51 protein-coding genes and 4 pseudogenes (2 of these 55 running past the window's edge) are annotated in these 56,983 nt (G+C 69.1%); 34 read left to right on the plus strand and 21 right to left on the minus strand.

What is annotated here, in order from left to right:
* Nucleotides 1–762 (minus strand): annotated as a pseudogene (locus ACWD5D_RS31340) (D-Ala-D-Ala carboxypeptidase family metallohydrolase) (its annotated part extends 246 nt beyond the left edge of the window); the annotation flags it as partial.
* 39 nt (nt 763–801) lie between these two features.
* Between ACWD5D_RS31340 and ACWD5D_RS31345 the strand changes: the two are divergent.
* From ACWD5D_RS31345 to ACWD5D_RS31370, 6 genes are all read left to right on the plus strand, one after another.
* Nucleotides 802–1,998, plus strand: coding sequence for an EfeM/EfeO family lipoprotein (locus tag ACWD5D_RS31345; RefSeq protein ID WP_451376149.1), 1,197 nt, complete (start codon nt 802–804; stop codon nt 1,996–1,998).
* Entirely contained in the window at nt 1,995–3,242 is a 1,248-nt protein-coding gene (efeB, locus tag ACWD5D_RS31350) for an iron uptake transporter deferrochelatase/peroxidase subunit (protein ID WP_451376150.1), read from the plus strand. The genes ACWD5D_RS31345 and efeB overlap by 4 nt, the downstream gene beginning before the upstream one ends.
* Nucleotides 3,243–3,420: 178 nt before the next feature.
* Nucleotides 3,421–5,262: a phospholipase C gene (locus ACWD5D_RS31355; protein ID WP_451376151.1), complete on the plus strand. Its 1,842-nt coding sequence runs from the start codon at nt 3,421–3,423 to the stop codon at nt 5,260–5,262.
* Between the two features lie 411 nt (nt 5,263–5,673).
* Entirely contained in the window at nt 5,674–6,159 is a 486-nt protein-coding gene (locus tag ACWD5D_RS31360) for a lamin tail domain-containing protein (protein WP_451376152.1), read from the plus strand.
* 527 nt (nt 6,160–6,686) lie between these two features.
* The gene (locus ACWD5D_RS31365) at nt 6,687–7,148 is read left to right on the plus strand and encodes a MarR family winged helix-turn-helix transcriptional regulator (RefSeq protein ID WP_451376153.1); all 462 of its coding nucleotides are present in this window, start codon (nt 6,687–6,689) and stop codon (nt 7,146–7,148) included.
* 316 nt (nt 7,149–7,464) lie between these two features.
* Complete coding sequence (locus tag ACWD5D_RS31370; protein ID WP_451376154.1) at nt 7,465–7,887, plus strand: DUF6069 family protein; 423 nt, start codon at nt 7,465–7,467, stop codon at nt 7,885–7,887.
* 342 nt (nt 7,888–8,229) lie between these two features.
* On the opposite strand, the gene ACWD5D_RS31375 is transcribed toward ACWD5D_RS31370, so the two are convergent.
* The 3 genes and pseudogenes from ACWD5D_RS31375 to ACWD5D_RS31385 all read right to left on the minus strand — a co-directional run.
* The gene (locus tag ACWD5D_RS31375) at nt 8,230–9,474 is read right to left on the minus strand and encodes a ThuA domain-containing protein (RefSeq protein ID WP_451376155.1); all 1,245 of its coding nucleotides are present in this window, start codon (nt 9,472–9,474) and stop codon (nt 8,230–8,232) included.
* Between the two features lie 328 nt (nt 9,475–9,802).
* Nucleotides 9,803–10,249 (minus strand): winged helix-turn-helix transcriptional regulator, encoded by a 447-nt coding sequence (locus tag ACWD5D_RS31380; RefSeq protein ID WP_451376156.1) that lies wholly within the window; start codon nt 10,247–10,249, stop codon nt 9,803–9,805.
* A gap of 239 nt (nt 10,250–10,488) precedes the next feature.
* Nucleotides 10,489–10,779, minus strand: a pseudogene (locus ACWD5D_RS31385) (winged helix-turn-helix transcriptional regulator); the annotation flags it as partial.
* Nucleotides 10,780–10,924: 145 nt separating this feature from the next.
* On the opposite strand from ACWD5D_RS31385, the gene ACWD5D_RS31390 reads away from it, so the two are divergent.
* On the plus strand, nt 10,925–11,509 hold the full coding sequence (locus ACWD5D_RS31390; RefSeq protein ID WP_451376157.1) for a flavodoxin family protein: 585 nt from the start codon (nt 10,925–10,927) through the stop codon (nt 11,507–11,509).
* Between the two features lie 92 nt (nt 11,510–11,601).
* Here ACWD5D_RS31390 and ACWD5D_RS31395 read toward each other — a convergent pair whose 3' ends face one another.
* The 5 genes from ACWD5D_RS31395 to ACWD5D_RS31415 form a co-directional block, all read right to left on the minus strand.
* Complete coding sequence (locus ACWD5D_RS31395; RefSeq protein WP_451376158.1) at nt 11,602–11,958, minus strand: hypothetical protein; 357 nt, start codon at nt 11,956–11,958, stop codon at nt 11,602–11,604.
* A 30-nt stretch (nt 11,959–11,988) separates the two neighbouring features.
* Nucleotides 11,989–12,129, minus strand: a complete 141-nt coding sequence (locus ACWD5D_RS31400) for a hypothetical protein (RefSeq protein ID WP_451376159.1) — start codon at nt 12,127–12,129, stop codon at nt 11,989–11,991.
* A 312-nt stretch (nt 12,130–12,441) separates the two neighbouring features.
* Nucleotides 12,442–13,221, minus strand: coding sequence for an SDR family NAD(P)-dependent oxidoreductase (locus ACWD5D_RS31405; RefSeq protein ID WP_451376160.1), 780 nt, complete (start codon nt 13,219–13,221; stop codon nt 12,442–12,444).
* A 92-nt stretch (nt 13,222–13,313) separates the two neighbouring features.
* Nucleotides 13,314–14,228: an N-acetylmuramic acid 6-phosphate etherase gene (murQ, locus tag ACWD5D_RS31410; protein ID WP_451376161.1), complete on the minus strand. Its 915-nt coding sequence runs from the start codon at nt 14,226–14,228 to the stop codon at nt 13,314–13,316.
* A gap of 70 nt (nt 14,229–14,298) precedes the next feature.
* Nucleotides 14,299–15,246 (minus strand): MurR/RpiR family transcriptional regulator, encoded by a 948-nt coding sequence (locus ACWD5D_RS31415; RefSeq protein WP_451376162.1) that lies wholly within the window; start codon nt 15,244–15,246, stop codon nt 14,299–14,301.
* Nucleotides 15,247–15,461: 215 nt separating this feature from the next.
* On the opposite strand from ACWD5D_RS31415, the gene ACWD5D_RS31420 reads away from it, so the two are divergent.
* From ACWD5D_RS31420 to ACWD5D_RS31450, 7 genes are all read left to right on the plus strand, one after another.
* Nucleotides 15,462–16,466, plus strand: a complete 1,005-nt coding sequence (locus ACWD5D_RS31420) for an N-acetylglucosamine kinase (protein ID WP_451376163.1) — start codon at nt 15,462–15,464, stop codon at nt 16,464–16,466.
* Between the two features lie 8 nt (nt 16,467–16,474).
* On the plus strand, nt 16,475–18,046 hold the full coding sequence (locus ACWD5D_RS31425) for a sodium:solute symporter (protein WP_451376164.1): 1,572 nt from the start codon (nt 16,475–16,477) through the stop codon (nt 18,044–18,046).
* Between the two features lie 127 nt (nt 18,047–18,173).
* Nucleotides 18,174–19,361: an anhydro-N-acetylmuramic acid kinase gene (locus tag ACWD5D_RS31430; RefSeq protein ID WP_451376165.1), complete on the plus strand. Its 1,188-nt coding sequence runs from the start codon at nt 18,174–18,176 to the stop codon at nt 19,359–19,361.
* 22 nt (nt 19,362–19,383) lie between these two features.
* Nucleotides 19,384–19,785 carry a hypothetical protein gene (locus tag ACWD5D_RS31435; RefSeq protein WP_451376166.1) on the plus strand — a complete coding sequence of 134 codons (402 nt, stop codon included), beginning with the start codon at nt 19,384–19,386 and terminating at the stop codon, nt 19,783–19,785.
* 24 nt (nt 19,786–19,809) lie between these two features.
* Nucleotides 19,810–20,997, plus strand: coding sequence for an acyl-CoA dehydrogenase family protein (locus tag ACWD5D_RS31440; RefSeq protein WP_451376167.1), 1,188 nt, complete (start codon nt 19,810–19,812; stop codon nt 20,995–20,997).
* On the plus strand, nt 20,994–21,260 hold the full coding sequence (locus tag ACWD5D_RS31445; RefSeq protein WP_451376168.1) for a MoaD/ThiS family protein: 267 nt from the start codon (nt 20,994–20,996) through the stop codon (nt 21,258–21,260). The genes ACWD5D_RS31440 and ACWD5D_RS31445 overlap by 4 nt, the downstream gene beginning before the upstream one ends.
* A gap of 85 nt (nt 21,261–21,345) precedes the next feature.
* Nucleotides 21,346–22,095, plus strand: a complete 750-nt coding sequence (locus tag ACWD5D_RS31450; RefSeq protein ID WP_451376169.1) for a hypothetical protein — start codon at nt 21,346–21,348, stop codon at nt 22,093–22,095.
* Nucleotides 22,096–22,290: 195 nt separating this feature from the next.
* On the opposite strand, the gene ACWD5D_RS31455 is transcribed toward ACWD5D_RS31450, so the two are convergent.
* The 4 genes from ACWD5D_RS31455 to ACWD5D_RS31470 form a co-directional block, all read right to left on the minus strand.
* Nucleotides 22,291–23,403, minus strand: coding sequence for a ricin-type beta-trefoil lectin domain protein (locus tag ACWD5D_RS31455; protein WP_451376170.1), 1,113 nt, complete (start codon nt 23,401–23,403; stop codon nt 22,291–22,293).
* 519 nt (nt 23,404–23,922) lie between these two features.
* Nucleotides 23,923–25,263, minus strand: a complete 1,341-nt coding sequence (locus tag ACWD5D_RS31460; RefSeq protein WP_451376171.1) for an MFS transporter — start codon at nt 25,261–25,263, stop codon at nt 23,923–23,925.
* Between the two features lie 135 nt (nt 25,264–25,398).
* On the minus strand, nt 25,399–27,060 hold the full coding sequence (locus tag ACWD5D_RS31465; protein ID WP_451376172.1) for an amidohydrolase: 1,662 nt from the start codon (nt 27,058–27,060) through the stop codon (nt 25,399–25,401).
* Between the two features lie 163 nt (nt 27,061–27,223).
* Nucleotides 27,224–28,123: an Lrp/AsnC family transcriptional regulator gene (locus tag ACWD5D_RS31470; protein ID WP_451376173.1), complete on the minus strand. Its 900-nt coding sequence runs from the start codon at nt 28,121–28,123 to the stop codon at nt 27,224–27,226.
* Nucleotides 28,124–28,333: 210 nt separating this feature from the next.
* Between ACWD5D_RS31470 and ACWD5D_RS31475 the strand changes: the two genes are divergently transcribed.
* The 8 genes and pseudogenes from ACWD5D_RS31475 to ACWD5D_RS31510 all read left to right on the plus strand — a co-directional run bounded on the left by ACWD5D_RS31475 (nt 28,334) and on the right by ACWD5D_RS31510 (nt 38,626).
* The gene (locus ACWD5D_RS31475) at nt 28,334–29,326 is read left to right on the plus strand and encodes a C-terminal binding protein (RefSeq protein WP_451376174.1); all 993 of its coding nucleotides are present in this window, start codon (nt 28,334–28,336) and stop codon (nt 29,324–29,326) included.
* Complete coding sequence (locus ACWD5D_RS31480) at nt 29,323–30,129, plus strand: class II aldolase/adducin family protein (RefSeq protein ID WP_451376175.1); 807 nt, start codon at nt 29,323–29,325, stop codon at nt 30,127–30,129. Before ACWD5D_RS31475 ends, ACWD5D_RS31480 begins: the two co-directional genes overlap by 4 nt.
* 414 nt (nt 30,130–30,543) lie before the next feature.
* Nucleotides 30,544–30,887: pseudogene (locus ACWD5D_RS31485) on the plus strand (transposase); the annotation flags it as partial.
* A 686-nt stretch (nt 30,888–31,573) separates the two neighbouring features.
* The gene (locus ACWD5D_RS31490) at nt 31,574–32,536 is read left to right on the plus strand and encodes a G1 family glutamic endopeptidase (RefSeq protein ID WP_451376176.1); all 963 of its coding nucleotides are present in this window, start codon (nt 31,574–31,576) and stop codon (nt 32,534–32,536) included.
* A gap of 540 nt (nt 32,537–33,076) precedes the next feature.
* Nucleotides 33,077–33,772: a type 1 glutamine amidotransferase domain-containing protein gene (locus ACWD5D_RS31495; protein ID WP_451376177.1), complete on the plus strand. Its 696-nt coding sequence runs from the start codon at nt 33,077–33,079 to the stop codon at nt 33,770–33,772.
* 173 nt (nt 33,773–33,945) lie between these two features.
* Complete coding sequence (locus ACWD5D_RS31500) at nt 33,946–36,345, plus strand: FUSC family protein (protein WP_451376178.1); 2,400 nt, start codon at nt 33,946–33,948, stop codon at nt 36,343–36,345.
* Nucleotides 36,346–36,404: 59 nt separating this feature from the next.
* Entirely contained in the window at nt 36,405–37,469 is a 1,065-nt protein-coding gene (locus ACWD5D_RS31505; RefSeq protein WP_451376179.1) for an AraC family transcriptional regulator, read from the plus strand.
* Between the two features lie 314 nt (nt 37,470–37,783).
* Nucleotides 37,784–38,626, plus strand: a complete 843-nt coding sequence (locus ACWD5D_RS31510; RefSeq protein WP_451376180.1) for an alpha/beta fold hydrolase — start codon at nt 37,784–37,786, stop codon at nt 38,624–38,626.
* A 302-nt stretch (nt 38,627–38,928) separates the two neighbouring features.
* On the opposite strand, the gene ACWD5D_RS31515 is transcribed toward ACWD5D_RS31510, so the two are convergent.
* Nucleotides 38,929–39,975 (minus strand): LacI family DNA-binding transcriptional regulator, encoded by a 1,047-nt coding sequence (locus ACWD5D_RS31515; RefSeq protein ID WP_451376181.1) that lies wholly within the window; start codon nt 39,973–39,975, stop codon nt 38,929–38,931.
* Nucleotides 39,976–40,162: 187 nt separating this feature from the next.
* Here ACWD5D_RS31515 and ACWD5D_RS31520 point away from each other — a divergent pair, with 187 nt between their 5' ends.
* The 5 genes and pseudogenes from ACWD5D_RS31520 to ACWD5D_RS31540 all read left to right on the plus strand — a co-directional run.
* Complete coding sequence (locus ACWD5D_RS31520; RefSeq protein ID WP_451376182.1) at nt 40,163–41,065, plus strand: ABC transporter substrate-binding protein; 903 nt, start codon at nt 40,163–40,165, stop codon at nt 41,063–41,065.
* The gene (locus tag ACWD5D_RS31525) at nt 41,062–42,165 is read left to right on the plus strand and encodes an amino acid ABC transporter permease (RefSeq protein ID WP_451376183.1); all 1,104 of its coding nucleotides are present in this window, start codon (nt 41,062–41,064) and stop codon (nt 42,163–42,165) included. The genes ACWD5D_RS31520 and ACWD5D_RS31525 overlap by 4 nt, the downstream gene beginning before the upstream one ends.
* A gap of 1 nt (nt 42,166) precedes the next feature.
* Nucleotides 42,167–42,910 carry an amino acid ABC transporter ATP-binding protein gene (locus tag ACWD5D_RS31530; RefSeq protein ID WP_451376184.1) on the plus strand — a complete coding sequence of 248 codons (744 nt, stop codon included), beginning with the start codon at nt 42,167–42,169 and terminating at the stop codon, nt 42,908–42,910.
* Entirely contained in the window at nt 42,907–43,659 is a 753-nt protein-coding gene (locus ACWD5D_RS31535) for a type 1 glutamine amidotransferase (RefSeq protein ID WP_451376185.1), read from the plus strand. Before ACWD5D_RS31530 ends, ACWD5D_RS31535 begins: the two co-directional genes overlap by 4 nt.
* Nucleotides 43,660–43,696: 37 nt before the next feature.
* Nucleotides 43,697–43,846 (plus strand): annotated as a pseudogene (locus ACWD5D_RS31540) (IS256 family transposase); the annotation flags it as partial.
* 104 nt (nt 43,847–43,950) lie between these two features.
* Here the strand turns inward: ACWD5D_RS31540 and ACWD5D_RS31545 are convergent.
* The gene (locus ACWD5D_RS31545; protein WP_451376186.1) at nt 43,951–44,712 is read right to left on the minus strand and encodes an SDR family NAD(P)-dependent oxidoreductase; all 762 of its coding nucleotides are present in this window, start codon (nt 44,710–44,712) and stop codon (nt 43,951–43,953) included.
* Nucleotides 44,713–44,939: 227 nt separating this feature from the next.
* Between ACWD5D_RS31545 and ACWD5D_RS31550 the strand changes: the two genes are divergently transcribed.
* From ACWD5D_RS31550 to ACWD5D_RS31560, 3 genes are all read left to right on the plus strand, one after another.
* Nucleotides 44,940–45,515: a TetR/AcrR family transcriptional regulator gene (locus tag ACWD5D_RS31550; RefSeq protein ID WP_451376187.1), complete on the plus strand. Its 576-nt coding sequence runs from the start codon at nt 44,940–44,942 to the stop codon at nt 45,513–45,515.
* A 446-nt stretch (nt 45,516–45,961) separates the two neighbouring features.
* Nucleotides 45,962–47,587, plus strand: coding sequence for an IS200/IS605 family accessory protein TnpB-related protein (locus ACWD5D_RS31555; RefSeq protein WP_451376188.1), 1,626 nt, complete (start codon nt 45,962–45,964; stop codon nt 47,585–47,587).
* A gap of 12 nt (nt 47,588–47,599) precedes the next feature.
* Nucleotides 47,600–48,520, plus strand: a complete 921-nt coding sequence (locus ACWD5D_RS31560; protein ID WP_451376189.1) for a hypothetical protein — start codon at nt 47,600–47,602, stop codon at nt 48,518–48,520.
* A gap of 119 nt (nt 48,521–48,639) precedes the next feature.
* Here the strand turns inward: ACWD5D_RS31560 and ACWD5D_RS31565 are convergent, their stop codons facing one another.
* Entirely contained in the window at nt 48,640–49,086 is a 447-nt protein-coding gene (locus tag ACWD5D_RS31565) for a TIGR03618 family F420-dependent PPOX class oxidoreductase (RefSeq protein WP_451376190.1), read from the minus strand.
* 375 nt (nt 49,087–49,461) lie between these two features.
* Between ACWD5D_RS31565 and ACWD5D_RS31570 the strand changes: the two genes are divergently transcribed.
* The 3 genes from ACWD5D_RS31570 to ACWD5D_RS31580 all read left to right on the plus strand — a co-directional run bounded on the left by ACWD5D_RS31570 (nt 49,462) and on the right by ACWD5D_RS31580 (nt 52,228).
* Nucleotides 49,462–50,403: a D-2-hydroxyacid dehydrogenase family protein gene (locus tag ACWD5D_RS31570; RefSeq protein WP_451376191.1), complete on the plus strand. Its 942-nt coding sequence runs from the start codon at nt 49,462–49,464 to the stop codon at nt 50,401–50,403.
* Nucleotides 50,404–50,645: 242 nt separating this feature from the next.
* On the plus strand, nt 50,646–51,152 hold the full coding sequence (locus ACWD5D_RS31575) for an SRPBCC family protein (RefSeq protein ID WP_451376192.1): 507 nt from the start codon (nt 50,646–50,648) through the stop codon (nt 51,150–51,152).
* Nucleotides 51,152–52,228: an LLM class flavin-dependent oxidoreductase gene (locus tag ACWD5D_RS31580; protein WP_451376193.1), complete on the plus strand. Its 1,077-nt coding sequence runs from the start codon at nt 51,152–51,154 to the stop codon at nt 52,226–52,228. Before ACWD5D_RS31575 ends, ACWD5D_RS31580 begins: the two co-directional genes overlap by 1 nt.
* A gap of 335 nt (nt 52,229–52,563) precedes the next feature.
* Here the strand turns inward: ACWD5D_RS31580 and ACWD5D_RS31585 are convergent, their stop codons facing one another.
* Nucleotides 52,564–53,094: a winged helix-turn-helix transcriptional regulator gene (locus ACWD5D_RS31585; RefSeq protein ID WP_451376194.1), complete on the minus strand. Its 531-nt coding sequence runs from the start codon at nt 53,092–53,094 to the stop codon at nt 52,564–52,566.
* Between the two features lie 263 nt (nt 53,095–53,357).
* Here ACWD5D_RS31585 and ACWD5D_RS31590 point away from each other — a divergent pair, with 263 nt between their 5' ends.
* Complete coding sequence (locus tag ACWD5D_RS31590; protein WP_451376195.1) at nt 53,358–53,981, plus strand: TetR/AcrR family transcriptional regulator; 624 nt, start codon at nt 53,358–53,360, stop codon at nt 53,979–53,981.
* A 69-nt stretch (nt 53,982–54,050) separates the two neighbouring features.
* Here ACWD5D_RS31590 and ACWD5D_RS31595 read toward each other — a convergent pair whose 3' ends face one another.
* The 4 genes from ACWD5D_RS31595 to ACWD5D_RS31610 all read right to left on the minus strand — a co-directional run.
* Nucleotides 54,051–54,770, minus strand: a complete 720-nt coding sequence (locus ACWD5D_RS31595) for a hypothetical protein (RefSeq protein ID WP_451376196.1) — start codon at nt 54,768–54,770, stop codon at nt 54,051–54,053.
* Nucleotides 54,771–54,941: 171 nt separating this feature from the next.
* Nucleotides 54,942–55,358, minus strand: a complete 417-nt coding sequence (locus tag ACWD5D_RS31600; protein WP_451376197.1) for a nuclear transport factor 2 family protein — start codon at nt 55,356–55,358, stop codon at nt 54,942–54,944.
* A 213-nt stretch (nt 55,359–55,571) separates the two neighbouring features.
* Entirely contained in the window at nt 55,572–56,189 is a 618-nt protein-coding gene (locus ACWD5D_RS31605; RefSeq protein WP_451376198.1) for an NADPH-dependent F420 reductase, read from the minus strand.
* Between the two features lie 86 nt (nt 56,190–56,275).
* On the minus strand, nt 56,276–56,983 hold the 3' portion of the coding sequence (locus ACWD5D_RS31610) for a zinc-dependent alcohol dehydrogenase family protein (protein ID WP_451376199.1). 84 nt of this gene lie beyond the right edge of the window; 708 of the gene's 792 nt are visible here — the last part of the coding sequence; its start codon lies off the right edge, out of view; it ends in the stop codon at nt 56,276–56,278.

Here is a 56,983-nt window from a genome sequence, read left to right on the forward strand (position 1 = left end):
GTGGGAGTAGAACTCGCTCCACTCGAAGTGCGCGGTCGAACCGTCGCCGCTCTCCAGGCTGTTGAGCACGCTCTGGGTCTGCGGGCCGACGACGCCGTCGGCGGAGAGGCCGTACGCCGACTGGAACCGTCTGACCGCGTCCGCCGTCGCCGGGCCGAAACTGCCGTCCCAGGCGACGTAGGTCTGCTGGGCGCTCGCTGCCGCCCAGCCGCCTACGCGTATCTGCAGCTCCGTCACATCGGCACCTGATGCGCCCTGTTGGAGGGTACGCGTCCAGCCGTACGCCGCGGCCCGGCCCGCCGAGCCGAGAGTGAAGGCCGCGGCGAGACCGGCCGCGGTCGTCAGGCCCGCCGCGCCGCGGAGCAGGGTGCGGCGGTCGACGCTCGAAGCGTGGGTGTGTGGCGTGTTCATGGATCTGTCTCCTCTGCTGGGTTCCGGGCACGGACGGTTCTGTACGGAGGAACAGGCGCAGTTGCGTGGCGGGGACTGGTCCAGGACGACCGCGGCGGTGACGACCGAGGGTGCGGCAAAGGCTTGGCCGAGGCGACGATCGACCATCGACTTCTCAGCGGGAGGGGCTGACGCGCGTAAACAGTAGAAGGCGACAGTCGTGGTGGCAACGGTGCGGGTGTGGGGGACGCGGCGTCCGCGGACGAGCCGCAAACCGGTCTCGGGCTCGTCGACGAACCGGTTAATCGCGAGGGAACTCTTGGTCATGGGATTCTCTGGACTGCCGTTCGAGCGGAAGCGGTGTCCTAGCATGAGGCGATCGCGAACGGCACGACCCGGGGGAGGCCCGGAATGCTCCTTTCCGGCCTCGGCCGGCGGTCGCGCTCCGTGTGGGCGGTGACCGGTCTCGTCGCCGTACTCGCCCTGCTGGGAACCGTGGCCCTGACGCTCAGAGCCGCCCCGGTCCGAACCAGCGCGGACGGACTGCCCCACATCACCGTCCAGGTCTCGACCGGTGCCTGCGGCCGGGGTTGGGACGAGCCCGTGGCCGGCGTCCAGGTCTTCGACCTGGACAACACCTCCGACGAGGCCACCGAGGTGTATCTGGAGGACCCGAAGAGCCAGGCGGTGTTCGGCGACTCGGAAGGCATCGGCCCGGGTACGACACGGCAGTTGACCGTCCGCCTGGGCAAGGGCTCGTACGCCTTCAAGTGCGTTCCCGACGACGCCGACGCGGTCACCGGCCCCACCGTCCGCGTCACCGAAGGGCGACCGGGACCGGCCGCGGCCCCGGTCACCGAGCACGACCTGATCCCTCCGGCGATCGGTTACCAGAAATGGGTCGGCCGCGGCCTGGACGAGGTCGTACGGCTCACCGGCCGACTGCGGGACGCGATCGACCGCGGAGACCTCGCCGGGGCCCGCACGGCGTGGCTGCCGGCGCACCTGGAGTACGAGCGGCTCGGCGCGGCGTACGACGCCTTCGGCGACGCGGACGCCCACATCAACGGCTCCGACGCGGGGCTGCCCGGCGGCGTGCACGACAAGGAGTTCGCCGGCTTCCACCGCGTCGAGTACGGGTTGTGGCACGGCGGGACCGCCCGGTCCCTGCGGGCACCTGCGGCGGCACTGGTGAAGGCCGTTTCGGTGCTGCGCGGCGACTGGGCGCAGGCCCGTATGGACCCGGGGCAACTGGGCCTGCGCGCGCACGAGATCCTGGAGAACACCGTGCAGTTCGAGCTGACGGGACGGACCGACTACGGCAGCGGCAGCAATCTGGCCACCGCCCGTGCCAACGTCGACGGCACCCGTGAGGTGCTGTCCCGGCTGAGGCCGGTGCTCGCCACCCGCTACGCAGACCTGCCCGGCCTGGAAAGGGAGTTGAATCACGCCCAGCACACCCTCGACGCCTTCCACGGCAACAGTGCCTGGACCCCCTTGGGGCGACTCTCCCGTACGCAGCGCGAGAGCGTGAACGCGGTCCTGGGCGATCTGGTGGAACGGCTCGCGTCGGTGGCGACCGTGTGCGATCCGCGGAGGACGGTGTGAGCGCGTCCGGCGAGGAGACGGGCGGTGTGGGCCGGCGCGGCTTCCTGCGCGGCGCGGCCCTCGCGGGCGCCGGGCTCGCCGCGGGCGGTGCGGCCGCGCCCGGTGCTCCATCGGCCTCGGCCGATACGCCTGCCGGCCGGACGTCCCCCGCTCCCTTCCACGGCGTTCACCAGCGGTCGGCCATCGCGACCCCGCGCCGCGTCACGGTGTTCGCCGCGCTCGACGTGACCGCCGACAACCGCTCCGGACTGACGGACCTGCTGCGCACGCTCACCGAGCGGGCCCGCTTCCTCACCTCGGGTGGGACACCGTCGCCGGTGGGCATCACCGGCCCGCCCGCCGACTCGGGTGTCCTCGGCGACCGGCTGCCCGCCGGGGAGCTCGCGGTGACGTTCGGCGTCGGCGCGTCCCTCTTCGACGACCGGTTCGGGCTGGCCGCGCGCCAACCGCGCCGGCTGACCACCATGCCGTCCTTCCCGGACGACGACCTGCGGCCCGACTGGTGCCACGGGGACCTCAGCCTCCAACTGCACGCCGACGACACCGACACGGTGCTGCACGCGCTGCGCGACATCGCGCGGCACACCCGGGGCGGCATGCAGATGCGCTGGCGGCTGGACGGCTTCTCCAGCCCGCCCCGGCCGTCCGGTACACCGCGCAACCTGATGGGCTTCAAGGACGGCACCGGCAACCCGGACGCCGCCGACACCCGTGAGATGAAGCACCTGGTGTGGGTGGGCGCCGGGACGGGCGAGCCGGACTGGGCGGTCGGCGGCAGCTACCAGGTGGTCCGGCTCATCCGCATGCTCGTGGAGTTCTGGGACCGTGTCTCGCTCAGCGAGCAGGAGCGGATGTTCGGCCGCGCGCGTGTGTCCGGCGCACCGCTGGACGGCAACTCCGAGCAGGACACGCCGAATTACGCCGACGACCCCAAAGGTGACGTCATCCCGCTGGACGCCCACATACGGCTCGCCAACCCGCGCACCCAGGCCACCACCGGGCAGCGGATCCTGCGCCGCCCCTACAACTACGACCGCGGTCTGGACGCCAACGGAAACCTCGACATGGGACTGCTGTTCTGCTGCTACCAGCAGGACGTGGCCCGGCAGTTCGAGACCGTGCAGAAGCGGCTGGCGGGGGAGCCGCTCACGGATTACATCAAGCCCTTCGGGGGCGGCTACTTCTTCGCCGTGCCCGGCGTACGGGACGAGACGGACTGGTACGGCCGAGCCCTGCTCGCCTGAACCTGTCTGAACTGCTTGCTCACCCGATCGGTCAACACGCGGTCAAGATCTGCCCCAGGTTCCCTGACCCGGTGTTCACTCCTACGCCATGATGACTCCGCCGAAGGGCCGCACGCCTGGCGGAGCCTCCTGGCCGTAACGACGCAACAGCACTCGCGTTCACGAGGGGTGGAAGAGCATGGCCAGCAGGGGTAGACGAGCAACTGTGCGCACCGCGGGGGCGTTGGCCGGCGCCGCCGTGCTGACCGTTCTCGGTGGGGCGGCCCCCACGTGGGCGGCGCCCGCATGGATTCCCGGTCACCCGTTCACGGCCACGCCGATCAAGCACGTGGTCGTGCTCTTCGACGAGAACGTCTCCTTCGACCACTACTTCGCCACCTACCCGAAGGCCGCCAACACCGACGGCACGAAGTTCACGGCGTCGAGCGGGACCCCGAAGGACGTCGACACCCTCGCGCACGCCGGTCTTCTGACGACGAATCCGAACCAGTACGCGCCCAAGCGGCTCACGCCGGCGCAGGCCATGACCTGCGACCAGAACCACGGCTACGGCGCCGAGCAGTACGCGGCCAACGGCGGCAAGGCCGACCAGTACGTGCAGAACACCGAGGTCGACACGTGCTCCGGCGGCCTGTTCGGCGAGCCCGGCCTGGTCATGGACTACTACGACGGCAACACCGTCACGGCGCTGTGGAACTACGCCCAGCAGTACTCCCTGAACGACCGGTCCTACAGCTCGGTCTACGGCCCCTCCACGCCCGGCGCGCTGAACCTGGTCTCCGGTCAGACCCACGGCGTCGTCTCCGTGGACCCGACCTCCGGCACGGAGAACCCCAAGCAGACCTCCACGCCGGACCCCTACACGGTCAAGTCCCCGGACGCCAAGGGTGTCGGCACGGTCATCAACGACCCGGACCCGGCCTTCGACGACTGCTCCGGCAAGAACCACACGAGCAGCAACGCGCTCGCCGTGATGCGGGGCAAGAACATCGGTGACCTGCTCAACACGAAGCACGTCAGCTGGGGCTGGTTCCAGGGCGGATTCCGTCCGACCACCGCATGGGACGGGCAGCAGGGCCACTACGCCAAGTGCGACGCGGCGCACACCAACGTCGGCGGCGCGTCCGTGGTCGACTACAGCCCGCACCACTCGCCGTTCGAGTACTACAAGTCGACGTCCAACCCGCACCACCTGCCGCCCAGGACCGTCGACGAGATCGGTCACGACGGCCAGGCCAACCACGACTACGACCTGACCGACTTCGGCGCCGCCCTCAAGGCGGGCAAGCTTCCGGCCGTCAGCTTCGTCAAGGCACCCGAGTATCAGGACGGCCACGCCGCCTACTCGGACCCGGTCGACGAGCAGCACTTCCTCGTCGACCAGATCAACGCCGTCCAGAGCTCCCCGCAGTGGAAGTCCACCGCGGTCGTCATCGCGTACGACGACTCCGACGGCTGGTACGACCACGCCTCCGTCGCCCCGCGCAACGGCTCCACGGACACCGCTCTCGGCTCCAACGGCAAGGCCACCGACAGCCCCGCCTGCCAGAACGGCCCCCAGGCGTCCGGCGGCTACGCCGACCGCTGCGGCCCGGGCACCCGGCAGCCGCTGCTCGTCGTCTCGCCGTACAGCAAGGTCGACAAGGTCGACCACCATCTGACCGACCAGGCGTCCATCACCCGCTTCATCGAGGACAACTGGCGCACCGGCCGCGTCGGCGACCACTCCTTCGACGCCACGGCCGGCTCGCTGACGGGCATGTTCGACTTCCGGCACCCGAACGACAAGCAGGTGCTGCTGAACGCGGACGGCTCCATCAAGTCCGTCGGCCCGATCAAGAACGTCGCAGCGGTGGCCACCAGCATCACCCGGGGTCCGGCCATGCAGAACACCGCCGCCACCTCGGACAGCTCGGCCTTCCCCGCCCTCCCGTTGAGCCTCGGCGTGGGCGCCCTCCTCGCGGCCGGCGCGACGGGTACGTACCTCGCCCTCCGTCGCAAGCAGCACACCACGGCCTGACATCACGCACGTGATCGGAGCGGCGCGGTCGTCGAGACCGCGCCGCTCCGGGTTTCCGCCGCGTCGGCCGGTGCGGGCTGTTACTCACGTGCGGGTGAAAGCGAGGCCGCCAGCGGGGTGGCGCGAGCGGGCGAACTGTTGCCGCAGGCACGTATCACCAGGAGCTAAATGCCCCAAACTGTCCCTGACCGGATGTTCGACCTTATACATGGCCATTGCGGTCGTGTGTAACAGAAATATGGTGAATCTGTAACGGCGTGTGCATTTCTTTCGTAAGGCGGGGTGTGGGCTGGAGGGTGTGCGTGTGCGGCCGACCGGTCGCCGAACCACCCAACGCACCTGGCGGGCCCACGGTTTCACTGCCGCGGCAGCGGCCACGGTGTGCACCAGCCCTTGTAAAGGGGGACCTTCGTGTCCGTTTCTGCATCCGTCCGTCGTCTGACCGCAGCTGCCGGAGTGGCTGCCGCCGTGGTGGGCACGGCCGCGCTGCCGGCCGCGGCCGCCGACCACCACCCCGGTCGCACCCACTACAGCGCGGTGTACATCAGCGACGTCCAGCACGACTTCCAGGGCCGGTACGACCGGTCCAACCGCTCGCTGAACAGGGAGTGGGTGGACATCACCAACAAGGGCAGGTGGGGTGTGGACCTGGACGGCTGGACCCTGTCGGACGAAGACGGCCACACCTACACCTTCCGCAACGTCCGGCTCGACAGCCGTGAGACCGTCCGCGTGCACACCGGCTTCGGCCGCGACACCCGGGACGAGGTCTTCTGGGACCGCCGCGCCTCCGTGTGGGACAGCGGCCGCGACACCGCGACGCTGCGCGACGACCGCGGCCGCTTCATCGACGACGTCTCCTGGGGCGGCTACCGCCGCGGCGGTTACCACCACTGAGTCACCGGGCGCCGGCCGTCATCACCGGCACCCGACGGTCGGACGGCGCTCTACTCCCGGGGAGCGCCGTCTTCCAAGTGACGTGAGACGCACAGCCGTTGAGGACCCGCCAACGCCTGGTGCGCTGGGGCTCGGGGGAGTACCTCGGCGGCTGTGAACCGGGGGCCGTCCGTGCGTGCGGACGGCCCCCACCTGGCACGCCACCCGGCGAGCGGGCTCCAGTGACGACACGTGGACGCGTTCGTGGACGGGTACTTTCGAGGTGCGGGCGCACGCGCCTGACTCGCTTGCCCACGAGGCCCGCCAAACCCGGCTCAACAGCCCCCTCGTCACCGGCGGGCACCGGCGGACACCTGTTGACAGGAAGCGGCGGAAGGTACATGCATGCTGCTCCGGGCGAGATCCTGGTTATGGCTCCGTCTTCCAGGCAGCTCAGGGCCTGCATGGCTTCGCGTTCGACGCAGGTACTTGCTGGGTCAAGTAGAGGGCCAGTTTGGTTGATGTGTCAAGGAGATAAAGTGTGAGGCATGGCCCCCCGAGAGCAGACTCTTCGCCCCCTGAACGCCACCGAAGAAGCGTTGGTGCGCGCGTTGGGCGATGTCATGACGGGCTTGCCCCGCGCGGTCGACGCGGACATGGTCCGTGACGGAGGGCTGCGGCTCTCCGAGTACACCCCCCTGATGTTCCTGTCCGAGGCTCCCGGCAGCCGTATGCGGATGAGGGAGCTCGCCGAGGTCTGCAACCTCACGCTCAGCGGGATGACCCGGGTCGTCATCCGCCTGGAGAACCAGGGATACGTCGAGCGGGTCCGGTGCGCCGAGGACCTGCGCGGCTGGAACGCCGTCCTCACCGAGGACGGCCTCGCCCGCCTGAAGGAGGCATGGCCGGCGCATATGGCCAGCGTGCGGCGACGCATCCTCGACCACCTCGCCGGCTACGACCTCGCCCAACTCGCAACAGCCTTGCAGCGCATCGCGAACGCGTGCTGACGGCGAGGCGAGGGGTCGCGGTGCTGTGAGCTGGCCAGCGCCGGATCAGGGGTGTGCTGTGGATCCGAGTGCGGGAGGCGCTCCCGGCCGGGGCTTCGCACTTCGGACACCCGGTTCCTTCCACTGCGATTGCTGCTGAGGTTCTGCGAGCTGCGACCTGAGGATTCGTGATCACCTTCGAGGCCCTCGCGGATCTCTCGCAACCTGGACCGACAATTTTTCTCGTCTTGACAGATTTTTCTTTCGGTCAGATGCTGGAATGGTTCCCGGCGCAGTCGCCTACGGCGCGCCGAGCCCCTTCAGCGAGGAGACTGACGTGTCCGGATCCACCTCGATCGCCCCTGACGACGGGCCGATCACGACTGGCGGTCGCCGGCTGTGGTTGCCGGGCCTCGCATTCGCCGCGGGAGGCGCTGTCGCCGCGACCGTGATTGCCGCCGCGGCGGACGCCGCCGGCGTCTCGCTCGAGATTGCCGGTGAGGCCATTCCGCTGCTGGGCTTCGCGCAGCTCGCGTTCGTGTTCTCGGTGGTGGGCATCGCGCTGGCAGCCGCTTTCCGGCGGTGGTCGGGTCGACCCGCTCGGGCGTTCGTCCGGACAGCGGTCGTACTGGTGGCGGTGTCTTTCCTGCCCGACCTTCTGGCTTCCGATGTCGACGCCGCCACGCGGGTGACGCTGATCCTCACTCATATCGCGGTCGCTGTCGTCGTCATTCCGGGGCTCAGCGCCCGGCTGCGGTAGCTGTCGCCTCCATCGCGGAAGACGGGCTCACCGAGTACTGACCGGGGCCTCCCGGCCGGGCGGCGCGTCGCCGGCTCGAGTATGGACGCCGAGGTCCGGTTCGCCACGGCGACCGACCATGCCCACGTCGCTCGGCCACCGTACGGGCCTCCGGCTCCTGCCGGGCCGGCACGCTCACCCCGGGCGGCACTCACCCGAAAACCGTGTGGTCCGGCATGCCGATGCCCAAGGCCCGGGGCGCTGACACGACCGGTGCCGGCCGTCAGGGCGACGGTGGCCGTTGCCCCCGGAAGGCGATGGTGCCCGGCCGGACGAAGCCGGCCGGGCGTGTGCGGGGGAGCCTCAGGAGGGCAGGGTCCAGTTCTGGTTGGCCGCTCCGGTGCACGACCAGATCTGGAGCCGGGTGCCGTTGGCCGAGCTGGGGCCGGTGGCGTCGAGGCACTTGCCGGAGTTCGGGTTGACCAGGGAGCCGTTGGCCCCCGGCTGCCAGACCTGCGCACCCGTGCCGTTGCAGTCGTAGAGTTGAATCTTGGTGCCGTTGGCGGTACTGGCCGCGGTGACGTCCATGCACTTGCCGAGCGCGGTGAGCGTGCCGTCGCTGCCGACCGTCCAGTTCTGTGCGTTGGTTCCGTTGCAGTCGTAGAGCTGCACTGCCGTCCCGTTGGCCGGGTTGGCGCCGGCGACGTCCACACACTTGCCGCCGTAACCGTGGATCGGGCCGGTGGCGGTGGGCGGCGGGGTGATCGGGCCGCTCTGTCCGGCTGCCCACTTGATCTCCTGCAGAAGGAGTTGGTTCTGCTGGGCACTCCCGAACGTCGACGACAGCGCGGTGTTGGTGTCGTAATTCATCGCGTTGTGGCCGAAGTTGTTGTAGACCATCTTGTAGTTGCGGTTGGACCACACGATCGGGTAATAGCCGCTGTACCAGGTCTGGTTCGGGTCGGTGCCGATCGGGAACGTGGACTGGTCCATCGACGCAAGGATGTCGATGGCGGGGTTCTGGCGCAGGTCGTTCTGCCAGCTGTACCACTCGCTGACCGAAGACGCGATGGTGGCCGGCAGGCCCGCGGTCGCCGCGTGGCCCGGGTCCTCGATCTTCAGTGTTTCCGCGGTCGGGCCCCAGGTGTTGCTCTTGAAGGTGCCGGTGCCCAGGAACGTGTTGTGGTACCAGGGCCAGTCACTCGTGTTGTCGTTGTACGCCGAGACGTGGAAGCCGATGAAGCCGCCGCCGCCCGCCATGTACGTCTGGAAGGCGGACTGTTGCGCCGCCGTGTGCGGGTAGTTGTCGAGGAACATCACCACCTGGTAGTTGGCCAGGTTCGCGGAATTGAGCTGGTTCCAGTCCGTGGTGGACGTGTACGTGAACCCGTTCTGCGAACCGGCCTGGGGGAACCACGCGTTGGCCTCGTGGTCGAAACTGATGTGGGCTGCGTCGTAGGTGCCGTCGTAGAAGGCGAGCACCTTGAAGGGGGTGGCGGCCTGGGCGCTGTGCGCGGGCCCCGCCTGGAAGCCGAGTACGACGGCGAACAGAGCGAGCAGTCTCAGCAGGGGGTGGAGCCGGGGGACTTCCGTACGGGATCTGACCATGAGAAGGCCTTCCTCGTGCGCAACCGTGGGGGCGTGCGTGTGGGCGCATTCAAGAGTCTAAGGCGCGTTCATGTCAATGAAATAGGTATGGACCAACAAACTTCGGCGAGTGTGGGCCGTGAACAACTGCGGCCGGGCTCGCAGGGGCCCGCCGGGGAAGCCGATCGACCGCCTGTCGCCGGACCGGGCTAGGGTGCAGGCTGTGTACGGTCCCATGTGGCGACGTGACGTGCTGACTTCGCCGGTTGAACGCCTCTGTGCGTGCAGGAGCACGGTTCCCGGCGAAGACCGCCGGCTGCGACGTGACGCGGTCAGCGGGGTGGCTGGATCAGGTGGCGGAGTCGCGGGTCTCGACGTCGTCGGGGCCCAGGGTGCGGCCGTCCCGGCCGCGCAGTTCGAGGCGGGGCAGGGGGAGGCCGTCGCGCTTGTCGACGAGGTCGAGACGCTCCTCGTCCGCGTCGAACAGGTACTCCTCGCCCCATTGCCGCAGCGCGACGAGCGGGACGCGCAGGGCCTTCCCCTTGTCCGTCAGCCGGTACTCGGTGTAGGCGCTGCCGTCGGACGCCGGTGCGAGGGTCAGTACGCCGCGTTCGACGAGCTTGGTCAGGCGGGCGCTGAGGATGTTCTTGGCGCAGCCCAGGCTGCGGTGGAACTCGCTGAACCGGGTCATGCCGGCCAGGGCGTCCCGGACGATGAGCAGCGACCACCAGTCGCCGATGTCGCTCAATGAGCGAGCGATGGGGCAGGAGGCCTCGCTGAGGTCCGTCTTTCGCATGTGCGTCCCCCTTCCCGAACTGCTAGTTTCACAATTAAACCACACGGGTGGCACGCGGGTGGAGTGTGCGGGCGTGGCGGCTCTCCTTGAACGCGCAGGGCCGACGCTTGAACGTGCAGGGCCGACGCGCTACTAGATTTTTTTGATGCCACCAGGTTGTCGGTGGTGGCCCGCATCGGCGGCGCCACCACACCGTGCCTGCCGTTCCGCGCATCTCAGGGAGTCGTCATGTTCCGCGGCCTCGGAGCCTTTGTCGGTTCGTAGCCGACGCGGGGCGGGTTGGTGGGCTGGGCCTCGCGGTGGACCAGGCCGTCGTGTTCCAGTGCGTGCAGCGTCTGGGGCAGCATCTTCTCGCTCACGCCGTCGACACGGCGGCGCAGCTCGTTGAAGCGCAGCGAGCCCTCGTACGGCGCGCCGAGGGTCAGGCCGCCCCAGCGTCCGGTGACGTGCTCCAGGGTGCCGCGCGAGGGGCAGGTCTTGGCGAACACGTCGTAGGCGAGGTCGTCCTGTTCCTGGGAGGCGCGGGTCATGGTGTCAGCGTATGTGAGCACAGCGCTGTCGCATAAGTTGCCCTATCTAAAAGATAGTGCTTACCTGTGGTTGCCGCTGCCGATCAGGCCGTTCTTGCGACGAGCGGGCTGTTCGGGCTGTCTGATCCCCAGAGGAGCATTGATCGTGACCACGCCTGTCGTGTCCATCGCCTACCACTCCGGCTACGGCCACACCGCGGTGATCGCCGAGGCCGTCCGTGCCGGCGCCGCCGAGGCCGGTGCCGAGGTGCACCTGATCAAGGTGGACGAGATCACCGACGAGCAGTGGGAGACGCTGGACCGCTCCGACGCGATCGTCTTCGGCTCGCCCACCTACATGGGTACCGCTTCCGGTGCCTTCCACGTCTTTGCCGAGGCGACCTCCAAGCGCTGGTTCCAGCTGGCCTGGAAGGACAAGCTGGCGGCGGGCTTCACCAACTCCGCGTCGAAGAGCGGCGACAAGCTGCACACCCTGCAGTTCTTCCAGATCCTCGCCGGACAGCACGGCATGCACTGGGTCAACCTCGGTCTGCACCCCGGCTGGAACAGCAGCGAGGGATCCGAGAACGACGTCAACCGCCTCGGCGTGTTCCTGGGCGCGGCTGCCCAGTCCAACAACGACGAGGGCCCGGAGGGCGTGCACAAGGCCGACGTGGCCACGGCTGAGCACTTGGGCCGCCGCGTCACCGAGACGGCGGCCGTGTTCGCGCGCGGGCGCGCCGCCGCGTAAACGGGCCGTAGGGCCGAACGAAACCAAGAAGCGCGACATCTCGACCGGGCGACGAACCAGGCGTCAATCGGCTCCGATCGTGATCGGGGAAACTAGCCCAGCCACCCCCGCAGCACTTCCTCCCGCCCCGTCGCGCGAGGCGACCCTCCCTCCCGCGCGCGGCCCCACTCGGACATCGCCGCCAGCGTCGTCGCCATCGTCGCGGCTCCCTCCGTGAGGCGGGCCAGAAGGGCGCGGGAGAGGTCGTCCTCGGTCGCGGAGTAGCCGACGGCCGAGGCCGCGTAGGCCGACAACTCGTGGTCGCCGCCGGATGATTCCACGCGGACCGTCATCATCGCCGGGGCCTCGTCCACTCGGCCCGGTCCCACGGGCAGAGCCAGCTCCTTCACCATGTCCAGGGCCAGGTCCTTGACCACGCCGACCTGCCGCATCAGGGACTTCATGGGCACGTCCGCCACCGTCAGGGCGTGCACGTCCTCTCACAGGTAGAGGCCGGACCGCCCGTCGCCGAGGGCGATCACGCCCTCGGGCGTCAGGCGTACCCCAGGCGCCAGACCGGACGGCTTCGCGCCCACGTACACGTCTCCCTCGGCGATCCAGAACAGGCCCACCATGGCCATGCGTTGTTCACTTCCCCCGACGAGGCACTGGCGCCGTGTCACACATCAAACGATCAGGTCGCACTCCGCAACGCGTGTAAGGGCCGCGAAGTTCCCGCGCTCCTGGGCCGTGAAGCCGCGGCGGGGCATCTGTATCGCGTCCATAACGGTAGTGAACCGGGTGAGGTCGGGGTGTTCCCGCCTGTGACGGTGAAGGCGAGAGGACGTCCCAGGGCGACGACGCCGAGTCTCCCCTCGGGGGCGTCTGCCGGCCTCATCCGCAGAGTTGCGGGATCGGCAGGGCGGGAGCTGTCGTGCGGCCCCCTCTTGGGGTCAGTGGACGGAGAACCCGCCGTCGACGAAGATCGCCTGCCCGGTGATGTAGCCGGAGGAGGGGCCGGCCAGGAACACCGCAGCTCCGGCGAAGTCCTCAGCGAGCCCGTTGCGTCCGACGAGCGTGCGCGCGGCCAGTGCCGCCACCTTCTCCGGGTCGGACGACAGCCGCGTGTTGAGGGGGGTCATGACGAAGCCGGGCACCAGTGTGTTGCAGGTGACGCCGTGCGGGGACCACGCCTCGGCCTGTGAGCGGGCCAGCGACTCCAGTGCGCCCTTCGAGACGCCGTAGGCGCCGCTCTGGACGAACGCCCGGTGCGCCTGCTGGGAGGTGATGTGGATGATCCGGCCGAAGCCGCGCTCGGCCATGCCGGGCCCGAATCGCTGACCGAGCAGGAAGGGGGCCTCCAGGTTGACCGCCATCGTGGTGTCCCACACGTCCTCGCTCAGCTCGCCCATCGGCGGACGCAGGTTGATCCCGGCGCTGTTGACGAGAATGTCGGGCTCGCCGAACACCTCGGCCGCCTGCCGCGCCGCCGCGTGCACCCCGTCACGGGTGCTCAGGTCGGCGCTCACCCAGGCCGCTCGGCAGCCGTCCGCCGTCAACTCGTCGACCGTGGCGGCCAGTTCCGACTCCTTGCGGGCCACGATCACCACGCTCGCCCCCGCACGCGCGAGTGCCCCGGCGATGGCCCGGCCGATGCCGGAACTGCCGCCCGTCACCAGGGCGATCCGGCCGTCCAGTGAGAACAGTTGAGAGACGTAGTCGTGCGAGGTCATGCCCACACCCTAGACGGCGCGGCAGGACCGGATGGAAAGGCCGTCGGCGCAGGCAGGCAGTGCGAGAAGAGCAGCGGTGGGGGCGGACGTTGTCAGGGACGGCCGATGGCCGTGCGTGTGTCGCCGTGGGCCTCGTCGAGGCGCCGGGTGGCTTCCTCGGCCGTGCTGTCGGAGAGGATCATGACGATGGCGGTCTTGGCGTGGCCACCGGCCGCCCGCAGGGACTCGGCGGCGGTCCGGTCGTCGGCTCCGGTGGCCTGGACGACGATACGGCGGGCTCGGTCGACGAGTTTGTCGTTGCTGGCCTTGACGTCGACCATGAGGTTTCCGTAGGCCTTGCCCAGGCGCACCATCGAGGCGGTGGAGAGCATGTTGCAGACCATCTTCTGGGCGGTGCCGGCCTTGAGCCGGGTCGACCCCGTGAGCACCTCCGGGCCGGTGGCGATCTCGATGGGGATGTCGGCGTAGCGGCTGACGGCCGCGTCGCGGTTGCAGGCGACCGACACCGTGACGGCTCCCTGGGCGGCGGCGTGCTCGAGGCCGCCGATCACGTAGGGCGTACGGCCGCTGGCGGCGAGGCCGACCACGGTGTCCCGGTCGTTCACGCCGATCTCGTCGAGGTCGGCCACCGCCCTCGCGGGTTCGTCCTCGGCTCCCTCGACCGCTACGACGAAGGCGCCCGGGCCGCCGGAAAGCAGGCCCACGACCTGCTCGGGAGCGGTGCCGAAGGTCGGAGGGCACTCGACGGCGTCGAGGAGGCCGATGCGGCCGCTGGTGCCGGCGCCGAGGTAGATCAGCCGTCCGCCCCGCCGCAGCGACTCGGTGATCGCCTCGACGGCGGCCCCGATCTCCGGGAGGGCCTCGCGTACGGCGAGCGCGACGGTCTGGTCCTCGGTGTTCATGACGGAGAGCAGTTCGGCGACCGGCATGCGGTCGAGCGAGCCCGTCCGCTCGTTGCGGGTCTCGGTGCCGAGTGTGCCGAGTGTGCCGAGTGTGCTGAGGTCCACGGCGCGGTCGTCCTTTCGTGCAGGGTGCTCAGGGGTGGTGCCGGGGGAGGGGGGAGGGAAGCCGCGGTGGTCAGTGGCCGGCCGGTGTGCGGCGCTGTGACTGGGGGCGCCTGCGGCGCTGGACGGCTCCGTAGGTCTTCTCGAGCGCGGCGGTCGTGGCGTCGAAGGAACGCTGTGCCACGCCGACGAACAGGCAGTCGATGACCGCGAGTTGGGCGATGCGGCTGACGGTCGCGCCGGAGCGGAAGGGGGTCTCGCGGGCGCAGGTCGTCAGCACGAGGTCCGCACTGTCCGCGAGGGACGAACGCGGGGCGTTGGTGAGGGCGATGGTGGTGGCGCCGCGTTCGGCGGCGGCCTGGAGCGGCTCGACGGTGTCCTCGGTCTCCCCGGAGTGGGAGATGGCGAGGGCCACGTCGCCGGGCCCGAGCAGGGCGGTGGCGGTGAGGGCGGCATGCCGGTCTGTCCAGATGAACGCCATATGGCCGATGCGGTGCAGCTTCTGGTGCAGGTCCTGACCGACGAACGCGCTGGCGCCGACGCCGAAGATGTCGATCCGCCGGGCCCCCGCCACGGCATCGACCGCCCGGCCCAGCACCTCGACGTCCAGTCCGGCCCCGGAGTCCTCCAGGGCGCGCACCTCGTTGTAGATGATCTTGCTGACGATCTCGTCCAGCGAGTCGGTGGCGCTTATGTCGGTGCCCGGTGCGGGCCGCTCGCCGCCGAGGGCGTGCTCGCGGGCGGCGGCCGCGGCGAGCGCGAGACGCAGCTGCGGATAGTTGCCGATGCCTATGGCCCGGCAGAAACGCATCACCGTGGCCACCGAGGTGTCGGCCCGCCCGCCGAGGGCGCTGATGGACAGCTCCGCCGCCTGCGCCGGATCGGCCAGGACGGCCTCGGCCACCCTCCGCTCCGACGGCGCCAGGGTCGGCAGCGCCGTGCGGATGCGCGCCAGTGTGCCGGCGGGGGAGGCGTCATCCGCCGGCTGGGCCGGTGTGCGGGGCGGTTCCTGGCGGGGCATGGGCCGATCCCTCCTGAGTGGGTGGACGACACATTAATCACGGCGCCATCGAGGCGTCAAAAAGTTACGTGATGAATTGCCTCAAGTTACTTATTGACATATGGAGGTTGGCCTTCTGATACTCGCTGCACCGTGATCCGCCGCGGTCACCGGCCCTTCGGCCGTCCCATGACCATCCGACGCGGCGAATCCCCTCAGACACGAAGGCGTGCCGTATGACAGCAGCAGTGGCGGTGGACCTGGGCAAGACCGGCTGCCGTGCCGTGCTGTGGAACGGCGGCGACGGTCCCACCCACGACAGTCACGAGGTGCCCGGAGCCCCCGGGCTCGCGGCCGAGAACGGAGTGGCCGCGGCCCGTGCCGCCGTGCGCGCCGCCGTCCTTCCGCTCCTGGAGCGGGAGCACGTGACCCGGCTGGCCGCGGTCTGCGTGGGTGCCGCGGGGGCGGCCGCCGCACCCGAGGCGGCCCGCGAACTGGCCACCCTGCTCCTCGAGGACCTGCCCGCGGACGAGGTGGCCGTCACCAGCGACGCCGTCACCGCCCACGCCGGCGCCCTCGGCGGACGCACAGGCGTGGTCCTCGCGATCGGCACCGGCTCCGTCGCCATCGGCATCGGGGACGACGGCTCCTACGCCCGCGTCGACGGGTGGGGCCCCTGGCTCGGCGACGAGGGGAGCGGCGCCTGGATCGGCGCCGCCGGACTGCGGGCCGCGCTGCGCGCCCACGACGGACGCGGACCGGACACCGCGCTGCTGACCGCCGCCGCCGCACGCTTCGGCGACCCCGACCGGCTGCCCACGGCCCTCGGACGGGACGGCAACCCCGCCCGCACCGCCGCGGCCTTCGCCCCGGACGTGGCCCGCGCCGCCGCCGCGGGCGACGACGTGGCCTCCGCGATCGTCCGGGACGCCGCCACCGCGCTCGGGGAGGCCGTGAGCGCCGCCGCCCGCCGGATCGGCGGCGGCGACACCCTCCCGGTCACGATCACCGGCGGGCTCACCGGACTCGGTGAACCGCTCCTCGGTCCGCTGCGGTCGGCGCTCGACAACTCCTCGCAGCCCCTGCACCCGCAGCCCCCGCTCGGGGACCCGCTGGACGGCGCGCGCCTGCTGGCGCTGGACACGTCGGCACCGCACGAACCCCACGTCGCCCGCGTACGCCGGTCGACGCCCTTCCCCACTGTCCCCACCTCGCCGGTGACCCCGCCGGCCGTTGCTTAGGAGTGAGCGTGCGCCAACTCGACCTCGTGGTGGTCGTCGTCTACCTGGTGGCGATCGCCTGGATCGGACTGCGCCTGGCCGGCCGGCAGAAGACCGCGAAGGACTACTTCGTCGGCGAAGGCCACATGCCGTGGTGGACCGTCTCGTTCTCCGTGGTGGCCACCGAGACCAGCGTGCTCACCGTCATCAGCGTGCCCGGCGGCGCCTACAGCGGGCAGGGCTTCGGCAACGTCGAACTCGCGCTCGGTTACGTGATCGGCCGTGTCGTCGTGGCCACGGTGCTGATCCCCCTGTACAAGCGCGGCGGGTTCGTCAGCGCCTACCAGTACCTGGGCACCAGGTTCGGTCTCAAACTGCAGGGACTGGCCTCGGTGACCTTCGTGTTCACCCGCCTCCTCGCCGAGGGTGTCCGGCTGTTCGCCTCCGCGATCCCGATCAAGCTGCTGCTCGACGAGTTCGGCCTGCACACCAGCTACCGCGTCATCATCATCGTGCTCACGGTGATCACCGTCGTCTACACCTACCTCGGCGGCATCAAGGCCGTCATCTGGACCGACGCCATCCAGATGGGCCTCTACCTGGGCGGCGCGATCCTCGCCATCGCCGTGCTCTCCGGCCACGTCGGCGGCGACGGCTTCTCCAACGCCCTGCACACCGGGCACTTCAAGCTCTTCGACACCAACTTCGACCTGGCGCACGTCCTCACCAGCCCGTTCGCCCTGCCCACCGCGATCATCGGCGGCGCCATCTTCGCGATGGCCAGCCACGGCTCCGACCAGCTGATCGTCCAGCGCGTCCTGGCCACCCGCTCGCTGCGCGACGGCCAGAAGGCCATGATCGCCTCCGGTGTCTTCGTCACCCTCCAGTTCGCCGCCTTCTCCCTCGTCGGCGCCCTGCTCTGGTCGTACAACAAGGGCAAGGACTTCAAGCAGCTGGGCCTGGCCAGCGCCGACAACCTCTACCCGAACTTCATCCTGCACGGGCTGCCCGTGGTGATCTCCGGCCTGCTCGTGGCCGGCATCCTCGGCGCCGCGATGGGCTCCCTGTCGTCCGCGCTGAACTCCATGTCGAACTCGACGGTCGCCGACATCATCCACAGCTTCTTCCGCAGCACGCCCTCCGAGGAGTCGCTGCTCAAGCTCGCCCGGGTGATGACACTGGTGTGGGCGGTGCTGATGGCCGTCTTCGCCTGCGCCTTCAGCACCAGCACCGGCAACGTCTACCTCACCGGTCTGACGATCGCGGGCTACACCTACGGCGCGTTGCTCGGCGCGTTCCTGCTCGGGCGGATCATCCGGCGCGCCAACGAGATCGACTCCATCGTGGCCTTCCTGGTCACGGTCGGCGTGATGACGTACATCGTGCGCGGCGTGAAGATCGACGTGACGGTGGCCGGTGCCACCGTACCGACGGCGATCGCCGCCCAGTGGCTCGTGCCGATCGGCGTGGTGATCACCCTGGTCGTCGGTGGCCTGATGAGCTTGTTCCACCGTGCTCCGGAGATCTCCGTGGCCCCCGTGGACGACGGTGAGCCGGGCTCCGGCCCCGACCGCGTCGCTGCGGCCGCCGGCCAGGAGTGACGAAGCACCCACCCCACCCGGTGCGGGGCCGCCTCCAAGGCCCCGCACCCGCCACCCCGAGACACCAGGGAGAAGCCATGACGCAGCCGACCCCGCCCGCGCGGCGGAACGTGCGCCGGGAGACGCCGTGCGCGTGATCGGTCTGATGTCGGGAACCTCGTACGACGCCATCGAGGTCGCGGCCGCGGACCTCACCCTGGACGGCGACACCCTCTTCCTGCGGCCCCTCGGACACCTCTCCGTTCCCTATGCGGACGACCTGACCGACCTCATCGGCGCCACCCTGCCGCCGGCCGCGACGACCATGCAGGCCGTCTGCGCCCTGGACACCGGTGTCGGCCAGGCCTTCGCCGACGCCGCCGGACGCGCCCTGCGCGAGCTGTGCGACGGCACCGCCGACCTCGTGGTCTCCCACGGCCAGACCATGTACCACTGGGTCGAGGACGGCACCGTCCGCGGCACACTCCAGCTGGGCCGGCCCGCCTGGATCGCCGAGGCCACCGGCCTCCCGGTCGTCTCCGACCTGCGCAGCAGGGACGTGGCCGCGGGCGGGCAGGGAGCCCCGCTGGTCGGCATGACCGACACCCTGCTGCTGAGCGCTCTGCCCGGCACCCCCGCCGCGCTGAACCTGGGCGGCATCGCCAACGTCACCGTCCTCGCACCCGACGCCGAACCTCTGGCCTTCGACACCGGCCCCGCCAACGCCCTGATGGACGCGGCCGTACGGCACTTCACCGACGGCGCCGCCACCTACGACGAGGACGGACGCAGGGCCGCCGCCGGCCGGACCAGCCCCGAGCTGCTCCGCGTCCTCCTGGACGACCCCTACTACCGCAGGCCCGCCCCGAAGACCACCGGCAAGGAGCACTTCCACCTGCCCTACCTCCAGCGGGCGCTGGACCAGGTGCCCACGCCCGACCCCGACGACGTCCTCGCCACCCTGACCCGGCTGACCGCGGTCACCGTGGCCGACGCCTGCCGCGCCCACGGCGTCACCGAACTCGTCGTATCCGGCGGCGGCGCCCGCAACCCGGTCCTGACGCGCATGATCGGCGAGGAACTGCCCGGCGTGCGGTTGCGCCCCAGCGACGACCTGGGCGTGCCCTCCGACGCCAAGGAAGCCCTCGCGTTCGCCGTACTGGGCTTCCTCACGGTCCACGGACTGCCCGGCACGCTCCCCTCGGGCACGGGCGCCCGCCGGGCCACTCTGCTGGGCAGCATCACCCCCGGCCTGGCGCCGCTGCGCCTGCCCGACCCCGTCGCGCAGCCGCCGCGCCTGATGCGGATCACCGGACCCGCCGCCTCCGTCCACTGACACCCGCACCCTGCGAGGAGCCATGAGCCACCTCGCCGCCGCATCCTCCACCGCGCCGACCGCACCGGCCGCAGCCGGGGCTTTGACCGAGCTCCTCGCCGCGTGCGTCAGCGACCCGGCCGGCGTGAGAACCGACCTGCCCCGCAGGGTCGCGGCCGCACGTAGCGCGTCGCCGTACCTGTTCACGCCGCAGGCCCTCAATCTGACGGGCTGTAGGCGGCGGAAGCCTTGCGCGGTCCGCCGCGCCAACAACCGACTCCGCAAGACTCTGGGCCGGCAGTCCCCGCCCAAGACCTTGCCGTCGCCCTGGCACCACGAGCCTGCAACGTCGCGACGACTGTGCCAATCCGCCGTGTTCGGGATCTTGACCTGCGGCGTTCAGGTGGCCAAGAGTACTCCCCAACTGGCCGATATTCGTGGGTAACTGGAGTAGGCATGGGAGGTGGGCATGAACGCGGACCCTGCGTGTACCTCGCCTGAAGAAGAGATAGCCGCGCTTGTCCGTAACCGCTGGGGCAAGCTTCTCGCCGAAGTCAGCGCGGGAGCGGCGGCGCGCGACTCCGCAGGCACGCCGCTGCCTGCGGAGCTGCTGACAGCAGCGGCCGACCAGGGACTGCAGGCCTTCGCGCTGCCGAAGCAGATCGACGGGGAGGGTGCGAACCCCCTGGCCTGGGGCAAGGTGCTGGAGCAGGTCGGATACCTGTGCGAGGACGTGGCGTTCCCCCTGCTGATCAGCATCCGCACCACGATCGCGCGGATGCTGGTCGGCACCGGAAGGACCGACCTCATCGAGCAGTACGCGATCCCCATTGCCCGTGGGGTATGCGCCGTGGCGACGGCGTACACCGAGGACGCCGACCCGTTCTCCATGCGCACCCGGCTGCGCTGCGACGACGGAACGTATGTGCTGAACGGCCACAAGACGTACGTGAGCGGAGGCATGCTCGCCGATGTCTTCCTCACCTACTCGATCGACAGCACTGGCGACATGCTGGCCTGCCTGGTACACCGCGACGATCCCGGCGTCGAGGTGCGCCCGGTCGAGTCGATCGGCCACCGTTCGACAGGCGGGGCATCGGTGACGTTCCGCGAGGTGAAGCTGCCACCGGCCCGGCTGATCCAGGCCAGTGACGGCCTGACTCACGCTCAGCTGTTCCTGAACGACCGGCGCCTGCTGATCTGCTGCGCGCCTCTGGGCCGGGCGCAGGCGATCCTGGAGCGCTGTGTCGCACGAGTGACCTCCACCGTCCGGTACGGGCAGCCGTTGAGTGAGATGACGAACGTCCAGGCGACTCTTGGGCGGATGTACATCGCGATCGAGGCATCCCGGGCAACCCTCTACCGGGCGCTGCAGCGGATGGTCGACGGTGAGGCGGATCCCGTGTTCGACGCGGGTGTGTCAGCGGCCAAGTACTTCGTGGCCGAGCAGGTGCAGTACGTACTCGACCAGGCGTTCCGGGTGCTCGGCGGGCACGCCTACTACGGCGATCTCCACTTCGGCCGCTATCTGCGGGACTTCGCCGGCCTGGTGGCCGCCGCCGGCACGCAGGACATCCTGGAAGTCAACCTTGGCGCAGCGGCTCTGACCCGGCTGCGGCACCACAACCCCCACGTCGAGGAAGAGGCCCTGACATGACCTTCCATTTCTCCGGACTCCTCCTGCGCTTCGTCGACTACCGGCGCACGATTACGCTGCCGTCCTCCACTCTCGGCGAGGCGCTGAAACTGCTGCACCAGGACTACCCTCAGTTGAGACCGGTGCTCCAGGACAACACCGGCAAGGTACGGGGCACCCACCGGTTGTTCCTCAACGGCAATCTGGTCGCGTCTCCCAGCGACGACATGCCGCTGGCGGAAGGCGACAACGTCGAGTTCCTCACTGCCATCGCCGGTGGCTGACATGCCGCCATCTGTCTCCTTCGAGATTCCGGCCGACCCTACGCTCTTCAGCCCTCTACAGCTTCGGCCCCGGGCGGTATTCGGCATGGCCATCAGCGGATTGGCGCGTTGGCTCGCCACGCACCTTGTGCCGTATCCGGACCTGCTCGGCAAACACCACACCGGGCTGGTCGCCGCCGCGGTCCGCCTGGACTACGACCGGCCGCACCTGCGGTTCCACGACGCCGACTGGCTTACTGCGACCGTGACACTGGAGGTGAGCGAGACCGGCACATGGATGCGTCTGCGCACCAAAGTGACCACACCAGCAGGTCCGGCGGCCACCGCCGTACTGGAACTACGCCCGGTCAACCTCGGTGACGAGAGGGAAAGCATGAGCGCGCTCGCGGGATGCCTGCCGGAGCAGCTCCTCAGCGCCTTCGCCGTCGAGGAGCGGTTTACGGCCGATCCGCGGGCGGCGACCCGTGCCGCTGTGCCTCCAAAGAGCGGCGCGGAACTGAGCGAGGCGGCACAGTACCCCCTGCAGCTCTACCGCAGCCACTGCGAAGTGGCCGATCAGTGGTCTTTCATCGAGATGAGCGAGCTGTTCACCCAAGCCAGGGAACGGATGTTCTTCGGCCATCCGCAACCGCCGGACCGACTGCGACTAGCCGTGAGTGCCCCCGTGCGCAGCTTCTCAGCGCTACTGCGCCGCCCGATGTATTCCTTCGACGAATGTACCGGCACCACCCGCGCGTTTGATGCCCCGAACGGCGTTGTCTTCGTGCACGCGCTGCGCCGATCATCGGCAACCGGCCCCAACATAAGCGCCTGGGAACTGATCGAGACGACCTGAGGCTCCTCGACCGGGAGTGTCCAATCAACGGCCCTTCCCCGGACCATCTGAACGCCGTCGCCGCTCGGCGGTGCGAGACCCGGCCGGGCCCGACGAGCCCGGCCGGTGATGATGAGGCTTCCCGAGTGGGAGCGCCGGATCCGCGGACTTCCACCCGCCACCGCGGTTCCGGAGGCCGGGAGCCGTGACAATGGTTCAGGAAGGCAGGGTCCATTGCTGGTTGACGGTGCCTGCACAGCTCCAGATCTGCAGCCGGGTGCCGTTGGCCGAACTGGGACCGGTCGCGTCCAGGCACTTGCCGGACTGCGGGTTGACCAGCCCGCTGCCTGACTTCTGCCAGACCTGCGCGCCGCTGCCGTTGCAGTCGTAGAGCTGGACCTTGGTGCCGTTGGCGGTGCCGGCGCCCGTGACGTCCATGCACTTGCCGAGCCCCCGCAGGGTCCCGTCGCTGCCCACCGTCCAGTTCTGGGCGTTGGTGCCGTTGCAGTCGTACAGCTGGACCGCGGTGCCGTTGGCGGTACCGGCGCCGGCGATGTCCACGCACTTGCCGGCGTACCCGGACCGGATCGGCCCGGTGGCGCCTGTGGGAGGAGGCGTGCCGGTGTCGCCGACCCAGTTCGTCGCCGCGGCTGTGCCCACCGCGTCGATACTGGCGTTGCTCTCCACCGGGTTGGGTACCTGGCCGGGGAAGACGATGTAGGTCACCGGGCCCTCGGTGCCGCCGGTGGCCGGGTTCGGGTCGATGCCGAGAGCGGTGGCCAGCGCGTAGGAACCCTCGCCGATGATGTTGCTCGGGCCCTCGTCGGCGAACGTGGCGTAGGCGACCCTGCCGTTGTAGACGACGGCCGCCACGCTGCCCGGCGAGATGCCCGCGGACTGGTAGTCGAATCGGCTGCTGGGCAGGGGAATCACGTAGTAGCGCGTCGTCTCGGAGCTGAACGGCTGCCCGCTGGAGGTCTGGAAGGAAGTCTGCGGCTGGTACCAGGGGTCGGTCGAGGCGTTGCAGTGAGTGGTGCTGACGCCGTCGCAGTCGATGTCCATGTCCGCTGTCCAGGTGTAAGCGGAACCGTTCTTGCAGATGTCGACGGTGGACGGGCCGCCGTCGTCGGTGGCGTACTTGCCGTTGGAGGCGGGTGTGCAGTTCTGTGCCTTGGAGAGCAGCTGGGCCGCGCTCGGGCCCGCGGCTGCCGCCGTCGTGGTGGTTCCGGCGGCGTTGGACGCGGTTGCACCGATGCCGAAGGCCGCGGCGCATGTGGCTGCGGCGATGCCCAGGGTCACGAAGCGCAGGCGGAAGTGCGTACGGGGCACGAGTCACCTCTTCTGATCGCTGGATCGTCCGAACGACAGTGGGTGGAGGGGCAGCCACCAAACCGACAGGAAACCTTACTGACGCATACCTGTCAATGAACGCCGCCATACGGAATGCCGCGATTCCGGTGCCGGTGGAGAGCGGCGGCGCGAGGGCAGTGGTGAAAGGTGAGCAGCAGGCGCCGGTGGTGTCCGCAGGGGAGGCGTCGTCCACTGGCCGCCGACACGGCTGATCGGAGAGTGGACGTGCACATTCACGCCGATCCGGCCCCGGCCGACAACCGGGCCAGGCGGCGGAGGCCCGCCAGACAGGCCCCGAGTGCGGCGGCCGTCTCCGGCACATGGGGGCAGAGGACGTCTCCGCTGCGCCCCAACGCCTCCCTGTACGTGGAGGGTTCGCACTGACTCGGCCGCCCGTCGCCACCCCTGTCACCAGTGGTTGACAGGGGGGCGGCGGGCGGTCCGGATGCGAGGGGCAGGACGGTCGGGTCCACCGACCGTCGGAGCCGAGCAGTACCGTCAGTTCGCCGCCAGGCTCGGCGTCGGGTTGCTCTTCTCGGTGGCGCCTGCCCCCCGTGAGGCGAGGCTGCGCAGGCGGAGGGTGCACCAGATGCCGATCGCGGAGACGGCCATCAGCAGGGCGGCCGCCGGCCAGTAATGGCCTCCTGCAAGGGCGCTGAGGGAGACCGCCGCGAGCGGCGCGAAGCCGCCGAAGATCATGTTGCAGACCTGGTAGGACAGCGAGATCCCGGTGTACCGCACGCGGGGTTCGAAGCCCTCGGCCAGGATCGTCGCGATCGGCCCGTACAGGGCGGACATCACGAGGCGCATCGCCAGCATCGCGGCGTAGATGAGAACGACGCTGCCCGTTCCCATCGCCATGAACTGCGGTACGGCGAGCACGATCACGCCCGCGAGGCCGGCGACGACCACCTTGTGCGCGCCGATCCGGTCGCCGAGCCAGGACAGGCCGGGGGTGACGACGAGCTCCAGGAAGGCCGCCAGGGAGAGGCCGTTGAGCAGCATCGTCTCCGACAGCTTGAGTTCGCCCGTGCCGTAGGACAGGAGGTAGCTGGTCACCACGTAGTAGCCGCCGGTCGCGGTGGCCAGGGCGAAGACGCCGGTCAGCACGGTCCGCCAGGAGGACTGGAACACCTCGACGACCGGCAGTTTGTCCTCCTCCGTGCGCTGGGCCCGGATCTCGTCCATGACCGGGGCCTCCTCCAGCTTGAGGCGGACGACCAGGCCGACGCCGACGAGGACCGCGGAGGCGAGGAACGGCACTCGCCAGCCCCAGCTGTGGAAGGCCGCGTCGCCCCACAGGTTCACCAGAGAGAATGCACCGGTGGACAGCAAGGCGCCGACGGAGGAGCCGAGTTGGGCGAAGGAGCCGAAGAACGTGGCCTTGCCCTCGGGGGCGTTCTCCACGGCCACCAGGACGGCGCCGCCCCACTCGCCGCCGATCGCGATGCCCTGGATCAGCCGCAGGACGATCAGCAGGACGGGAGCCAGGGCGCCGGCCTGGGCGTAGGTCGGCAGGAGGCCGATGGCGAAGGACGCGAGGCCCATCATCAGCAGGGTGATGACGAGGGTCTTCTTGCGGCCGACCCGGTCGCCTATGTGACCGAAGACGATGCCGCCGAGCGGCCGCAGCAGGAAGCCGACGGCGAACGTGCCGAAGGCGGAGAGAGTCCGCAGCAGCGGGGACATGCCCGGCGGGAAGAAGACGTCGTTGAAGACGATGGCGGCGGCGGTGGCGAAGGCGTAGAAGTCGTACCACTCGATGGACGTGCCGACGAGGGCGGCCAGCGCGGCTCTCATGGGGTTCTGAGCTGGTCTGGAGCGGGTTGGCTGGGACATGGGGAGTCCTCCGACGGGAGCGGAATGAGTACGGGGAGGGGGAAGCGGACGGGGAGGGGAGGGAGGGGGACGTGCGGCACCGCGGGGGACGTGCCGCGGGGGGTGAGGCGGGGTGCGGCGGGATTGTGCGGAGGGTCAGCGGCCGGGTGCGGCCCAGGCGCGGGTTCCGCCGATCCACGTCTCGCGCACGGTGATCGAGGCGAGCTCGGCCGGGTCACGGTCGAGCGGATCGGAGTCGAGGACGGTGAAGTCGGCGAGCAGGCCAGGGGCCAGGGCGCCTACCGCGTGCTCGCGGTGCAGTGCGGCGGCCGCGCCTGCGGTGTGGGCGTGCAGTCCGTCGGCGACCGGCAGGCGCAGGGAGGCGTCGCCGAGGACCGTGCCCAGGACGGTGCGCCGGGTCGCGGCGGCGGAGACGGCTTCCAGCGGGGCGGGCGGAGCGACGGGCGCGTCCGAGCTGAGGACGACCGGGACGCCCGCGCTGAGGCAGGCGCCCGCCGGGTTGTAGCGGTGGCCGAGTTCGCCGATCGCGGTCAGCGTGCCGTCACCGGTGCGCAGGTGGTGCTGGGGCTGCATGACGGGGACGACGCCGAGCTCGCCCATGCGGGTGATCTGCTCGTCGGTCGGCAGCCCGCTGTGCTCGATCCGGTGGCGCATTCCCGTACGCGGGACGTCTGCCTGGGCCTTCTCGATCGCGTCGAGGACCATGCCGATGGCGAACGGCGACTGGGCGTGCGTGGCCGTCTGCAGTCCGGCGCGGTGCGCCTTCGCGACGATCTCGGCGTACTCCTCGGTGGAGTGGTACAGCTGCCCGTGGTGGCAGCAGTCGGCGGCGTACCCCTCGGGGAAGTAGGCGGTCCAGCCGCCGAGCGTGCCGTCCGCGTAGAACTTCACGCCCTGGATCCGGAAGAGGTCGTCACCGAAACCGTGCACCACGCCGAGGTCGAGGGCGGTGTCGAGGAGCGCGGAGGTGAGGTAGGCGGAGACACGCATGCGCAGCGAGCCGTCGGCGCGGGCGCGCAGATACGTCTCCATCTCGCGCCGCGAGGCCTGCGCGTCGCCGACGGTGGTCACGCCGGCGGCCAGGAAGGTCTCCTGGGCGCGCATCAGGTGGTCCGCCATGATCGCGTCGGGCTCGGAGAGATGGAAGTTCGGGCCGTGGTTGCCGATCTTCACGCCGCCGGGGCCGGTGAGCAGGTCGCAGGCGGCGTCCCACAGCTGTCCGTCGGGCTCCCCTGAGGCGAAGCGGCCGATGGAGCCGCCCTCCGGGTTCGGCGTGCCGGCGGTGACGCCGCAGACGCGCAGGGTGTGGGAGTTGACGACGCCGCCGTGGCCGGAGGCGTTCATGACGTACACCTCGCGGTCGGTCGCGACCCGGTCGAGGTCGTGGCAGGTGGGGTGGCGGCGCTCGGCGAGGCGCCGGTGCTCGTAGCCGAAGCCGCGCACGGGGACGCCGGCGGGCAGGTTGCGGGCCGCCTCGGTGAGGACGGCGACGAGAGTGTCGATGTCGGGTACACGCTCGGGGCGGCAGTCGACCCAGGCCAGCGCCTGCCCGTACATCACGGGGTGGCAGTGGGCGTCGACGAAGCCGGGGTGGACCAGCCCCCCGTCGAGCTCCAGCGTCCGGTCGGCGCGGCCGCCGAGCGCGGCGCGGGCGTCGTCCGCGGTGCCGACGTGCACGATGCGGTCGCCGCGCACGGCGAGAGCCTCGGCCCTGAGGGGGCTGCCGGGGACGGCGACGGCGGCGCCCGTCACCAGCAGGGTGCGGTCGTCATGGGGGGAGGAGAGCGGGTGGTGCATGAAAGGGATCCTGCTTTCGGCCAGACACATGCCAGAGCGGCGAATCGTTCGCGAGAACGCTAAGCAACGAACGAGAAGTTTTCTAGATCCCCGTGTCACAAATTTTTCGGAAGCTCTCCGTCGTGTCGCCTGCGAATCGTCAGTCGGGGCATCGCGCGCGCCGTCAGGTCGCCGGCGTCCCCAGGTCGTACCGCTCCTTGATCAGCTCCAGGTGCACCCAGCTCTCCACGCCCCGAACACCGTCGCAGGCCCGCATGCCGTCGAGCGTCACCTGGATCGCCGTCAGCGACTCGGCCGTGATCGTGCCGACCAGCTCGGCCCGTCCGACACAGGCCGACAGGAACGAGACCCGCTCGAAGCCCACCAGGGTCTTGGCGACCTTGTCGCGCTCGCCCGACAGGCGTACCGCGAAGCCGCACAGGTATCCAAGCCCCAGTACCTCGGGCCTGACCAGCGCCAGCACCTTCACCACCCCGCCGTCCAGCAGCCGTAGCGTGCGGGCGCGGGTGGCCCCCGCGGACAGGCCGACGCGTTCGGCGAGTTCGGCGAAGGGCAGCCGCCCGTCACGCTCCAACTCGTCCAGGATCAACAGGTCGGTGTCGTCGAGATCGGTGACGGTCGGCTCGCCCGCCAGCAGGTACGGGTCCTTGAGGTGACGCATGCTGATCAGCGGGTCCACCACCGACACCCCGGGCAGGGCGCGCACCCGCTCGATCGCCCGGTCCAGTTCGTCGAAGCCCTCGGTGCGCAGCTCGGCCATGATCGCCCGCTGCCCCGCGGTCAGCGTGACGAACGGCGCCTGGGGCATCGCCGCGATCTCGTGCGCGACCGAGCGCGCCTCCCCGGAGACGTCGATCGACAGATGGGCGGACGCCGTCAGCCCGCGCACCACGGGGTGCACGACGGCGACCACCCGCACCGCGCCCGAATCGAGCAGCCGCTGCACCCTGGCCCGGGTCGCCGGGCGGGACAGGCCCGCACGCTGCGCGAGCGTCTCGTAGGTGAGGCGGCCGTCGCTCTGCAGCGCGCGAACGACGGTCAGATCGATGTGGTCCAGATCCACCTGGGCTGATCCCCTCGGCTCGTCGGCCCGGAAAGCGGGCGCACCCGGGTCCGCCCACATTCTCGGACACGCACCGCCGACAGCCTCGACGAAGGTGACATGGATCACCGGCGGACGCCTCGATCGTCCATGGACAGGAGATTGAGCGGAATCGTAAGTTCAAAGTGTGAGCAACAGACGAATCATCTGCCTCGCGGGGAGGTGGACGGCATGAACGGGCCCCTCGCCGTCTTCACCGACACCGAGGACCTCGACCCCGAGCCCGGCGTACGACTGCTTCAGGAAGCCGGATTCGCCGTGCGCGTCGCCCAGTCCCGCGACCCCGACGTCATCGCCGACGCCGCCCGGGACGCCGTAGCCCTCGTCGTCGGATACGCCCGCATCGACGCCGCGCTGCTCGACCGACTGCCCCGGCTGCGCATCCTGGCGACCATGTCCGCCGGATACGACATGATCGACACCGGCCAGGCGCGGCGCCGCGGACTCTGGGTGACGAACCTGCCCGACGCCGCCACCGAGGACGTCGCCGTCCACGCCCTGGCCTCGGCCCTCTCCCTGGTGCGCGGACTCCCGCAGGCCGACGCCGTCGTCCGCTCGGGCGGCTGGAACACCGACTTCATCGAGCGGACCCGGCTCCCGCGCCGAGCGAGCGAAATGACCCTCGGCCTGGTCGGACTCGGGCGCATCGCCCGCACGTTCGCGGCACTCGCCGCCCCCGTCTTCGGCCGTGTCGCCGCCCACGACCCACACACCGACCCCGCCAACTGGCCCACCGGCGTGGAACGTTACGACAGTCCCGCCGGCCTCGCGGCCGCCTCGGACATCCTGTCCCTGCACGTGCCGCTCACCCCGGCGACCCACCACCTGGTCGACGAGGCCCTGCTGCGGCGGATGCGCCACGGGAGCTTCCTCGTCAACGTCTCCCGCGGCGAACTCGTCGACCCCCGCGCCCTGCTGAACACCCTCGACTCCGGACGGCTCGCAGGAGCCGCCCTGGACGTCTTCCCCGTCGAACCACCACCCACCGACGACCCACTGCGCCGCCACCCCCGCATCCAACTGTCCCCGCACAGCGCCTACCTGTCCGACACCTCACGCCGCGCCTACGTCTGCCGACCCGCCGAGAACGTCATCGCCTGGCACCGCACCGGCCGACCGCTGACCCCCGTCATCGACCCCACACCCCAGGGAGCCACCGCATGACCGACGCCCTCGCCACCCCCACCTCCACTCCCACCCCCGCCACCGCCCCCGGCGAGGCACTCGCCGGGGAATGGCGGCTGCGCCGCGAACTGGCCGCCGTCTACCGCCTTGTCGCCCACTTCCGGATGACCGACCTGATCTTCACCCACATCTCGCTACGGCTGCCCGGACCCGAACACCACTTCCTCATCAACCCCTACGGGCTCCTCTTCGAGGAAATCACCGCCTCCAACCTGGTCAAGATCGACCTCGACGGAAACCCCGTCGAACCCACCCCGCACCCCGTCAACCCCGCCGGCTTCGTCATCCACAGCGCCATCCACGCCGCGCGCCCCGACGCCCACTGCGTCCTGCACACCCACACCAAGGCGGGTTGCGCCGTCGCCGCCCAGCGCGAGGGACTTCTGCCCGTCAACCAGATGTCCATGGAGTTCCACAACCGCGTCGGCTACCACGACTACGAAGGCGTCGCCCTCAACCTCGACGAACAGCGCCGCCTCGTCGCCGACATCGGCGGGCACCCCGCCCTGATCCTGCGCAACCACGGCCTCCTCACCGTGGGCGAAACCGCCGCCCAGGCCTTCCTGCGCATGTACTACCTGGAGAAGGCCTGCGAGATCCAGGTGACCGCCCAGGCAGGCGGCACTCCGCTCGTCCTGCCCTCCCCGCAGGTCTGCGAATACACGGCCCGACAGCTCACAGGCGAGGCCGCCTCGGACTTCGAGGACCACGACGCCTACGAACTCGCCTGGTCGGCCCTGCTGCGCCTGCTCGACCGAACGTGCCCCGACTACAAGGACTGACGGACTGCTGTGGCTCCGACTCCAGATGCTCAGTGTGCGGGTGGATGATTCCTCGTGGAGCCGACTGGCACCCGAAGCGCGAGCGGAAGTAGACGAACCGATCACTGCTCGTCGCCACGCGCACGCCATCGCGGTCTTGCGTGAGCGCATGGACCCGCCGCGGCCGAGCCTTCATGAGTGCATCGACCTTGTGGACCAGCCTGCCAGTTTCCTACGGGAGCAGGCCGAGGATCCCGACACGGTGGTCCGCACACCCTGATTCCACAGTGCCGTCGGTGGATGCGGCCGCTGCCGCCCTGCCCGCCCTTTGCCTGAGGTGAGCACGGCCGGCGGCTCGCGCTCCGATGACGGCTGAATCGCGGACCGCCGGCCGTGGGTCGGTCTGGCCCGTATTCGGGCCGAGCCAGGGGATCCTCCGGCAAGAACTACCGCTGCTCGACCAACCTGCAGGTCGTCATCGACGCCGACAGTCGCCTGGTGGTCACGATCGGCCCCCCGATGCCCGGCAGCCGCAACGATCGCCGGGCGTTCACGGCGTCCGGTGCCGACCGGGCCTGTCGCGGAGCCCCGGTCATCGCCGACGGCGGCTATCAGGGCACTGGCCTGTTCATCCCGCACCGCAGACGACGTGGCCAGAGACATCTCGGCCCCCGGCGAGAGACGGAGAACACCATCCACCGCAGGGCCGAGCCCGGGTGGAACACGTGCTGTCCCGGCTGAAGAACTGGAAGATTCTGCACGATAGCCACCCAGAAGGACTTTTAGGGCGTTTGTCCATATTTACGCAATTGGTGCACAGGGGGGTGCGGTTGACCTGCAGGCATCGCCCGGCTCGATCGAGAGTGGCGCCCTGGGCGCCAAGAGTCCGGACTTGCCAGCCCCTTGATGTCCGATATGACGGTTCTTACGGGCAGTCATAACGCATTGAAACGTTACTAACTCCCCCAAAACGCCCACTGTCTCTCCGGCAACGGGTTGACGAAGCGACGTGGTGAGGACCGTCACAAAGCACTTGCCATCGCTATCAGTGGGATGAAATATCCCAGCAAGTCGCCAACGGGCCGGAGCCCACGACGCCGCGCGACACCGCCCGTCGAATGCCGGCAGCGTCGCCGGTCCTGTGGGCGAACGGCTACAGCCGCGCGACGAGCCAAGTGGCTCGTCGGCAACTCGCCGCCCCTACGGCGTGTTCGTGTCACGTGGGTCGGCAGCACGATGTCTTCCGGACGGCACTGCCACCACCAGTCCCCGTGGACCGTCCGCACGGACGGTCCCCTCCCACCCGACTTCAGTTCCACATCTCGCAAGGAGACCGGTCATCGTGATGCGAATAGGCAGCGCAGGCACTACACGGCGCACCCCGGCCGCATTCGCGGCAGCAGGGCTGGTTCTCGCCGCGACAGCTCTTTCCCCGGCGGCCTCCGCAGCCGCCGCGATGCCGGCTGTGCGGTTCGACTCCACGGCCCAGCCTCAGTCAGGCGATTCGAACTGGGGCGGCTATGTTGCCCAGGGCAGCTTCGCCAAGATCACCGGCTCGTGGACCCAGCCGCATGTCGTCTGCCGTTCCAGCAAGGACGTGTTCGCCCCCTGGGTCGGGCTGGACGGCTGGGGCTCACGCACGGTGGAGCAGGTCGGGGTGCAGACCGACTGCTCCAGCGGTTCCCCGGTGAACACCGCTTGGTACGAGATGTATCCGGCCCCACCGGTGTACTGGCAGGATCCGGTCTCCGAGGGGGACAGCATGACCGCGTCGGTCACCTCCGACGGCGCGGGTGGCTACTCGCTGGCCCTGACCAACAACACCAAGGGCTGGACCAAGCGCGTCAAGAAGACGATTCAAGCGGAGAATGTCAGCGCGGAGGCGGTCATCGAGTCGCCCAACCAGGCCTATCCGGAAATCGACAGCGTGCGTTTCACCCAAGTCACCGTGGACGGAAAGTCGATGGACACCATGGCACCGCAGGCGCTGACCAGTGGCGGCTATGCGCCGGGGGCGCTGGACAACGGCTCGTTCACCATAGAGCCGGGCAACTCGGGTTCGCAGGCGGGCAACTCGGGTTCGCAGCCGGGTTCGGGTTCGCAGCCGGGTGGTTCGGGTTCGCAGCCGGGTGGTTCGGGTTCGCAGCCGGGTGGCTCGGGTTCGCAGCCAGGTGGTTCGAGTTCGCAGCCAGGTGGCTCGGGTTCGCAGCCGGGCAACTCGTATCCGCGGCCGGGTAGCCCGTATCCGCAGCCTGGCAACTCGGGCCCGCAGCGGGGTGATTCGGGCTGGCCTGGCAACCCGTATCCGCAGCCTGGCAACTCGGGCCCGCAGCGGGGTGATTCGGGCTGGCCTCGCAACTCGTATCCGCTGCCGGGCAACTCGGGCTCGCAACCGGGTAACTCGTACCCGCAGCCGGCCAACTGGTAAGCAGCTCGATACTGACCTGGCCCAGCTCGCTCTCGCCTGAGGATGTCCATCTGCCGAACGCGGTCGGCAGATGGACTCCGGCGCGTACACGGGGGAGTGGAACCAGCTCGTCTTCCATGTGCCCGAGGGCAGCGGCGTAGTTCGCCGCGGGGATCCGCAGGCCATGCCCGGCATCGCCCGACTGCATGACGTGGCCCTCGCCCTCATAGCTCAAGCCCCGTACGGAACAACCTCTCGTGTCGCACCCGGCGCCGCCCCAACGCGCTGTGTTGAATGAGCCCAGCGGGTGCATCAGAAGAGCCCGACATCCGACGCGTCAATTCGATGGCGTTTGGAATTTCTGGCAGGTTGAATATGAGTGCCAGCTGTTGAATGTGAATGCCAAATGCTCCTGTTTGCGACAGGTCTGTAGAGATTGCGTTGCCGCTCATCCCGCCTCGGAGTAGCGTAGGCGACAAGCGCCGGTCAACCGCCTATGAAGAATTGGTCGGGATTTCGATCGGCGCATCGTCTCGCGTGTGACAGCACCAGGAGGGGATCATGGGCAGAGTTCTCTTTGTGGTCACCGGCGCAAGCTACTGGACCCTGCGGGACGGCCACCGGCATCCAACAGGATACTGGGCCGAGGAGTTCGCGGCCCCCTACAGCGCGTTCAAGGAGGCCGGTCACGAGATCACCGTGGCGACCCCGGGCGGCGTCATCCCTGTCGTCGACACGATGAGCCTGCAGCCTCGCATGACCGGTGGCGAGGAGAACATGCTCGCGCTGACAGCCGTCCTCGAAGAAGCCGAGGAACTGCGTCATCCGGTCGTCCTCAAGGACACGAAGGTCGATGACTTCGACGCCGTCTACTACCCCGGCGGCCACGGACCGATGGAGGATCTCGCGGTCGATTCCGATTCGGGGATCTTCCTGCGCAGGGCACTCGCTTCCGGTAAGCCGCTGGGCATCGTCTGTCACGCTCCGGCCGCGATCCTCGCGACGCGCGACGAGTACGGCAACACACCTTTCGCGGGGTACCGTGTGGCCGGCTTCTGCAATGAGGAGGAAGCGGGAGTCGGATTCGCCGACAAGGCGAAATGGTTGCTCGAGGACGAGCTGAAGAAACTTCCCACGGACTACTCGCGCGGGCCCGCCTGGGAGCCGTACACAATGGTGGACCGCAACCTGTACACAGGGCAGAACCCTGCGTCATCGGGCCCACTTGCCCAAGAGATGCTGAAATCCCTTTCGTGACGGGCTGAGCCGATGCGCGCGGCTGAGGCCCACCGAAGGCGAGTCATGGATAAAACCAGACCTCCTGGTGACGCCAGTGGCCGGCGTCGTCATTCGACGGGCGCCGTTGCGAGGGAGAGGGGTGTCCTCCATGGAGGTGTTCTCGCAGCCGCTGCACGTCACCGGCCGTCCTGATGTTCCGCACGACGAGCCGCGATGACGCGGCGAAGACCAGCAGCACCGAACGCCCGGAGCGTCGCGAGGCTCCGGCGGGGAGCCCGGTGGTGGCGCGGGTGCGCGAGCATGACCCGGGTCTGTCGGCGTTGCGGCGTGCACTTCGCGTCGCGATCATCACGCCTTCGCTCTTCGCGCTGACGTACCTCGTCATCGGGAACCCGGCCATGGCGGTCTTCGCGGCCTTCGGCCCGATGGTGCTGATGCTGTTCGTGGACTTCGGCGGCCCGATACGTGAACGGGTGGCTCAGCAGCTCAGCCTGGTCCTGACCTCCACGGTGCTGGTGTGCCTCGGGAGCCTGGCCGGCCAGTTGGTCTGGCTCGCCGGTGTCGCCACCTTCCTGGTCGCGTTCGTCGTTCTGTTCTCCGGTGTCATCAGCTCCGCTCTGGCCGGCGCGGGAACATCACTTCTGGTCAGCTTCGTGCTTCCCGCCACACTGATCGGGCCGGTGGGTTCGATCCCGGACCGCATGGCCGGTTGGTCCCTCGGAGGAGCGGCAACCGTCGCCGCGGTCGCCGTCATGTGGCCGCGTCCGGTCAGCGAACCCTTGCGCACCTCCCTCGCCGGTGCATGCGCCGTGCTGGCCAGACGCCTGCGCGCCGAAACCTCCTGCGTCCGTGCGTCCGTCCCGCGCACCCCGGCACTCGACGCGGCAGCGCAGGAGACGGACAACGCTGCCGCCGCTCTTCGGAAGGCCTTCTACGCGACCCCGTACCGTCCCACGGGGGTGTCCACGACGGCCAGGGCCCTGGTTCGACTGGTCGACCAGGTCTTCTGGCTCGGCAGCGTCCTGAAACAGGCCCAGCCGAAGAAACAGGACCCTTTGAGCTGGTCAGTGGTGTGCGACGTCGAACTCGCCGCAGCAGCGGTCCTTGACCGCGGAGCGTCACTCCTGCGATCCGGTACGAGCCCACTTCACGGCCTGGCCTCTGACATCAGTCGGCTGGAGGCAGCGGGAACACGACTTGAGGAAGCGATGACCGGCTCACTCCCCGAAACGCTTGCGGCCAAGTCGGCCCAGGCTTCGACCGGGACAGTACCTGACACGGCGTCTGAGCCGGTCACCGCGTTGATCGCTTCATTGGAGCCCGGTTTCCGCGCCGAAAGAATCCGCTTCATCGTGACGGCCATTGCCACGGACATCGAGCTCGCCGTGGCGGCACAGCAACGCATGTGGTGGCAGCGGTTGCTCGGAGAACGCCCTGTGAACACGGCCCCCGCCCTGTCATCGGCACGTGATCGCCTGGCGGCACACCTCGACCGCCACTCCGTGTGGCTGCACAACAGCCTGCGAGGTGCCGCCGCTCTCGGTCTTGCTGTCGTCCTCGCCCAGCTCAGCGGCGTGGGCCATTCGTTCTGGGTCGTCTTCGGCACGTTGGCCGTGCTGCGCTCCAATGCCGTGAACACAGGTCAGACCGTCGGTCGCGCACTGCTGGGAACCGTCATCGGCTTCGCCATCGCTGTGGCTGTCATCCTTGCGCTCGGGGCCCATCCCGTCGCCCTGCGGGTGGTGCTCCCGTTCGCGATCGTGCTGATAGGGCTTGAACCATCCGTCACGTCCTTCACAGCCGGGCAGGCCGGCTTCACCGTCGTCCTGCTGATCCTCTTCAGCATCATCGACCCCATCGGGTGGGAGGTCGGACTGGTCCGGATCGAGGACATGGCGCTCGGATGCGCGGTGAGCCTGGTCGTGGGGGGCCTTTTCTGGCCACGGGGCGCAGGCTCCGCGCTGGGTCAGGCGCTGTGCGAAGCATTCCAGGACGCCGCCCAGTACCTGCATGGCGCCGTCACCTCCGGGCTGATGCGCTGCGACGGCTGGGCGGAGCCCTCGGCCTCCGCAGGTGAGGACAGGTGGACGGCCTCGGCTTCCGCTCGGCGACTGGACGACGCCTTCCGTGGATACCTGGCCGAGCGCGGCACCAAGCGGCTCGCGCTGCCCAAGGTGACCTGCTTGGTCAACACGGTCTCCGCCATGCGGCTGACCGGAGACGCCGTAGCCGACTTGTGGTCGCGCGCGGGACACCAGCCCAGAGGGGACCGAGCCGCCGCCCGTGTCGCGATCCTGGGCGCCTGTGAGCCGATCGTGGCCTGGTTCGAGACCTCTGGCCGTGCACTGGCGGGCCTGGCGACTCCTCCTCGGACAGTGAGTCCACCGGCGGCGGACGACGTACTCAAGGAGGCCCTACGCCGTGATCTGACCCCGGACGGAGGCAGGTACGACGCCTCCGCGGCAGTCAGGATCGTATGGACAGCAGACCACCTCGACGCGCTGCGCCTCCTGCAGAAACAGACCATCGCCTCCGTGCGGGAGGCCTCCGCTGCCGGCAGGCGACGCGCGCGTCGGGGCCGGCGTCCCTGACACGGCCACATTCATCGTCGAGCCGCCCGCAGACGGCTCGATGTGGGTCAAGGAGAATCATGAAGGCACGTGACATCCAGCCGGTGGACCAATCGGGCCAGCGGGAATCGCCGTCGGTCGTCGCGGAGCGCTCGACGGCCTTCACCACCGCCATGAATCTGACTGCTCGCCAGATCGCGGAGTCGCGACGGCCTTTTGAGGTGTGGGAGGACGGCCCGTTCGGCCATCTGACGGGTCTGGCCGTCCCGCGGTCCGAGGCCGCCGGAGGGTTCAAATTCGCCGCGAACGGGCATTTGTTCGACAGCCTCCTGTCGGTCAAGGTCTACTGCGACTCACTGACCGGGATCTCCGGCAGCGGTCAGGAGCAGGACCCGGTCGTGGCCGACCTGGTGGCGTCGGGTTCGTTGCGGTACCTGGGCAAACACGGTGAGAGCGTCGTGGGGCCCGGTCAGGTCTGCATCCGGGACACCAGGGCATCCTGGCGGTTCTCATGCGCTCCGGGAACGCGCATCCGCGTCGTCACGATCCCCCGGCAGGTGCTGGTCTCACGTGTCGACTCGCCCAGGGTGTTCAACCGGGCTTATGTGGCGGACGTGAAGACGCCCGAAGTCCGCTTTCTCCTGAACTTTCTCGAGATGATCGAGCGGAGCGCCCACGACCTGGACCGGTCCGCCTTCGCGCAGGATCTCGCACTCAACGCCTGTGCCAGCCTGTTTTCCGGAATGCTCGCCGAACGCGCCGCGGCGTCCCTCTGCGACCATCCACGGACCATCCTGGAGGTCGCGAAGAGTGCGATCGAGGACAACGTGCACAAGAGCGACCTCTCTCCCGCGATGATCGCCGGCATCGTGGGCGTCTCGGTCCGCACCCTGCACAGGTCGTTCGCGGCGGCGGAAGATTCCGTCATGGCGTTCGCTCGTCGACGACGTCTGGCAAAGGCGCACGACGACCTGCTCGGAATGGGAAGCACGGCCAGCGTCTCCGAGCTCGCCGCGCGCTGGCATTTCGCCGACACCAGCCACTTCATCAGGCATTTCAAATCGTTTTACGGAACCACTCCGGCCGCATATGTGAAGAATCGTGACGGGGCGCCCAGATTCTGTGCGGAAGCGCCCCATGACTGATGCCTTTTGGTGGCACTTGGATCCAATGGAGATGGCGCGAATATTCCGGACCAGAAAATGATTACGCAAGCAAGATGCAATTCAACGCTCTCTCGTTAACCGTTCGGCTTGACCTCCGTCAAATGGGGGTTACGCTGGTCTAGCGCCTCACGTCGGCTATCCGCTTTCTGTGCCGGAGGCTCACATCCGGGTTCGCGTCGTCGACCGGATCCTGCTGCGGCCGGCGTCTTCCGCGCGATCCGCACTCTTCTCAGCCGCCGACAGGGCCGAGTTCACCTTCTACTCCGAGGACTACTCCGAGGAAGGGGAAGCACATGACAGCCTCTGGGATGTGGGCATCAAGGAAGGGCCGACTTGCCCTCGGAGTGGCGGTCCTCTCCGCCCTGACCGTGGTGCCGACCCACGCCGCGGACGATCTCGGGAAGGCCCCGCAGGGCCAGAAGCCGACCATAGTGCTCCTGCACGGAGCATTCGCCGACGGCTCCAGCTGGAACGCAGTGGTGCAACGCCTGCAGCACGACGGCTACCACGTCATCGCCCCACCCAACACCCTGCGCGGCATCCCCCAGGACTCGACCTACCTGAACAGCCTCCTGAAGACCATCAAGGGACCGATCGTCCTCGTCGGACACTCCTACGCAGGCGAAGTGATCTCGCAGGCCGCCGCCGGCCTCGACAACGTCAAGGCACTCGTGTACATCAACGCGATCATGCCGGACAAGGGCGAGTCCTTCGCCAGCCTCTCCAGCAAGTTCGCGGCAGCCCCGCTCACCACGGCGCTGAAACAGGTCCCCTTCCGCAACGGCGACGGCACCACCGGTACCGACGTGTACATCCAGCCCGGCAAACTCCACGCCACCTTCGCCCAGGACCTCTCCCAGCAGCAGGCCGCCATGCTGGCCTCAACACAGCGCCCGATCGCACAGTCGGCCTTCACCGACAAACTCACCGAAGCGGCCTGGCGGGACAAGCCCGTCTACGTACTCGTCGGCAAACAGGACCGGGCCATCAACCCGAGCCTCGAACGGTACGAGGCCAAACGCGCACACGCACGCAAGACAGTGGAGATCAACTCCTCACACGTGTCCCTGATCTCCCACCCCCAAGCCGTCACGGATCTCATCGTCACCGCAGCCCACGACACCGGCCAGCAGTAGGAGGGCGGGCGGCACCCATGACACGCGACGAGGGGCCTCCGGCGCACCGGCGGCCCCTCGGACGTACCCACCCACCCCATGGCCTCCTGTTTCTCTTCTGGCATGACGAGCATCCCGGCGCGCGTGGCGAGGGTCGCGACCAGAGACTCGTCGAGGAGAGCGCCACGGCCGCGCTCTCCTCGCACCCGTCACTGCCGGACTGCGCCGACGATCCCCTCGAAGACCAGGCCGTGCCGTGCCAGTTGCCGTGATTCATGGCGCCCCACCCCGTGAGTTCGCCGCACCCGACCGAGCCGCATCGCTCAGCCCCGACGCGTCGAGCCGCGTACGACCACCGCGCACGGTACGACCACATTGTCCGGCTGCTTGCCGTCGAGCACCTCGATCAGCGTCGTCACGCATTGGGCGCCGAGGCCGCGGGCGTCCAGGCTGAGGGCGGTCAGGGGGACGTCCCAGTCGGCGGCGCCGGTGGATTCGGCGCTCTCCCGCATCACGCTGATCATGAGGTCGTCGGGGATGGCGAGGCCGAGCCGGCGGGCGGCGACGACGAGTGCCTGGCCGTAGGTCTCGTTGAGGCCGTGCACGGCATCAGGGCGGTCGGGGGAGGACAGCAGGCGCAGAGCCGCCTCCACGGGTTCCTCCGAGGCCCCGGGGGTTTCGACGAGGGGAGCCTGTCCGGTCTCGGCGCACCACTGGCGGTAGAGGCGCTCGCAGTCCTGTGTGTAGGCGTCGGGCTCGGGGCCGGAGAGGAGGCCGACGCGGGCCGCGCCGGACTCCCGTAGATGCCGGAGGAGTTCGGCCATGCCGTGCTCCAGGTCGCTCTCCACGGTGGGGACGCCGTCGTATCCGGGGTCGATGGGGCGTCCGTCGGTGACCACGGGCATGCCGCGGCGTGCGCAGTCGGCGAGCAGGGGATCCTCGTGGACCGGGTCGACGATGATCAGCCCGTCCATGGGGACCCGTGTCCACAGACCGGAGGCCGGGTCGCCGGGGACGACCACGAGGGCGTAGTCGCGTTCCACGGCGGTCATGGTGGCGCCTGCCGAGAAGGCGGCGTAGTAGGGGCGGTAGGTGCTCGCCCAGGGGCGGTCCGACATGTGACCGACGACGAGGCCGAGGATGCCGGTGCGGCCGGAGACCAGGCCGCGCGCGACGGGGTCGGGGCGGTAGCCGAGTTCCTCCGCGGCGCGGCGCACCCGGTCGCGGGTGGCCGGGGCGATCTGGCCCTTGCCACGCAGGGCGTGGGACACGGTGGTGATGGACAGGCCGGTCGCCTCCGCCACGTCGCGGATGCCGACGCGGCGGCCTGCCCCCTTGGCCGGTGTCGATCTGCGGCTGTTCGTGCCCACTCTCGCCCTCCCTTGTCGTCCCCGGTCGCGGCGTCGGCGGCTGCGCCCACGAGCCTAGACGGAAGTCGTTCCCGCCCTCCGTCACCCAAAACGTTTTTGTTTCTCTGAGCTCGGACTATTGACGTACCCAAAACGTTTTGGGCACTGTAGCGCAGCACCGGTCCCCGTCCCTCCCCCGAGGAGCTCCATGCGCACCATCCGCAACCTCGCCGTGCCCGCACTCGGCGCCGTACTGCTCGCGGCCCTCACCGCCTGCGGCGGCACCGCGTCCGGCGAGGGCGACTCCACGACCCACACCACCGACTCCAAGGGGTCCCGCACCTACGGCCAGTGCAAGGTGACCGGTGTCCGCGGCTCGATCCACCTGAAGACCGTCGAGAAGGACACCCTCACCGTCGTCGGCGACCTGCCCAGCCCCGGCTGGTGGAACGGCGACACCGTGGCCCAGATCGACAACGGCTACGAATACTGCATGGCCGCGAACCTCGCCTACCGGGCCGGCCTGCCCAAACTCACGGTGCGCAACGTGTCGTTCGACGCCCTCGTCGCCGGCAAGACGCACGACTTCGACATGGCGCTCGCGGAGATCTCCATCACCGACGCCCGCCGCAAGGTCGTCGACTTCTCCGCCCCCTACTTCGCCTCCAACATCGGAGTCCTCGTCAAGTCCGGCTCCAAGGTCACCCAGGACACCATCGCCGACCTGCAACTCGGCGTGAAGCAGGGCACCACCGGCGCCGACTTCGTCAACCAGCACCTACACCCGAAGAAGCAGCCGAAGGTGTTCGCCGGAGACGTCGAACTGCAGGCCGCCGTCCAGGCCGGCCAGATCGACGCCGCACTCACCGATGTCGCGATCGTGCTGGGCAAGGCACACGAATCCCAGGGCAAGCTCCAGGTCATCGGCCAGTACAAGACCGGCGAATCGTACGGAGCGCTCTACCCGAAGGGCAGCGCGAACGCCTCCGCCCTCGACGGTGCCATCGAGTCGATGAAGAAGGACGGAACGCTCGACGGGCTCTCCTCGACCCACCTGGCCAAGGCCTTCGGCGGCGACCCGGAGTCGATCCCGCTCTGGAGCACCAAGTGACCATCACCTCCAGCCTGTTGACCGCCGAGCGCGGCGATCCCTCCAAGAGCACGCCGCCCCCGCCGGCCCTGCCACTCGCCGCCGCTGCGACGGCGGCCGTCCTGGCCACCGTGATACTGACCGCCGTCACCGCCGTTTCCGTCAGCCGGGTACTGCCCGGTGCCGGCACGCCGGTGGTCCTCGGCGCCGTCGTGGTGGCCGCCGCGGTGCTCACTCTGCTCAAGCCCGCGATGCGAGCGGTGCGCTCGGCACGCACCGCCGCCGCGGCCTGGAAACAAGAGCTGCGCACCGATGCCCGCCGGGCCGCGTCCGAGGCCCGCGAAGACGCCTGGACCACACTGGGCTGGTGCCTTGCCGCCCTGGTCCTGCTCGGCGCGGTCTGGTTCCTGTGCACCAACGACCGTGCCGTCCAACGCACTTTCTTCGACGGCAAGGTCATCGGCATCAGCTTCGGCGAGACCGCGTCCGCCTTCGGTACCAACCTCTTCATCGCCGTCGTCGCGCAGGTCCTGATCCTCGCCTGGGGACTCGCACTGGCCCTCGCCCGGATGGCACCGGGCCGGGCCGGCCGCCCGCTGCGCCTCCTGGCAACCACCTACATCGACGGCTTCCGCGCCGTCCCGGCGATCATCATCATCTACCTGATCGGCTTCGGACTGCCGCTCGCCGAAGTGCCGTTGCTCAGTTCACTCAGCCCGGTGTGGTTCGCGATCCTCGCACTGACCCTCACCTACGGCGCGTACGTCGCCGAAGTCTTCAGGGCCGGCATCGAATCCGTCGCCCCGGGCCAGAGCGCCGCCGCCCGTTCCCTCGGTCTCTCACAGAGCGCCACACTGCGACACGTGGTCCTGCCCCAGGCGACGCGCCGCGTCATCCCACCCCTGCTCAACGACTTCATCAGCCTGCAGAAGGACACCGCCCTGGTGAACGTCATCGGCACGATCGACGCCTTCAACCAGTCGAAGATCTTCGCATCGAACCACTTCAACCTGTCCTCGGTCACCGTGGTCGCGGCGCTGTTCGTCCTCATCACGATCCCGCAGGCCCGGCTGGTGGACCGACTGGTCGCCCGCGAGCAGCGGCGCGGCAAGGGAGCCTGACATGGCATTCATCGAGATCGACGCGGTGCACAAGAGCTACGGCGACACCCCGGTACTGCGCGGCATCGACCTGGACGTCGAACAGCACCAGGTCGTCACCCTGATCGGCGCCTCCGGCAGCGGCAAGTCGACGCTGCTGCGGTGCATCAACGGCCTGGAAGACATCAGCGCGGGGGAGATCCGGGTCGGCGGCGACGTGGCGTCCGGCCGGGGCACCGACGTGGACCGGCTCCGCCGCGACGTCGGCATGGTCTTCCAGCACTTCAACCTCTTCCCGCACATGAACGTCGTACGCAACATCGCCCTCGCGCCGATACGGGTGGCGGGAATTCCCCGCGCCGAGGCAGAGGAACGGGCCCGCACACTCCTCGCCCGTGTCGGCCTCGCCGACAAGGCCGACCGCATGCCCGACCAGCTCTCCGGCGGACAGCAGCAGCGCGTGGCCATCGTGCGCGCCCTGGCCACACAGCCGCGCGCACTGCTCCTCGACGAGATCACCTCTGCTCTCGACCCCGAACTCGTCGCCGAAGTCCTCGCCATCGTCCGTGAACTCGCGGACGACGGCATGACCATGCTGCTGGCCACGCACGAAATGGGCTTCGCCCGGGAGGTGTCACACAAAGTGTGCTTTCTGCATCAAGGCGTCCTGCTGGAGGAAGGCCCGCCCGAGCAGATCTTCGGCGACCCACAACAGGAACGCACCCGCGCCTTCCTGCGCCGCATCGTCGAGGCGGGTCGCCTGTGAACGCGCCACGCGTGCTCGTCGTGGAGCACGAGAACGGCACAGGCCCGGCCCACGTCGGCGAACGCCTCACCGCCCAGGGACTTGCACTCGACATTCGCCGCCCGTGGGCGGACGACGCCCTTCCCCGAGAACTGGACGCCTACGACGGACTCCTGGTCCTCGGCGGATCCATGGGCCCCTACGACGACGAGCAGGCCCCCTGGCTGCCCCAGGTGTGCGACCTGCTGCGCCAGGCAGTGGCACAAGACCTGCCCACCCTGGGCATCTGCCTCGGCATGGAACTGCTCACCGTCGCCTGCGGAGGCAAGGTCCGCCACGCCGACCGGCCGGAGGTGGGCCTGTGCGACCTGACACCCCTCCATCCCGCCTCCACCGACGAACTGTTCGCCCCCCTCACGAACCCCGACCCGAACCCGCCCCTGTGCGCCGTGCAATGGCACTGGGAGGAGACGTCCGTCCTCCCCGAGAGTGCCGTCCCCCTCCTCACCAGCGAACGCTGCGCCCATCAGGCCTACCGCATCGGGACAGCCGTATGGGGCGTGCAGTTCCATCCCGAAGTCCTGGCCGGAGACATCGCCAATTGGGGTGCCTCCGACATCGCCTCCTTGAGGGCACTGGGCCTCGATCCGGCATCGGTCGTCGCTCATGTCGCCCGTCAGGAAGAACGACTGCGCGCGTTGTGGGGCGCCTTCGCCGAGCGGTGGGGCGCCATCGTCACAGCCCGCCGAGCGGAGCCGGCTCAGCAGTGACGAGGCCAAGGCCGGCGGCGGCAACGGTCCGGTCGTGATCGGCATCTTCCCCGACCGCACCGCCGCCGTCCGACTCGTCCGCGCGGTCCTGGCCGAGCAGCAGAACGACGAGTGGACCGAAGGTCGCCGCTCCATGGGCCGAGAACTCCTCGCCAAGGCCGCCCGCCTGGGTTCCGTCGTAGACACGGCCCTGACCCGGCACCTTCGAACATCAGCGGAGGGCCTTGGTCATCGGCTGCGGCGGAGGTCCGGGACCAGTCGGATGCCTGCAGCCCGCGGGGATGGTACCCCTCACACCTGTGCCATGCCACCGTCGACGAAGAGCTCGACGCCGGTGACGAAGCTGGAGGCGTCGCTGGAGAGGAACACCGCTGCCTTGCCCATCTCGCGGGGATCGGCGATCCGTCCGGTCGGGTTTCCCTCACCCATGTGCCGGACGGCCGCGTCGACCTGGTCGGCGCCCTGTGCCATGCCCAGCGCGCGCCGCAGGGACTCGGTGTCGACGGCGCCGGGGCTGAGCACGTTCATCCGGATACCCGAGCCCTTGATGTCCTGGATCCAGGACCGGACGAAGGCGCGCACCGCGGCCTTCGAGCCCCCGTAGACGCCCATGCCGCGTGGCGGCTGGATGGAGGCCGTCGAGCCGATGATGACGACGGTGCCACCGGGCGGCAGCAGCGGCAGCGCCGGCTGGACGGTGAACAGGACGCCCTTGGCGTTGACGTCGAAGGTGTGGTCGAACTGCTCCTCGGTGATCGCGCCGAGCGGGGCATGCGCGCCGATCCCGGCGTTGGCGACGACGGCGTCGACGCGCCCGTAACGGTCCTCCACCTGCTCGTACAGTGCCTCCATGCTCGCGAGGCTGGTCACATCGGCCACGATTCCCGCGCAGTTGTCGCCGATCTTGCCGACGGCGGCTTCGAGTTCTGCTTTCCGCAGGTCGGTGATGACGACCTGGGCGCCGTTCTCGGCGAACTCCTGGGCGATGCCCAGGCCGACTCCGTTCGCCGCGCCGGTGATGACGGCGACCTTGCCGTCGAGGAGGAGAGTCATCTTCTTGCTCCTTGGATGCGGAGGCCCTGTCGGGGCGAGGGGCGGCCGGCCGCTTCTCTCGGCCCGTCACGGGTGCCATGGGTGTGCGCAGGGCGTCGGCCGCGTTCGGGCAGGCGAAACGGTCAGGTCTTGCCCTACAGTGGAACTGGAGGCTCCTCCAGTTCCGACAATGTAAGTGGGGATGCCTCCACTTAGCAAGCGAGTCGATCCGAGGGAGTTTGTCGTCGATGGCCAGGGAGGCAGGGCGGCCGCTGCGTGCCGATGCGCAGCGCAACCGCGAGAAGATCCTCGCGGCGGCGGTGCGCGTTTTCGCCGAGCAGGGGTTGGACGCGCACATGGAACGCATCGCCAAAGAGGCGGGGGTCGGCTCGGGCACCCTCTACCGGAACTTCCCCACCAGGGAAGTCCTGATCGAGGCCGCTTACCGCAATGAGCTGGCCAAGCTCTGTGACGCCGTACCCGAGCTCCTCGCGACCATGCCGCCGCAGCTCGCCCTGCGCGCCTGGATGGGCCGCTTCATCGACTACACGACCGCCAAGCTGGGCATGGCGGATGCCCTGCGAGCCGTCGTCGAGACAGGCGTCAACCCGTACGCCGAGAGCCGCGAGAGGATTCTGGAGGCCTTGACCTCTCTGCTGAGCCCAAGCGTCGCCGCCGGTGCCGTGCGGTCGGACGTGAGCGCCACCGACGTCTTCACCGCTCTCACCGGCATCGCCCTGGCCTGCGCCAGACCCGACCAACGCGAGCAGGCGGAACGGCTCCTCGACCTCATCCGCGACGGACTGACCGCCACCCCGCGCTGACAGCCCCCCTGCGGGGCCCGCGTGTCCGGAGGTCGCCACGGACACGCGTTCGCGGACACGGATTCGTGGGGCGATACCCGCGGGCTCCCCGAGGGTGTGCCGGGTTCCCTGAGCGGATGGCTGCGCTGGCAGGCCCGCGTGGTCCGGCCGATGCTGGCAGCGGACATCTTCCTCACGTCGCCGTACCTGCGGCCGTCTCATGCGGGAGTCCTGGCCCGTATGTCCGTGTGGGGGCGGTGCCGCCTGGAAGGAAGCAGGGGTTCCGGCTGCTGGCGGTTGAGGGCGTACGAGTGAGCGTGAGTGTGGATGAGTAAACGGGAGGGTTGTGCCGGTCACGGGATGGGGGTGAAGGGAACCGATGTTCTTGCCTCGTATGCGTGACCTGGTGCGGTGTGGGTCGTTGGACGGTTGGACGATCACATCGGGTGCGGGGTGGGGGTGATGTAGTGGGCGGGTTGCGGGAGCTGGCGTCGCCGTTCGTGGTGCCCGGCCCGTCGGGGGCGGCGGTACGGGACCGGCTCAGGAGGCTGACCGAAACGGATGTGCGGGTGCTGCGGCTGGTCGGGGAGCATCTCGCGTCCTTGGCCGCCCGGGACCTGAGGGCCCGGTGTGCGGCCGGGCTCGCGCATGATGCGCAGGCGTGGGCGGAGCGTAAGCGGACGCTGACCGGGGAGTGCTCTTCGCGCTGGGCCGGGGCGATCACGAAAGCCAGTCATGATCAGTGGGCGCTGGCCCGGCGCGGCCAGCACGCCCACGTGCAGTCCTTGGAAGCCGGGGTGCGCATGCTGCGGCATCGGCTGTCGCTGCCGCTGGACGAGAAGGGCACTGGGAAGGCGCCGGGGGGTTATCACTCCCGGCGGGAGTGGTTCGCCAAGTCCCGCCGCCTGCACCTGCTCACCGACCGCCTGGAAGCGGTGCGCGCCGACTGGCAGGCCGGGACCGTGCACGTCGTGCGTGGCGGCGCACGACTGCTGAACTCCCGCCACCACCTTCAGGAGGCCGGTCTCGACGAGGAACAGTGGCAGCAGCGGTGGCGGGCGGCGCGCCGGTTCCTGCAGGCCGACGGTGAATCGGGGAAGCGGTTCGGCAACGAGACGATCCGGGTCAGTCCGGACGGGGAGGTGTCCATCAAACTCCCGTCTCCGCTCGCCCATCTGGCGAACGCGCCGCACGGCCGGTATGTGCTCGCCGCCCGCGTCGCGTTCGCGCACCGGGGCGAGGAGTGGCGCGACCGGGTCAGTACCAGCCGGGCGGTGGCCTACCGCATCCACGAGGATGTGATGCGGGGGCGCTGGTATCTGACCGCCTCCTGGAGCATCCCCACGCCGGTGGTGCTGTCGCTGGACGCGGTGCGTGCTCACGGCCTGCTCGGGGTGGACATGAACGCCGACCACCTCGCGGCCTGGCGCCTGGACCGGCACGGCAACCCGGTCGGCGCGCCGCGCCGCTTCGACTACGACCTGTCCGGACCCGCGGCGCATCGCGATGCGCAACTGCGCCACGCCCTGATCCGCCTGCTGCACTGGGCCCACCAGCTTCACCTCGCGATCGCGGTGGAGGACTTGGACTTCACCGACGCGAAGAACCGGGAGAAGCACGGGCGCAGGAAACGCTTCCGCCGGCTGATCTCCGGCATCCCCACGGGCAGGCTCCGCGGCCGGCTCGTCTCCATGGCCACCACCCTCGGCGTGGCCCTGGTGGTGGTGGATCCGGCGTACACCTCAAAGTGGGGTGCCCAGCATTGGCAGAAGCCCCTGACCAGCACCAACCGTAAGACGACTCGCCACGAGGCAGCGGCCGTGGCGATCGGCAGACGCGCCCTGGGGCATCCGATCCGGCGACGGACGACACCGCCCCGTGCACACCAGAGCGATGTGCACGGGCATCGGACCGTCCAGGCCCGACCGGAAACCCCGGGGCGCGAGGGATCCCGCCCCCGCATCCCCGGACCACGGACACGATCCGTGCCACCGGACGCGGCGCGAACGCGGGCGACCAGGACATCCACAACCGTTCGGGGTGTCCGCAGTGAGCGAGAATGGGTCCAAGACTCACTCCTGCTCACTGATTGAGGAACGGTTGTCATGTGGGATGCGCTGCTGGTGCTCCAGGCCGTGCCCGGGAGAGTGCTGCGGGTCAGCGTTCCCGACGGCCGGGTGCAAACCGTCGTCGAGGATGCGGGTGCCTACCCGGACGGTGTCGTCGTCGGCTCCGAGGCGATCTACTGGACCACGATGGGTGTCCCCTCGACCGACCCCGCCAAGGGCACGGGGGAGGCGGCTCAGGACTTCTCCCGCCGTAACGGCGGCCTGCACGCGGTGGCCCTGGACGGGAACGGCAGTCGCGACGTGGTGGCCGACGGAGCGATCACCACGGGCAAGCAGCTGGCAAGCGACGGTGCCGGTGTCCTGTACTGGGGTGACCGGGAGGGCTGCCGTGTCAGCAGGGTCGGTGTGGACGGCGGCGGCCTGAGTGATCTGATCGTCAACCGGGGCGACGGCGACGTGATGGACGAGTGTGTGGGCGTGGCGGTGGACCCCCGGCGCGGTCACCTGTACTGGACGCAGAAGGGTCCGGCCAAAGGCGGCAAGGGCCGCGTCTTCCGCGCCGGACTCGAGATCCCTCCGGGGGAGACCGCAGCGAGGCGCTCGGACATCGAGGTTCTGTGGAGCGGACTGCCCGAGCCGATCGACCTGCACGTCGAAGGGGACTGGCTGTACTGGACCGACCGCGGCGCGCCGCCGGCGGGCAACACCCTCAACCGGGCGCCCCTTCCGGCGGCCGGGCAGGCAGGCACCGCTCCGGAGATCCTGGCCCGCGGGTTCGCGGAGGCCATCGGCCTCGCCGTGGATTCGGACGCCGGTATCTGCTACGTCACCGACCTCGGCGGTCACATCCGAGCCGTCCCCCTGCCCGATGGCCCCGCCGCCGGCGAGGAAGAACGTGAAATCGCCTCCCTCTCCTTCCCGTTGACCGGTATCGCCGGGATCCACAGCCATGCGTGACCGGGGCACGGTCGACAGGAACCTGAAATCCTCAGGTCACACGCGTCGGGTCGCTCTGAGCAGGCCGTGCCCTCGTCACGCCAGGGGGAACCGAGTCAGGCGCTGACCCGCTCCTGCGGTCAGGGAGCGGGGACGGGGCCACCGGGGCGGAACCGCTCCACCCCGACGATGTGCCGTACCTTGACCGGGCGCACGACAACCGCGACCCGCCGCTCTCCTGGCATGATCCACTCGAAGCGCTCGCTGCCCAGGTACTTGCGGGCCAGCCGGTCCATTTGCTCGTGCGCCTCTTCGCCTTCGACGAAGCGGGACACCACACCACTGATCTGCACTCGGTCGAAGGGGTCGACGGCGTCCGCGTGCGAGAGGTAGACGCGGGGGTCGCGGCGCAGGTTCTCCTCCTTCACCCGGCCCACCGAGGTGTTGAACATCAGCTCGCCCTCTCCCTCCAGATCCACCCACATCGGGCTGACCTGCGGTGATCCGTCGGGGAACACAGTGCCGACGTACCAGATGTTGGGGGCTTGCAACCGGGCGCGGACGGCTTCATCGAAGATCGAAGTCATTCGGGGAGGCTACCAATCATGATCGGCGAGACGGCCCGGGAAACTCGCGGATTCCGGCACGAAAGTCCGCCGCCGGGGGGTGCGTTCGGGTTCCTGCCTTTGCTCTCGTTATCGGCTCCGTGAAATGACCGGCCAAGTCGACGCGACGACCGGCGCCGGGTTCGCGGCGCCGGTCGACGGCCGCGTCGGTCGGGCTTGCTTCGGTTCGGGCTCTGCTCGCAGGTGAGGTGGCCTGCCGCACACGGGGTCTCCAGGACACGACTGAAGCCGTCGATGGGGATCCGGCGCGTCAGGGGCACAAGCGCGCCGGACGGGCGACTCCGCCTGGTAGCTATGAAGGGCTGGAGTGCCGATGACGAGAGCTGGTGACTGGCTGTGAAGGTTGCGATCCTTGACGACTATCAGGATGTCGCCCTGGGTCTGGCGGACTGGGATTCGCTGGACGCTCAAGTGGATGTCTTCGACGAGCCGTTCGGTGACGGGGCGGCAGTCGTAGCGGCTCTGGCTGACTACGACGTCATCGTGGCGATGCGTGAGCGGACGCCGTTTCCGGCGTCGACACTGAGCCAATTGCCGAAGCTGGCCCTGCTCGTCACCACGGGCCCCGGCAACGCGGCGATCGACATCGACGCCGCCGGACGACTGAACATCACCGTCTGTGGCACGGGGTACTTCTCGTATCCGACCGTTGAACTGACGTGGGGGCTGATCCTTTCGGCGGCACGTCTGATTCCCCAGAACGCTGATTCGGTACGTCGTGGCGGCTGGCAGGTGGGGCTGGGAACGAGCCTGCACGGAGCCACTCTGGGAGTCCTGGGCCTGGGGCGGCTGGGTACCCGCGTCGCGGAGATCGGCAGGGCTTTCGGCATGGAGACCATCGCCTGGAGCCATAATCTCAGGCCGGAGGACGCCCAGGCCAAGGGGGTGACTCCCGTTTCACGCGACGAGTTGTTCGCACGCGCGGACGTGCTGAGCATTCACGTGGTGCTCAGCGCGCGGACCCGCGGGCTCGTCGGTGAGCGTGAGCTGCGCTTGATGAAGCCCACGGCGATCCTGGTCAACACCTCACGTGGGCCCGTGGTCGATGAGGCTGCGCTCATGGACGTCCTGAAAGAGAAGAGGATCGCGGGTGCGGCGCTGGACGTCTTCGATCGGGAACCGCTGCCTGCCGGTCACCCCCTGCGCTCCATGCCCAACGCCGTGGTGACCCCGCACATCGGATACGTGAGCCGGGACCTGTACGAGGTCTTCTACCGGGATGCGGTCGAAGACATCACAGCTTGGGCCGCAGGATCTCCGCTGCGCACATTGACCTGAGCGGGGGACTTGGTCACAGATGATTCGTCGGCGGAGCGAGCTCGGGGCCGGCGATGTGCTACACCGCTGCCCGCTGGACCTGTATGCCGCGCGCGGCGCGCCCTCCCGTTTCCACGACGGTCCACCGGCGCTCCTCGGCTTCATCGGCCACCGCGCCTTCCATCTGCCCAGCGTGCTTGACATGCTAGTCCTATAAAGCAACTCTGGAGGTCAGCTCCATGGATGCGAGGAGGTCGACGGTCTTGGAATGGACAGGTGCGCGCTACGCGGACACTCCCACGATCGAGGTGCGGACCTGGATCGACGCCTCACCGGACAAGGTGTGGGACCTGGTCAGCGACATCGAGCTGATGCCGGGCATGAGTGAGGAGCTCAAGTCCGTCGAATGGCTCGACGGCGCCGCCGGCCCGGCGGTGGGGGCCAAGTTCGTCGGCCGTAGTGAGCACGAGGCGCTCGGCAAGTGGGAGACCACCTCTCATGTGATCGAGTACGCACCGATGTCGACCTTTGCCTGGGCGGTGGAGGATCCGTCCCACCCCTCCGCGGTCTGGCGTTTCCGGCTACGCCCCAAGGACGGCGGGACCGAACTCTCCGAGTGGATGCAGATGGGCCCCGGGCGTTCCGGGCTGTCCCTGGCCATCGACCGGATGCCGGACAAGGAACAGAAGATCGTTTTCGTTCGGATGCGCGAGTTCGAGAGCGCCATGACGTCCACACTGGCGCAGATCAAGAAGCGGGCGGAGGGGTGATGCGCACGGCCACCACGATCGAGGCCTCGGGCGGCGAACACTGGTCCCAGCAGACGGACTTCGTCGTCGAGGCCGAGAAGCTGGGCCTGGACATCTGCTGGGTCGCCGAGGCGTGGGGTTCCGACGCGCCCTCCGCGCTCGGCTACTACGCGGCGCTCACCGACCGGATGCTCCTGGGGTCCGGCGTCATGCAACTGGGCACACGGACCCCTGTGGTCGTCGCGCAGACCGCCATCACCCTTTCCAACCTGTCGGAGGGGCGTTTTCTGCTCGGTCTCGGTGCGTCCGGCCCGCAGGTGATAGAGGGCCTGCACGGAGTGTCCTTCGCCCGGCCGCTGAAGCGTATGCGCGAGACCGTGGAGATCGTACGACGGGTGCTCGACGGCGGCCGACTCACCTACTGCGGCCAGGAGTTCACCATCCCGCTGCCCGGCGGCGAGGCCGTCCCGATGCGGCTGTCGATGCGCGCCGAGCACGAGATCCCCATCTACCTGGCCACACTGTCCCCAGCCATGCTCCGGTTGACCGGCGAGGTCGCCGACGGCTGGTTGGGCACCAGCTTCGTACCCGAGGGAGCGGCCGAGGCCTACTTCGCCCATCTGGACGAGGGGCTGGCCCGTAGCGGCCGCACCCGAGCGGACCTGGACGTCTGTCAAGGTGCCGAGGTCGCTTTCGCGCCCGATGAGGAGGCGCTCGGTGCAATGACCTCTCGGCGCAAGAAGGAACTTGCCTTCAGTCTGGGCGGCATGGGGTCGGCGTCCACCAACTTCTACAACAACGCCTACAGCCGCCAGGGTTGGGCTGACGTCGCCGCCGAGGTGCGTGAGCGGTGGCAGAGCGGCGACCGGGACGGCGCGGCCGGTCTGGTGACCGACGAGATGGTGCTGGGCACCACGCTCATCGGTACTGAGGACATGGTGCGCGAGCGCCTGGGGGTCTGGCGCGACGCCGGGGTCACCACAGTCCGCCTCTATCCGGCCGGGGAAACCCTGGAGGCCCGGCTCGGCACGCTGGCCAGGGCGATCGAACTGGTCCGTGAGGTCGACGGTCCTCCCGAACCCGTCGCGGCCAGGTAGCTCCCTTTGTGCGGTGGGGTTGTCGAGGCCGCCGCGCCGACGTCGCGAGTGCCGTGGGGGAGTGGGAGACCGGCCGTCCCGGTCAGCCGCGGAGCCGGTATTCAGTCGCGCAGTGGTGCCGGCACACGCATGCCCGGCAGGCTCGCGGCCAGGCGCCGACGTGAGGCGGTGACAGCCTGCCTCAAGACGGCGCCGACTCACGGCCCCCGTCGAATGCCGCGGGCCGTTCCTTACGGCTCGAGCACACGTTGGCCGGCAGACACGCTCGAGTGAACGCCATCGCCGACCAGTTGCTCGGCAGCCGTGTTCAGGCCGCTGGACAGCGAGAGCCGACGTCAGTCGGCGGTCGGCGCCGGCTCTTCTGCCTCGTCCAGGTGGAACCGGCGTCGGATGTTGGGACGGCTGAGGAGCTTCGGGGGATACCCGGGGCCGGGGCGAGGAGTGACGTCCTCCCAGGTCAACGGTTCCCTGCAGTGCGAGCACACCACCACCCCGTGGGCGTCGTGACCACAGGTTTCATGGCGGGTGACCACCGGCGCCCCCTCCTCGCTCGCCAACCACCGGTCGCCCCACGCCGTCATGGCGAGGATGACGCCATAGAAGTCACGGCCCGACTCGGTCAACACGTACTCGTAGCGGGCCGGCTGCCGTTCGTACATCTGCTTCTCGAGAAGGCCCGCCTCCACCAGCCTGCGCAGCCGCTCCGTCAGCGTGTTCCGGGCAATGCCCAGCTCCTGCTGGAACTCGTCGAACCGGCGGATCCCGTAGAACGCCTCTCGCAACACCAGCGGGGTCCACCAGTCGCCCAGCAGGTCCATGGTCCTGGCCACCGAGCACGGCCAGTTCGCAAACGATGTGCGTCTCATACAGCGATGGTACGAGTCCTCTAGTGAGACTCAGCAGTTAGTGAGGCAGGCCACTCGTGGATGAGCGAGTCAGCCTGGTTGTCCGTGCAGGTCAGCCAGACCTGTCGGGCTGCCACGACGCCGCGGCCGCGGTGTGCATCCGGGCTCCGGCTCAGGCTCAGGCCTTCCGGCGTGGGTGCGCTGCCGTGGTGATCACGGGGCTGCTCGTCGACCGAAGGAGACCGTTGTGGTCCAGGTGGACCACAACGGCGTACCGTGAGGACATGGGAAGAAAGCGAGGCTTCGACGAGGCCGCTGTGCTCGACGTCGTACGTGACCAGTTCTGGACGACCGGGTTCGCGGGCACCTCCACCTACGACCTCATGGAAGCCACCGGTCTGGGCAAGGGCAGCATTTACAAGGCGTTCGGCAACAAGCACGACTTGTATGTGCGTGTCTTCTCCGACTACTGCGAAGATCTTCTCGCCCAGGCCCGCGAGCAGTTGCAGGGTGGTCCGGAAGCAGTGCTTACCTCGCCGATGGCGCGACTCGAGCGCTACCTCGTCACGCTCGCCAAGACCTTTGCCGACGAGTCGCCCCACCGCGGGTGCTTCCTCACCAAGGTCACCGCGGACCGCGCCGGTGAGGACGAGAAGGTGGCGCAGACGGCCCGCCGCGCATTCGACGATCTCGCCGACGTCTTCGCGGCCACGATCCACGACGCCCAGGACGCGGGTGAAGTGGCCGACCACGTCGACTCCTCGGCCCTGGGATATGTGCTGCTGAGCGTCATCAGGGGCATCGACTCCATCGCCAAGGCGGATGTCGACGGGGCGACGCTCGAGCGGACGGTGCGATCCGCTCTGGCTCTGATCCCCAGGGCCGGCTCCTTCCACACGGAGGGCTGATTTCGCCGAGCGCCCGGTCAGCGCCCCGCTGTCCGAGGCGGCGTCGGCGCGGGTGCGCTCGTGTGGTGGTCAGGCGAGAGAGATCTCGGTGAGATCGATGGCGACAAGGACCGGCTCGGGCAGGACCCGTCCATCCATGTCAATGGGGAGAACGTAGCGGTGGGTGGGGAAGACCAGCCCCGACGCCGTCTCGTGCTTCTCGCACAGATGCGCCGCCGGCGTCCCGCCGAGCACCTCGGCGGCGTAGTCGTGGCGTCGTAGCAGGCCCGCGGCGTCGTAGTGGAAGACCTGCTCCTTGACGTGTGTGGCGATGGTGTCAGGGAAGGTCGCCCGCAGCCGTCGCCAGATCTCGCCGTTTTCCTCCCGGGGATCCAGTTCCTCCACGACGACGTCAGGGCGCGTCAGCAGGTAGGGGGCCGTGAGGTAGTTCCACATGGCGTAGCCCGCGAAGTACAGCACGTGGAGTTTGTCCCAGGGGGTGTCCGGGCCATGGCCGGCGAAGGCCGCGCGTGGTGAGGTCCTCTCGGCGACGACCTCGCCGTCCTGCCTCTCGATCGCGACTCGGTCGGGCGTGAACACGCCGCGCAGTCCCGGGCCGGTGAATCCCGCAAAGACCACGCGCTCCTGCTGCACGTCAACGGTCATGTCCGCAGCGGCGAGGATGCCCTGCCGGCCACGGAGGGTCCACAGAAGCCCGCCTATGGATCCGCGTACGCGGATCGCCGTCGCCTCTTGCCATCGCCGGAGGCCGCCATGGGCCTCGACGGCAAGATCCAGTAGGGCGTTCATGTGCAGGTCACCACCTTGATCGACGCTTTCACTCGCCTGCTCCTGGGTGCCGGGATGAGGTGGGGGCCCGCGACGCTCGAGTCTGGATGGGGTACGCGACGCCGGAGGCTGGCCGGACGTGGTCTCTATGCCGCCCTGCGCAGTACGGGCCCGAGCCGTTGACCCGGTGGATCAGGACGGCCGATCGGCATGGCCGGCCTGGGGGTTGGTGAACATGGGGTTGCCCGCGACGGTCTCCTGCGCGGGAACCTCGTCCTGAAGGACGTCCCAGTGCTCCACCACCAGGCCGTCCTCGAAGCGGAAGATGTCGACCCCGAGGAGGGGTGCGCCGGATCCACCGGAGTACCGGCCGTGGACCATGACGAGGTCTCCCTCGGCGATGATCGCCCCGGGCTCGTAGCGCGAGGCGTCGGGCAGTTCGGCGATGAACCTGCGCAGCCCGTCCTTGGCAGGCGGGATGAACGGGTTGTGCTGGACGTAGTTCGGGTGCAGGTACCGGTCCAGCGCGGCGAAGTCCTTGGAGCTGAAGGCGGTCGTCAGGAATTCGAGGACGGCGGCCTTGTTGCGCTCCGTCTGGCTCTGGCGCATCGGATCCTCCACAACTTTTGTTGACCAGTAGGACCACTATAGGCACGTTGTGGTCTAATCGGTCAACAATATGATTTGTCGGATTGTTTTCCGATACTGGCTGATTGGCCCGGAGGGGAGGAGATCTATATAGACGACCCGCGGGTGCGGTCGGCACGACGGTTCATGATGTTCCTCCTGCGCGCCGAGTCCGCGCGGGCCTCGGCCAGGGCGTCAGGCGACGTCCTGCAGCAGCAGGTGCTTGCCGCTGAGCGGACCGTCCAACTGCAACAGCCGCCCGCCCTCGCGCAGACCGCCGAGGTCCAGGGTGGCGAATCCGAATTCTTCCAACAGGGCGGCCACGGTCGCCTTCGCAGTGGCGTCGTCACCCGCGTAGAAGGCCGCCGTCCGGCCTTGGTCATGCCGGGGGTCCGCCGCGATGAACGAGGCGAACATGTTGTTGAGAGCTTTGACGACCAGGGCGCCCGGAAGGTGCTCGGCGACCCACTCGCTCCCCGTGAGGTCACCGACGTCGTACCGGCCCCGCCATGGGTTGGCCGCTGCGTACTGATTCGTCGTGTCGACGACGATCTTCCCGGACCAGTCGGTGAGACCGGTCAGTTCCGGCACGACGAAGAACGGCACCGAGAGAAACACGAGTTCCGGCTTCACCGCATCCTCGGCCGTGACGGCATGGGCCATCGGACCCAGCCTGCCCACGAGGGTCTGGAGGGTTTCCGGGCCCCGGCTGTTGCCGATGACCACCTCATGGCCGTGGCGGATGATCTGACCGGCGATCGCCTGGCCCACCTCGCCTGCGCCGAGTACGCCGATGGTGCTGTGCGTGGTCATGGTCCTCCTCCTTGATCGTGTGCAAAGACCGGGTTGCCCGGCACCGACTCGTGCGGCCGACTCGCGGTGATTCCGTCTCCGGACATCTATAAAGGACGTCGTGCGCCCGCGCTCATCGAGAAATACGTGCGATGGGGGTTGAAGTCCAGGAGGACTTTGCCCTTCTCCTGCATGTACGCGAGGGCCTCAGCGAAGTCCCTGGCCTTGTAGACGGGAGCGGAGGGCAACGTCAGCTTTCCCTCCACGACCAGACGCGCGGACTCTGCGCTCAGGGCCGGATGGCGGAGCAGATATTTGTCCTCGTAGATCCAGAATTCCATTGTGGTGATGTTCTCCGCCCCCAGTACGTCCGGATCGGGCGTGAAGGGCTCGCCGCTCATGTAGCCGTAGTTCACCAGCAGAGCGCCTTCGGTCAACACGTCCAGCAGCAGTGAGGTGGCCGTTCCGCTCACGCCGTCGAGTCCCAGCAGCACCGGATCGTCGCCGATGATCGCACGCACACGCGTGGCCACGTCCGGGTGATCGACGAGCACGATGTCGGCGCCCAGTTCCTCGAGTTCGGTGACCACGTGCTCTCGGCGGGCGATGTTGACCGTGCGAAGCCCACGCTCCTTGGCGAATGCGATGACGGAGCGGCCGACGCCGCTGTTCGCCGCGTTCTGCACCACCCACGAGCCGGCCGGCAGGTCACGCGACTCCACAAGTAGCGCCCCGGTTGTGGGATTGATCCTGAGCATCGCGGCCTGGTCGAGACCGATGGACTTGTCGACGACCGTCAGCTTCGCGGCCGCAGC

This window comes from Streptomyces sp. NPDC002520, from assembly GCF_053595235.1.

Bases quoted from the DNA above. Each gene is read 5' to 3' on its own strand.
- ACWD5D_RS31345 (WP_451376149.1), top strand. From the start codon at position 802: ATGCTCCTTTCCGGCCTCGGCCGGCGGTCGCGCTCCGTGTGGGCGGTG.
- ACWD5D_RS31355 (WP_451376151.1), top strand. From the start codon at position 3,421: ATGGCCAGCAGGGGTAGACGAGCAACTGTGCGCACCGCGGGGGCGTTG.
- ACWD5D_RS31365 (WP_451376153.1), top strand. From the start codon at position 6,687: ATGGCCCCCCGAGAGCAGACTCTTCGCCCCCTGAACGCCACCGAAGAA.
- ACWD5D_RS31375 (WP_451376155.1), bottom strand. From the start codon at position 9,474: ATGGTCAGATCCCGTACGGAAGTCCCCCGGCTCCACCCCCTGCTGAGA.
- ACWD5D_RS31380 (WP_451376156.1), bottom strand. From the start codon at position 10,249: ATGCGAAAGACGGACCTCAGCGAGGCCTCCTGCCCCATCGCTCGCTCA.
- ACWD5D_RS31400 (WP_451376159.1), bottom strand. From the start codon at position 12,129: ATGGCCATGGTGGGCCTGTTCTGGATCGCCGAGGGAGACGTGTACGTG.
- ACWD5D_RS31405 (WP_451376160.1), bottom strand. From the start codon at position 13,221: ATGACCTCGCACGACTACGTCTCTCAACTGTTCTCACTGGACGGCCGG.
- ACWD5D_RS31415 (WP_451376162.1), bottom strand. From the start codon at position 15,246: ATGCCCCGCCAGGAACCGCCCCGCACACCGGCCCAGCCGGCGGATGAC.
- ACWD5D_RS31420 (WP_451376163.1), top strand. From the start codon at position 15,462: ATGACAGCAGCAGTGGCGGTGGACCTGGGCAAGACCGGCTGCCGTGCC.
- ACWD5D_RS31435 (WP_451376166.1), top strand. From the start codon at position 19,384: ATGAGCCACCTCGCCGCCGCATCCTCCACCGCGCCGACCGCACCGGCC.
- ACWD5D_RS31440 (WP_451376167.1), top strand. From the start codon at position 19,810: ATGAACGCGGACCCTGCGTGTACCTCGCCTGAAGAAGAGATAGCCGCG.
- ACWD5D_RS31445 (WP_451376168.1), top strand. From the start codon at position 20,994: ATGACCTTCCATTTCTCCGGACTCCTCCTGCGCTTCGTCGACTACCGG.
- ACWD5D_RS31450 (WP_451376169.1), top strand. From the start codon at position 21,346: ATGGCCATCAGCGGATTGGCGCGTTGGCTCGCCACGCACCTTGTGCCG.
- ACWD5D_RS31460 (WP_451376171.1), bottom strand. From the start codon at position 25,263: ATGTCCCAGCCAACCCGCTCCAGACCAGCTCAGAACCCCATGAGAGCC.
- ACWD5D_RS31465 (WP_451376172.1), bottom strand. From the start codon at position 27,060: ATGCACCACCCGCTCTCCTCCCCCCATGACGACCGCACCCTGCTGGTG.
- ACWD5D_RS31475 (WP_451376174.1), top strand. From the start codon at position 28,334: ATGAACGGGCCCCTCGCCGTCTTCACCGACACCGAGGACCTCGACCCC.
- ACWD5D_RS31480 (WP_451376175.1), top strand. From the start codon at position 29,323: ATGACCGACGCCCTCGCCACCCCCACCTCCACTCCCACCCCCGCCACC.
- ACWD5D_RS31495 (WP_451376177.1), top strand. From the start codon at position 33,077: ATGGGCAGAGTTCTCTTTGTGGTCACCGGCGCAAGCTACTGGACCCTG.
- ACWD5D_RS31500 (WP_451376178.1), top strand. From the start codon at position 33,946: ATGTTCCGCACGACGAGCCGCGATGACGCGGCGAAGACCAGCAGCACC.
- ACWD5D_RS31505 (WP_451376179.1), top strand. From the start codon at position 36,405: ATGAAGGCACGTGACATCCAGCCGGTGGACCAATCGGGCCAGCGGGAA.
- ACWD5D_RS31510 (WP_451376180.1), top strand. From the start codon at position 37,784: ATGACAGCCTCTGGGATGTGGGCATCAAGGAAGGGCCGACTTGCCCTC.
- ACWD5D_RS31520 (WP_451376182.1), top strand. From the start codon at position 40,163: ATGCGCACCATCCGCAACCTCGCCGTGCCCGCACTCGGCGCCGTACTG.
- ACWD5D_RS31530 (WP_451376184.1), top strand. From the start codon at position 42,167: ATGGCATTCATCGAGATCGACGCGGTGCACAAGAGCTACGGCGACACC.
- ACWD5D_RS31545 (WP_451376186.1), bottom strand. From the start codon at position 44,712: ATGACTCTCCTCCTCGACGGCAAGGTCGCCGTCATCACCGGCGCGGCG.
- ACWD5D_RS31550 (WP_451376187.1), top strand. From the start codon at position 44,940: ATGGCCAGGGAGGCAGGGCGGCCGCTGCGTGCCGATGCGCAGCGCAAC.
- ACWD5D_RS31560 (WP_451376189.1), top strand. From the start codon at position 47,600: ATGTGGGATGCGCTGCTGGTGCTCCAGGCCGTGCCCGGGAGAGTGCTG.
- ACWD5D_RS31565 (WP_451376190.1), bottom strand. From the start codon at position 49,086: ATGACTTCGATCTTCGATGAAGCCGTCCGCGCCCGGTTGCAAGCCCCC.
- ACWD5D_RS31580 (WP_451376193.1), top strand. From the start codon at position 51,152: ATGCGCACGGCCACCACGATCGAGGCCTCGGGCGGCGAACACTGGTCC.
- ACWD5D_RS31585 (WP_451376194.1), bottom strand. From the start codon at position 53,094: ATGAGACGCACATCGTTTGCGAACTGGCCGTGCTCGGTGGCCAGGACC.
- ACWD5D_RS31590 (WP_451376195.1), top strand. From the start codon at position 53,358: ATGGGAAGAAAGCGAGGCTTCGACGAGGCCGCTGTGCTCGACGTCGTA.
- ACWD5D_RS31595 (WP_451376196.1), bottom strand. From the start codon at position 54,770: ATGAACGCCCTACTGGATCTTGCCGTCGAGGCCCATGGCGGCCTCCGG.
- ACWD5D_RS31600 (WP_451376197.1), bottom strand. From the start codon at position 55,358: ATGCGCCAGAGCCAGACGGAGCGCAACAAGGCCGCCGTCCTCGAATTC.
- ACWD5D_RS31605 (WP_451376198.1), bottom strand. From the start codon at position 56,189: ATGACCACGCACAGCACCATCGGCGTACTCGGCGCAGGCGAGGTGGGC.